This window comes from Bacteroides sp. MSK.20.82 (genome assembly GCF_019052485.1).
Taxonomy (GTDB): domain Bacteria; phylum Bacteroidota; class Bacteroidia; order Bacteroidales; family Bacteroidaceae; genus Bacteroides; species Bacteroides thetaiotaomicron.
The window spans coordinates 57,672-115,342 of the sequence record NZ_JAHQUN010000001.1 but is presented as its reverse complement, the minus strand read 5'-3'; the positions used below and the strand labels follow the sequence as shown (position 1 = coordinate 115,342).

Below are 57,671 nucleotides of genomic sequence, written 5' to 3'. Positions count from 1 at the left end.
GTCCCAGATAATCTTCAGCAGTCTTCTTCATCTTCTGAAGAATCATTGCAGAGATTTCTTGCGGAGTGTACAGACGACCGTCAATATCTACACGCGGAGTGTTGTTGTCACCTTTCACTACTTTATAAGGAACACGTGTAACCTCTTTCTGTACCTGGTCCCAGTTTTCACCCATAAAACGTTTGATAGAGAAGATCGTACGTGTCGGGTTAGTAATAGCCTGACGTTTAGCAGGATCACCTACTTTACGCTCGCCGCCATCTACAAATGCAACCACAGAAGGAGTTGTACGCTTACCTTCACTGTTTGCAATTACTACAGGTTCGTTGCCCTCAAATACGGCAACACAAGAGTTTGTTGTTCCTAAGTCAATACCAATAATTTTTCCCATGATCGTTATTCTTTTTATTTATTATTATTCAATTTCTTTTTGTCCGGTTGTTTTCTTTCTCTTTGTAAGGGCTTTCAAACGGACGCTGATTAAAAAACAAACCATGTGCCAAAAAGAAATCGGACGAATACGTGACATATTTTCTGCCAAAACGACAGTTTTAAATCGAAATGACTGCTGTCAAGTCACATAGAAGCCAGACAGCTATCGACTCATTAAACAAATGGAAACGGCTCTGGTTCAATAAAGCTAAAGAATAGATCATAAAGGAATAAAAAATATGCCTGTATCGTTATGTGTGACACAGGCATACCTATTTAATATAATACGTATATCTTACTTTTCAAGTACAATCACCAATGCATTATTTGCGTCATACAAACCGATTCCGCCACCGGAAAGTTTATCGAACGACTTCACTTCATTCATTGCTTTCAGAATCTTACCTTCCACTTCCATATCAGGGCAAGCCATCATTGTGCTAGCCACCCCAGGGAAAGAGATTGATTTAGCATTAGTAGTGCTAGTTTCAAAACCACCATTAATCAAGTTACATCCGGCATTGCCATGAAGTGTTTTCTTTTTCACATCAAAAGCAATGAAAGGTTGCTTTTCCATTCCCGAAGGAATTGCTTCACCATTCACTTCCTTTATTTTCCATTCTCCGTTCAATACTGATAGTTTCACGTCAGCCTCCTTTTTTTCAAGAACTACAACCGGACGATTGGACTCATTGCAAAGAAACATTTTATCCTTACCGGCTTTCTTATACCCTTTCACCTGTGCAAGCGCACCTAACACATTTCTCTCGGTAGTCATGTCCGGACACATCATTCTGGTGCTAGCCATTCCCTTAAGCTCCATGCTGCCCGGCTTGGCATTCACGTCAAAGCTACCCATCATACGGTTGCATCCACTGTTACCGGATACTCTTCCGGTCGCTGTATCAAAAGTAATAAAGGGAAGGGTTCTGCTTTCGCCCGGAGTTACTTTCGAGCCGTTAACTTCTATAATATTCCACTCACCATTGATTGAAGCCAATGGGACTGCCTTCTCAACCGAACGGCATGAAAACATTGCAAGTACTGTGCTGGCAATGCAAATTGAAACGAATACTTTCTTCATTTTGTTATAACGTTTAAGTTAAAATCGGGGGCAAAGATATCAAAAAGATTGGGAAATACCATCTAATGCGATATAAAATACATACATTTGCCATTATCTATAAAACAAACAATAAGATTACATAGTTCATCTAAAGTAAATAAATATGAGAACAATCGTCCTATTTCTAATCCTGCTTGGTTGTGGTACCTCTCATATCACAGCGCAAAATGATTATCTTGTCACTACTATTCCCAATCAGGAGGATCCTCTAAGTGAAGAAGAACAGTTCATAAAAGAGAACTTCCCACTGCAACTTTTATGTAAATGGACATCCGGAATGAAATTCATGTTTATTCCATCCGGACGTGACATGTTCCTCCCCACTCTTTCGGTGTATGAGACAGAAAAAGGGGCAGATAACAGCGTTTTGAAACACAAGATTCTTACTTTCGCCGGATATGAAGAAAAATCTCAAAAACTATCAAATGACATGAGCTATTCCACTCGACTCATCTTCGAATGTGACGGAGAAAAATATTATTATGAGATTAAAAATACACGTCCGGATGAAATTTGCGAAAAGAATCCCCGTGCCTATATCAACGGATTAGTTAATCTGAAAGATGTAGACACGGCAAAAGATTTACTGACAGGTAGAAAGATATATGTTCAGTCCGATATGGCACAGGTGGACGATGCCAATAGTTACTCCGGATATAGGGAAGTGTCTATTCCGGTCAACACCGAAGCAACCATTACCGCCATAGGAGTTGGCAGTCAGGCATATCCCGTGAAAATCATATTTCAGGATTCGCAGGGACATTCCTATTATCTGGAAGTAGCTCTTTCCCGCACTAATTCCGGTATGGACGTGAGCGATTTCCAAGCTGAAAAGAAAATGAGATATTTTTCCAACGCCATCAGTTTCAGTAGCAAAAAGTCCGGAAATCTGGAAACCTTGAAAGACAAATATATTGATCTGACCGTCTATCCGAAACGGACATTGGCTGTAAAAAGAGTCTTCAACCTTGAAAACAAGCAAATGGAAAACCGCATACATTTGCCTCGCTACACTGTTTTGAAAATAAAAGAAGTAAAAATCTCCGGTCCGGGAAGTCTGGTTATCCTCTCACTGGAGGATCGGCATGGATCACTTTATGAAACAGAGGTTGACCTGAAATATGACGTTATCGTCAAAAACGAGAATTATATTGAAGACCTTTTCGGATTTGGAGACATCCATCAGAAGTATCCGGCTATCACAGATAAACGTTGGGCAATCATCGCACAGGGTGATTTGGAAGAAGGTATGAACACCGACGAATGTCGTCTGTCAATAGGTGATCCTGTAGAAATACAATTAAAAAAAGACAGTCGTTTCGAAACTTGGTTCTACAACGGAAAAACGCTGGAATTTGAGAGTGGCATCTTGCAACGTTTCAAATAAAAAGGAGTAGCGACGCGGTGATTATCTGAAAATAATCACGTATATTTGCCAAGCTAACAATTCTAAAATCTTAATTTTTGATTTATAATTTATTAATTAAAAGAAATGGGTAGAGTTCTTATTATCGGTGCAGGCGGTGTTGGTACTGTCGTAGCACACAAAGTGGCACAAAATGCCGATGTATTCACAGACATCATGATTGCCAGCCGTACAAAGGAGAAATGCGATAATATCGTCAAAGCTATAGGCAATCCCAATATAAAAACCGCCAAAGTGGATGCGGATAATGTAGATGAACTGGTAGCTTTATTCAATGACTTTAAGCCGGAAATGGTAATCAACGTTGCTCTTCCTTATCAGGATCTTACCATTATGGAAGCCTGTCTGAAGGCGGGTGTCAACTACCTGGATACAGCCAACTATGAGCCGAAAGATGAAGCTCATTTTGAATACAGCTGGCAATGGGCTTACCACGACCGTTTCAAGGAAGCAGGTCTGACTGCCATTCTTGGTTGCGGTTTCGATCCGGGAGTCAGTGGAATCTACACAGCCTATGCAGCCAAACATTATTTCGACGAAATCCAATATCTGGATATCGTAGACTGTAATGCAGGAAATCATCATAAAGCATTTGCCACCAATTTTAATCCGGAAATCAATATCCGCGAAATTACTCAGAACGGACGTTATTACGAGAATGGTCAATGGGTGACAACCGGTCCGCTGGAAATCCACAAAGATCTGACTTATCCTAATATTGGTCCACGTGATTCCTATCTTCTTTATCATGAAGAACTGGAATCGTTGGTCAAGCATTTCCCGACTATCAAGCGTGCCCGTTTCTGGATGACTTTCGGACAAGAATATCTGACTCACTTACGCGTGATTCAGAATATCGGCATGGCCCGTATCGATGAAGTTGATTATAACGGAACTAAAATCGTACCATTACAATTCTTGAAAGCAGTATTGCCTAACCCACAGGATTTAGGTGAGAACTATGAAGGTGAAACCTCTATCGGTTGCCGTATCCGTGGCATCAAAGACGGAAAAGAACGTACTTACTATGTCTACAACAACTGCAGCCATCAGGAAGCTTACAAGGAAACAGGTATGCAGGGAGTCAGCTACACTACCGGTGTTCCGGCTATGATCGGTGCCATGATGTTCTTCAAAGGCGAATGGCAACGTCCGGGTGTAAACAATGTAGAAGAATTTAATCCGGATCCGTTCATGGAACAGCTCAATAAGCAGGGACTGCCTTGGCATGAAGTGTTTGATAAAGATCTGGAACTATAATAGAACGAGTCAGAATGAAGAATATAGGAGATAAAGCACCGGAAGTATTAGGTATCAATGAAAAAGGTGAAGAGATCCGCCTAAGTGCTTATAAAGGAAAAAAGATAGTACTGTATTTCTATCCGAAAGACAGTACATCGGGGTGCACGGCACAGGCATGCAGTCTGCGCGACAACTATTCCGAACTGCGTAAAGCCGGTTACGAAGTAATTGGTGTCAGCGTAGACAGCGAGAAGTCGCACCAAAAATTCATCGATAAGAATAATCTTCCTTTTACACTGATAGCCGATACGGACAAAAAGTTGGTAGAAGAATTTGGTGTATGGGGAGAGAAAAAGCTGTATGGACGTGCCTATATGGGAACCTTCCGCACTACTTTCCTGATCAATGAAGAAGGAATCATAGAACGGATTATCACTCCCAAAGAAGTGAAAACCAAAGAGCATGCCTCACAGATTTTAAATCAATAAATCCATTAATTATAAGAATAAGGTATGGCAAAGAAAGACGAACTTAATTTTGAAACAGATAATAAAATGGCATCAAGCGAAAAACTGAAAGCCTTACAGGCTACCATGGAAAAGATAGAAAAGAACTTCGGTAAAGGTTCTATCATGAAAATGGGTGATGATAGTGTTGAACAAGTGGAAGTGATTCCTACCGGCTCCATTGCTTTAAACGTGGCACTTGGCGTAGGAGGATATCCTAGGGGAAGAATCATCGAAATCTATGGTCCGGAATCTTCCGGTAAAACGACTCTGGCTATTCACGCCATTGCCGAAGCACAAAAAGCCGGTGGTATCGCCGCTTTTATTGATGCCGAACATGCCTTCGACCGTTTTTATGCAGCGAAATTAGGCGTGGATGTAGACAATCTCTGGATTTCTCAACCGGACAATGGAGAGCAGGCCTTGGAAATAGCCGAACAGTTAATCCGTTCTTCCGCTATTGATATTATTGTTATTGACTCCGTAGCAGCATTAACTCCGAAAGCAGAAATTGAAGGCGACATGGGTGACAATAAGGTAGGTTTGCAGGCACGTCTGATGTCACAGGCTTTGCGTAAATTGACCGGTACAGTCAGCAAAACACGTACGACTTGTATCTTTATCAACCAGCTCCGTGAAAAGATTGGCGTCATGTTCGGTAATCCGGAAACAACGACAGGTGGTAACGCATTGAAGTTCTATGCTTCTGTACGTATAGATATCCGTGGTAGCCAGCCAATCAAAGACGGTGAAGAAGTTCTTGGTAAACTGACTAAGGTGAAAGTGGTGAAGAACAAAGTAGCACCTCCTTTCCGCAAAGCAGAATTTGACATCATGTTTGGTGAAGGTATTTCTCACTCCGGAGAAATCATCGATTTGGGCGCAGAACTGGGAATCATCAAAAAGAGCGGTTCATGGTATAGCTACAATGACACTAAACTTGGTCAAGGACGTGATGCAGCCAAGGTATGTATCAAAGATAATCCCGAACTTGCTGAAGAACTGGAAGGATTGATCTTCGAAGCCTTGAATAAAAAATAAGTTGTTTCAACCGATTCAACTAAGAATAAATAATATAAGCTGTCTCATCCGATGTTTTGAGACAGCTTATTTTTAGCTTAAACATAAAAATGTCCCCTATCTGAATTTGTACTGTGAGAATTCAGATAGGGGACATTTCTTTCACTTTTTATATGAAATAGATATAGGCTAATGTACTTAAACTAATAACTACCCATAACAAAACGCCTTGGATCAAAGGTTTGACACCGACAGATCTTAGAACATCCAAAGAAAGGGAAGCGCCTATAAAAAACATGGTAATAGTTAATGTCTTGCGTGCAATTCCATTGATGGCAGCACCCAACTGTGGCACGCCATTCAGTAAATATGTATTCGCAATCATAGCCAGAATAAAGAAGAAAATAAACCAAGGAATACTTATCTTCTGTCCTTTACTTTTAAATATAAAAGAAGTGGCGAATGCCATTGGTATGATCCAAAGAGCACGGGTCAACTTGATAGTTGTAGCAACCTTCAGTGCTTCTTCACCATAAGCAGCACCTGCTCCCACCACAGAACTGGTATCATGAATAGCAATGGCAGCCCATGTGCCAAACTGATGTTCGGTCATATCCAAAGCATGTCCGATAGCCGGGAAGATAAAAAGCGCAATAGCATTCAGAATAAAGATCGTTCCCAATGCCACAGACATTTCACTGTCTTTGGCCCTCAGCACCGGCCCTACTGCCGCAATAGCACTACCACCACAGATAGCAGTTCCCGAACTAATCAGATAGGAAGTATTTCTGTCTATCTTGAAGATTTTACGACCAATAAACCAGCCGATGAGCAACGTGCCTACCACAGAAATAACAGTGAACTCCATCCCTTCTTTACCAGATGCTAAAGCCGACTGAAGATTCATACCGAATCCCAATCCTACTACAGAATATTGCAGCAAATATTTAGATGTCTTTTTATTAAATTTGGGATGTGCCTGTCCGCAGGTTAATGCGAAAATAAGTCCGAGAAACAAAGCTACTGGAGGAGTCACCCATGCGGACCATGCTTGTAAACCAGGAATATAATCTAAAAATAAGAAAAAAGTTAAAGTAGAAAGTATTGCAACGTAAATTGTCTTGTTGTTGGTTTGCAACGTTTTTGTAGCGCTTGAAATCATTTTTTTATCTTTTTATAATTTTGCGGGTGCAAAGGTACGGCAAACAATCAAGACAACCCAATTGTTTCTAATTATGTATTATAACTTTTTGTTATAGCCACTTCTCTTATTGTTACATTATGCTCCTACGATGTCCTTTCCAAATGGTGATAATGCTAACGCAGCCAACTTAAAGTGCTGCAAACCAAAAGGAATACCGATAATGGTTATACACAGAACAATTCCGAAAGCCAAATGTGACAGACAAATCCAAATGCCACCCAAAAATAACCACAGAATATTCATCAGTATATAAAGACATCCACTCGAACGCCTGCCACTTCTCACCTCTTTACCGAAAGGCCATAAAGCAAGTCCGGCTAACTTTAACGTCTGTATACCAAAAGGAATACCTACGATCGTAAACATCATCAGCAGACTTGAAATAAGGTACTCCACTGCAGTAAAGATACCACCAAGCAGCAACCACAATAAGTTCATAAAACAACCCATATATATAGTATTAGTTATTTTCCACATTCGACTATACAAAGATACAGAAGAAATATGAGAATTTAAATGGCTTTTTTATAAACTTTCTCTTTTACTATTTCATCGAAGCTTTATGCAAAATGATACGTTCAATGGCTATACCTTCGTTTCCTTGCAGATCAAATACTATCCCTTTTTACTGAGAAATGATGAGAGACTAAATCTTTTTTTATTTTTTTAGTAGATAGTGAAAATCTATCTGCTCTGCCAAGAGATACAGTTTCACCACATCATGAGGTAGCCCTGCAGTTGGGATATGATTCGCATGAAAAGAAGCAACACCTACAAGTTCTTGCTATGATGCCCCGCAAAGCGCATAAAAACTTGAGATAATCCTCCCTCCTGCCCTTGTAGCTGCACAAAATTAAATTCGCGCAACATTGGCATCCCTTTTATCTCAACTACCCGTAAAGTGCCGGCCACAAGTTCTTTATGCACCGACCGGATAGAAACAATTCCCATACAATCAGTATGTTCCAAAAAGAGCTTGATACTCTCCGTACCACCAAGATACATCAGAACATTCAAAGAAGACAGCTTCAGATTGTGTTGCGACAGGGCTCGTTCAAATACATCCAACGTCCCCGAACCTCTTTCACGCAAAACCAAAGGGATATCCGGCAATTCTGCAGGTGTTATCTCCTCCTGAATATTTAGTTTACTGTTCACATGCACTACCGCAACCAGTTCATCTTGCAAAAACAGAGTATATTTCAGATTAGGTAAACGAAAAATACCTTCCACCAATCCCAATTCAATCCGGTGTTCTTGCAAAGCGACCTCCACTCCCCGAGAGTTTCCATTAAGGACGGAAAGATTGACTTGTGGAAACTTCGCAATAAAATGAGCCAATAAAGGGGGCAGAACATATTGAGCAATCGTCGTGCTAGCTCCCAGTTTCAACTCTCCAATATACTCGTTATGCAACAAATGCATTTCATATTCAAGCCGCTTGTAATCATCTAAAATCTTTTCGCTATGCTTCAGCAGTAATTCACCGGCAACAGTCAATGAGATTTTACTCCCCTGACGTTCGAACAAACGAGCCTGATAATAAGTCTCCAATTCCTGAATATGCTTAGTGATAGCAGGCTGGCTGACAAACAATTCTTGCGAAGCCTTTGTAAAACTCAGATTCTTCGCTACGCTCTGAAATACTTTTAAACGAAAATCGGACACCTTTTTATTTGAGTTATTTGAGGATTAAAATTCAAAATCAAGAATTAAACACAAGGACTATAGTTCTTCAGCTCTGATTCCTAATGCCTGCATAACAGGAAATGCCAACATATCCCACTTATACTCTACCTGCACTTCAGGCTCATTCATACGAAACTGGATAATCTCCTTGCCTTTCACTTCATGCAACGCATCGGATACTTTCTTTCCATATTCTTCATTGAAAGAAACGACAATCATCCTTTTCACATCAGCCGAATCAGCAACGATAGACAATAAATCCAAAAACAAATCTTCACGTGAAACCATCCCTTCCGAAGGAACACTTGCAAATGAATATTCACCATAAGGACTCTGAAAAGCGACTCCATTCAACTCCTTCACCAAATCGGAAGGATGGCAATGTACAAGCTGATCGGACTCTTTATCGTAAACAAAAAGAAATTGTATTTCATTTTTCCCTTCCGTGATTCCGGCATCCAGAGTCAGATAAGTGGTCAACATAGAAAGGTCGATATCCTGTAAAGAACGTCGCAAAGTCTCTTCAAAGTAACCTTTCATATCTGTAATTACAAAATTCAAGAAAGCAGCATCAATCAACACTACTGTTTCAGACAGTTTTATTTGAGGTTTATCATTCATACCTTATTTATAATATGATTACAGCGGATAAAGATACTACAATACTTTTATTTATTCACTTCATTTCGCGGCAAATTCGTCAGTATCATTCAGATGAAAAACGTCATTTTGTCTTCTAACTCTCTTATTATCATGCTATTTTGTCATATTTTTCTACTTGGCAAATCTTTTGAGCCCTTTCAAGTGTTATTAAAATCATGAAAAAAGAAAGGAGAACAACCATATGAACTTTAACAATTTTACCATCAAATCTCAAGAAGCGGTACAGGAGGCCGTAAATCTCGTACAAAGTCGGGGACAACAGGCGATTGAACCTGCTCATATCCTACATGGAGTAATGAAGGTAGGCGAAAATGTGACTAACTTCATCTTCCAAAAATTAGGAATGAACGGGCAACAGGTAGCCCTAGTCGTTGACAAACAGATCGATTCTTTGCCTAAAGTATCCGGAGGAGAACCTTACCTAAGTAGAGAATCTAATGAAGTATTGCAGAAGGCAACCCAGTATTCTAAAGAAATGGGAGATGAATTTGTTTCATTGGAACATATTCTGCTGGCTTTGCTAACTGTGAAAAGTACCGTATCCACCATCTTGAAAGATGCCGGAATGACGGAAAAAGAATTGCGTAACGCTATCAATGAACTCAGAAAAGGAGAAAAAGTTACTTCTCAATCCAGTGAAGACAACTATCAGTCATTGGAGAAATACGCTATCAATCTGAACGAAGCCGCCCGCAGCGGCAAGCTGGATCCTGTAATCGGACGTGACGAGGAAATCCGACGGGTACTGCAAATATTAAGCCGTAGAACTAAGAACAATCCGATTCTGATTGGTGAACCGGGTACAGGTAAGACAGCTATCGTAGAAGGATTGGCACATCGTATCCTCCGGGGAGACGTACCCGAAAACCTGAAAAACAAACAGGTCTACTCTCTCGATATGGGAGCATTGGTTGCAGGAGCAAAATATAAAGGAGAATTCGAAGAACGACTAAAATCAGTTGTCAATGAGGTAAAAAAATCAGAAGGTGATATAATCTTGTTTATTGATGAGATTCATACACTGGTAGGCGCCGGCAAAGGCGAAGGAGCAATGGATGCTGCAAATATTCTGAAACCGGCATTGGCACGTGGAGAACTACGTTCGATCGGTGCAACCACTCTCGATGAATATCAGAAGTATTTCGAAAAAGACAAAGCATTGGAACGTCGTTTCCAGATTGTACAGGTAGATGAACCGGATACTCTGAGTACCATTTCCATCCTTCGTGGATTGAAAGAACGCTACGAGAACCATCATCATGTACGTATCAAAGACGATGCCATCATAGCAGCTGTAGAACTGAGCAGCCGTTACATCACTGACCGTTTCTTGCCGGACAAAGCAATCGACCTGATGGATGAAGCAGCAGCCAAACTACGTATGGAAGTAGATTCTGTTCCGGAAGAGTTGGATGAAATCTCACGTAAGATCAAACAGTTAGAAATCGAACGTGAAGCCATTAAGCGTGAAAATGATAAGCCGAAACTGGAAATTATCGGCAAAGAACTGGCCGAACTAAAAGAAGTTGAGAAGTCTTTCAAAGCTAAATGGCAAAGTGAAAAAACGCTGATGGATAAAATCCAGCAAAACAAAGTGGAAATCGAGAATCTGAAGTTCGAAGCAGAGAAAGCAGAACGTGAAGGAGACTATGGAAAAGTCGCCGAAATCCGTTACGGAAAGCTTCAGGCTCTGGACAAAGAGATAGAAGATACGCAGGAGAAACTTCGTGGTATGCAAGGCGATAAAGCCATGATCAAAGAAGAAGTGGATGCTGAAGACATCGCTGACGTTGTTTCACGCTGGACGGGCATCCCTGTCAGCAAGATGATGCAAAGTGAGAAAGATAAATTATTGCATCTGGAAGACGAACTCCATCAACGAGTGATTGGACAGGACGAAGCAATTGAAGCGGTTGCAGATGCCGTACGTCGTAGCCGTGCCGGATTACAGGATCCCAAACGCCCGATCGGTTCTTTTATTTTCCTTGGAACGACCGGTGTCGGTAAAACTGAACTGGCAAAGGCATTGGCGGAATTCCTCTTTGACGATGAATCGATGATGACGCGTATAGATATGAGCGAGTATCAAGAAAAGCATAGTGTTTCTCGTTTGGTCGGAGCACCTCCGGGATACGTTGGATACGATGAAGGTGGCCAGCTGACAGAAGCCATTCGCCGGAAACCTTACTCAGTTGTTTTGTTTGACGAAATAGAAAAAGCGCATCCGGATGTTTTCAATATCCTGTTGCAAGTACTGGATGACGGACGACTCACTGACAACAAAGGAAGAGTAGTCAACTTCAAAAACACCATCATCATCATGACTTCAAATATGGGAAGTTCTTATATACAAAGTCAGATGGAGAAACTGAGCGGTTCGAATAAGGAAGAAGTTATCGAAGAAACGAAGAAGGAAGTGATGAATATGCTAAAGAAAACCATTCGTCCGGAATTCCTAAATCGTATTGACGAAACAATCATGTTCCTGCCGCTGACGGAAACTGAAATCAGGCAAATTGTACTCTTACAAATCAAAGGTGTACAAAAGATGCTTGCAGAAAACGGAGTTGAACTGGAAATGACAGATGCTGCTTTAATTTTCTTATCCCAAGTAGGATATGATCCTGAATTTGGAGCCCGTCCAGTAAAAAGAGCTATCCAGCGTTATTTACTGAACGATCTGTCGAAAAAGTTATTGTCTCAGGAAGTCGACAGAAGCAAAGCAATCATTGTTGACTCAAACGGAGACGGATTAGTGTTCAGAAACTAAATTATAGTTAGTTGTTATAAGGATAGCCGGTATGTTCTCAAGTGAGCATATCGGCTTTTTATATTCCTGAATATATAATTCTTCTTACTTCCGGCTGACAATTAGGATGGCTCATGACTAAGACATAAGTACCTTTTCTGGATATCTCCAAAGTGAGTGAAGGCAAGGCAAATCTATGTTTCTCTTTCAGCTCCCCCTGCGAATCATATAAAAATACCATTGTACCTACCAACATTCCTGTTAAGCACAATGTTCCTTTTTCATTATCAAGATAAACGTTTACCTCTTTATTTGTTATTACATCCATATTTTGTGCGTATATTAGCAGTCACAAAGATAGAGAAAAACTATGTTTATTTACTATATAAATAATAAAATATTCATGCAAACATAAGATTGCTTAAAGAACACTAAAGGGGATCCTTTAATTACGCAGACATATAAAAACACAAAAAAGCGTGACAACTTGCAACATTGTCACGCTTTCCTTATTACATTTATACATCTAAGCCATCAATGTTTCATGACTTATTTTTCATCAGTCGCAACCTCTTCTTCAGCTTCCGGCTCTGATTTAAATTCTGTAATTCCATTCGAAATTAAGATGTTATACCAGGAAATCAATTTCTTAATATCCGCAACGTATACTCTTTCACGATCAAAGTTAGGCAATACCTCCCCTAAATACTCGCGTAACTGCTCCGGAGTAGCTTTTTTAGGGTCAATGGAGGTGACTGCAGTATTTTCTTTTTTCTTCATAGCTTCCAGCACATCATACAAAGGTACTTCAGCATCATCTGTATACATTGCTATATCTGCCAAAGAGATAATTTTCTCATTACCATAAGCGGGGAAACGTTTTTTATCTGCACTGATTGATTCAACAATCAACATATTTTTTCCTTGCGAAATTAGTTTGTACAATCCCGGTTTACCGGAGATAGACAGGATAGTCTTCAACATAGTATATATTCTTTTATTTATTAATTATTTTTTTGCGGAGCAAAGGTAATGATTATTTTTAGATAGCAAAGAAATAAACTTCAAAACCTGCGGAATTAAAGGGGTTTCATCGTCATTCACGATTACAAAATCAGCATGATTCCGCTTAACCTCATCGCTCATTTGCGCTTCGATACGTTTCATTATCAATTCCCTTGAAGAATAGTCACGCCTAATTGCCCGTTCCACTCTCACCTCCAACGGTGCATATACCATTACTACAAAGTCTACTTCCTGCTTAAAGCCTGCTTCCAGAAGGATGGCAGATTCCATACCGACCATAGCTATATCACCTTTCCCTTTCACCCATCGCCTGAAGTCTTCTTTCACCTGCGGATGAATGACAGCATTCACTTTTTTCGCATGTTCGGGGCTTCCAAATATATAAGATGCTAATAAAGGACGATTCAATTCTCCATTCAGGAAAACATCCTGTCCGACCAAGGCGCAAAGTTCCCGGCGTATCACATCATTCGTATGAGTGATACGCTTCGCCTCAATATCGGAAATATAAACGGGGATTCCCATAATCTCCAGCAATCTGGAAACTACACTTTTTCCACTACCGATACCGCCGGTAATACCTATTTTAATAGCCATCGGAAGAAACTTGTTCTATCAGAAAATCAACTTGCTCGGGTACAATACGGATTTGATTGATTCCACGGGGAGCCGACTTCAACTTCACCGTATATTTATCCGATCCTAATTTTAGCAGTTCCTCATAAGAAACATTAATCACAAAATCACTGGCTTTAATGCTACGAAAACGCTTTAAACCCACTTGAAAAGTAATTTGAACCTTCGATGGAAAAGCACGGAGCACTTTATCTGCCGGGAAGTTAATCCCACGTAACGGCACCTCCACGGTTTTCTCAGTATAAATATCAACAGGGAAAGTCAGTTCAACCGAGGCGGGAACAAACTTCACTCCTTTTTTATTATCCAAGGCAACCCGTTGCCGAATCGTATCCGATATATTTTCAAGATTTACCTCTTGAGTATAAGCGGTTGTTATAGTATCCAAAATTCCGGCCGGAGCATATACCAATACGGAATCCGGACTGCAAATGGTATCAGAAACATAATATTGAAGCCCTGCAGTCACTTTTCCTTGAAAATGAACGGGTACTAATTTGGACTTGCCTGTCGAATAGATATAATCTAACGTATCAGGTTTTATTGAAAGTATCTTAGAAGAAGCATTCAATTGACTGAGTATCTTCTTTTCAAACTCAGAGGCAAAGATTTTCACGTGATTATTTTGCCCTTTATAGTCAGGGAAACTCAGATTTACCGGAAAGAAACTCTTCCCCAACATATAATTGAGAAGCACTGTTCCTTTATCTTTTACCCGGACGCGAAGTTCGGAAGGAGGTTCCGAAGTGAGCACAATATTATTAGGGACATCCTTCATCCTCACCGGGATAGAGAATTCCGCTTCATAGTCATTATTAAGAGTCTGAATCAGCCAGAATCCACTGGCTATCAGGAAAAAAAATAAAAAAATTAAGAACTCCCTGCTTTTATCACTAAGCAGGAAATCCTTAATTCTCTTGGATAGTCTTAAATATGTATATCTTAATTTCCTACGATCAAGCATAGGGTATTTGTTTACTAAAGATTATTTAGACTGATTGCCGGCAGCCGAAGCATCAGCAAAAATAGAATTCTTATCTATTTTAATCTTCACGTTAGAAGCGATTTCAAGTACTATATAATCATCAGTAATCTCTTTGATTGTACCATGGATACCACCTGCAGTAATTACCGACTGGTTTACCTGAAGAGATTTACGGAAATTAGCAATTTCTTTCTGCTTCTTATTTTGAGGGCGAATCATAAAGAAATACATGATAACAAACATAGCTATCAGCATGATCCACATCATACTTCCACCTCCCGCTGCGGGAGCTTGCAATAATACAGTCAATAAGTTCATAAATAATCAAGTTTTAGTTTCTACTATATGGACAAAGGTATCAGTTTTTAGTCAACTTACCTTCTTTTTTCAATTGATTAACTATTCCATCCAGCGTTCCGTTGATAAAGCTACCGCTCTTGGCAGTGCTATACAACTTCGCAATTTCTACATATTCATTTAACGAAACACTTACCGGAATGTTCGGGAAACTTAAAATTTCGGCTAAAGCAGTCTGCATAATGATAATATCCATAAATGCGATACGATCCAAATCCCAGTTTTTCGTATTCTCGCTCACAAGATGACGGTAATAGTCAGCATTCAGAATTGTACGACGGAACAAGCGGCGTGCAAATTCCTGATCTTCGTCATCCTTGAATTCGGGAAGTAATTCCTGATTTGCTCCGTTCTTTTCTTCAAAACGCTTAATCGTTTTCAAGACAAAGGTATCTACAATCTCTTTATCATCATTCCAATACAGACTCTGGTCTTCCAGCACCTGATCAAGAGAATCATTATTAAATATATATGTTTTATAGAGTTTTCTCCACAGTTCGCGGTCAGCTTCATATGAATTGTCACCGGAAGCCATATAATCTTTATAAATATCGCTTTCTACTATTTTCTCATAAAGCTCTTTGACGAAATCCTGATCATTTGCCCAAGTTCGCTTCTGATTGGATATAAACTCGGTCAGTTGCTTGTTCACCTCCAGCTGTGCAACAAACTTATTATCCACAAACTTTGTGTTGGGATACAACTCTTCTTTAGTAGGAGCCAGTTTTGCTTTTGCCGCATCAATGCGTTTTTGTGCATACTCTGTTAATGCCATCATCAGCATTAACAAATAATTATAAAGGTCATACGCCTTTGAAAGGCTGAAGAATAACTCTTTCTCCGCTGAGTCTAGATTTTTGCTGCCATTTTGGTAATAGGCATACACTATTTGTATAATCTTAAGACGAATAAGAACTCTGTTGATCATAATTCAAATTAATACTGTTATTATCGAACTGCAAAAGTAGATATTTTTAATGAGTTTCCACAAATAAATCACATTTTTTAATGCAGTATTTGATTCTCTGCGCTTTTTCTTTTGACAGTTTAAAAAAAATATCCAATTTTGAGGCCGATTATTAACGGACCCAATGATATGGAAGATTTTAAAAAGAAAATGAACGCAGACATGAATGATAAGGAGATCGTTTTCTCCAAGTCCATCAAAGCAGGTAAACGCATCTATTACCTCGATGTGAAGAAGAACCGTAAAGATGAAATGTTTTTAGCTATTACGGAGAGTAAGAAAGTGGTGATGGGAGAAGGAGATGACTCTCAAGTTAGCTTCGAAAAGCATAAAATCTTCTTATATAAGGAGGATTTTCAGAAATTTATGGCAGGATTGACAGAAGCCATCAGTTTTATTAACCACAGTGACATGAACGATTACATCAGCCGCCTGAACGAAGAAGCTGATATAAAAAGAGAACAGGAAGCTCTTGCCGAAGAAGCACAAGAGGACAAGCTGGAAAACGAAATTAAGATTGATATTGACTTTTAAAGAGGTAACTCTTTGATATTTCAAAAAAAAACAGTACTTTTGCACCGCTTTTTTGCAACATCATGTGATAATCCACATCGTGTAATGGTGAATTAAGCAAAATAACTTAATTTAGAGTAACACAATTTTTTAAGAAATGAAATCAATTGAAGTAAAAGGAACTGCAAGAACTATTGCAGAACGCTCTTCGGAACAAGCAAGAGCTTTGAAAGAAATTCGTAAGAACGGTGGTGTACCTTGTGTACTTTACGGAGCCGGTGAAGTTGTTCACTTTACAGTGACTAACGAAGGTCTTCGTAACTTGGTTTATACTCCGCACATTTACGTAGTAGATTTGGATATCGATGGCAAAAAAGTAAACGCTATCCTGAAAGATATTCAATTCCACCCGGTAAAAGACAACATTCTTCATGTTGACTTCTATCAGATTGACGAAGCTAAACCTATCGTTATGGAAGTTCCGGTACAGCTGGAAGGTCTTGCAGAAGGTGTGAAAGCCGGTGGTAAGCTTGCATTGCAGATGCGTAAGATCAAAGTGAAAGCTCTGTACAATGTAATTCCTGAAAAACTGATTGTTAACGTATCTCACCTGGGATTGGGTAAGACTGTTAAAGTTGGCGAACTGAGCTTTGAAGGTCTTGAACTGATCAGCGCTAAGGAAGCAGTTGTATGTGCTGTTAAGTTGACTCGTGCAGCAAGAGGTGCAGCAGCAGCCGCTGGAAAGTAATTTGAGATTATCCCTGTAAAGAGATATAGCAAAACGCAGATTAATGCAGATTAAAGCAGATGTTCAGTCTGCATTAGTTTGCGTTAATCTGCGTTTCTCTTTTCATATTCACGAACTGTTTTTTACGAAAAAACAATGATTAAATATCTAATTGTCGGACTAGGAAACATTGGACCCGAATATCATGAAACCCGGCACAATATTGGTTTCATGACAGTAGAGGCATTGGCAAGAATCAACAATGCTCCTCCCTTTATTGACGGACGCTACGGATTTACCACTAGTTTTTCGATCAAAGGACGCCAGTTAATCCTGCTCAAACCGTCAACTTTCATGAACCTGAGCGGACTGGCTGTTCGCTATTGGATGCAAAAAGAAAACATCCCATTGGAAAATGTGTTAATAGTAGTAGATGATTTGGCTCTCCCCTTCGGTACTCTGCGTCTGAAAGGAAAAGGAAGTGACGCCGGACATAATGGTCTGAAGCACATAGCAGCCATTTTAGGAACTCAAAACTATGCCCGTTTACGCTTTGGTATCGGAAATGACTTCCCCAAAGGCGGACAAATTGATTATGTACTCGGACACTTTACTGACGAAGATCGCAAGACAATGGATGAAAGACTGGAAACTGCCGGAGAAATCATTAAAAGTTTCTGTCTGGCAGGTATTGATATTACCATGAACCAGTTCAATAAGAAATAGGAGTATTTACAATTGATTATTTCACAGCGTATATATGCAAACGGTCAGTAAGTACTCCACCATGACACATGGTACACTGTTAATTAATAAATTATCAACATATGGCAGAAGCAAGAATAGATAAATGGATGTGGGCTGTTCGTATTTTCAAGACACGCACAATTGCCGCCGAAGCCTGCAAGATGAACCGTGTCACTATCAACGGAGCATACGTAAAGGCATCTCGCATGATAAAGCCGGGTGATGTGGTTCAAGTTAAGAAACCGCCTATCACCTATTCATTCAAAGTGTTGCAAGCTATCGAAAAACGAGTAGGTGCCAAACTTGTACCCGATGTAATGGAAAACGTTACCACTCCCGACCAATACGAACTATTGGAAATGAGTAAAATCAGTGGATTCATTGATCGCGCACGGGGAACCGGACGTCCAACCAAAAAAGACCGCAGAAGTCTGGAGGAATTCACAGCTCCGGAATTTATGGATGATTTTGATTTCGACTTTGATTTCGACGAAGATAAGTAAATAATGAACGGTGAATAAACTTATAGCATGAAGTTACAAGTTTATTCACCGTTCACTATTTTACCAACTATTGGTTAGAGATTTGCTTTCACAGCATCAATTAGTTCCTGATATTCAGCATCGGTCAAATAAACTTTTCCCGGATTCATCTGGAATATACCACCATAATCAGGTCCGTCTACATATTTCGGAGCCAGATGGAAATGCAGATGAGATAATTTATCTGAGTAAGCACCATAGTTGATCTTTTCCGGCTGGAAAGCTTTCTGCATTGCACGGGTAACACGTGCCACATCAGCCATAAATGCATTACGGTCTTCATCGCTCAATTCGTTCAAATCATTTACGTGATCCTTGTAAGCAACGAGGCAACGCCCCCGATAAGTTTGCTCTTTAAACAAAAACACACGTGATACACTAAGTTGCGCAATCTCAATCATCAGATTATGCAAAGTTTCATTGTTCTGGCAATACAGACATTCTTTTGGATCACTCTTCATGATATTCTTATTTTTATGTTTTGACAAAGCAAAAATAGTCGTTCTGCTTTTATTTCACCTGTATTTTTTCGTTTTTTTGATCGACTAATTGGTACACGTTCTCTTTTTCACCGACAACCCACACTACATCTCCCTCTTCGAACGGTGCATTTACATCCGGCACCATCAGAGTTCCATCTTCCCGTTCCACACCGGCTATCATACAATGATACTTATCCCGTATACCCGATTCACGGATTGTTTTACCCAGAAAAACGGAGTCTGCATCAATAATAAACTGCTTCAAAGTCATCTCTCCCTTCTCATACATCTCCCAGTCTATCTTCGCACCACTTTGCATGGCACTGCTAAATACATTCAATTGTTCGTCCGTTCCTATTACCTGTATCTTGTCCATAGGAAAAAGACGCACCGAGCCACCGGGAATATTAATCCTTCTCTTCCCTCGCAGGATAGAAGCGATATGAATGCCATATTTCTTTCCCAAATTTAGTTCCATCAACGTTTTTCCCGCCCAAGTGGATTCCCCCGGAATCTCCAAATCCGCCAAATGCAGATCATGCGATAACAGACGTCCGGCATATTCGGGTTTCTTCTCTCCCAAATATTCCGCACGCACTTCTCTGGAACGCAGATTTTGAAAGAAACGCCGTTCTATCAATATAGATTGCTTTTTCAAACGACGCGACCATACCATCAACAGGACTGCAAGCACAGCTACTCCAATAATCAATCCAATAGATGCCTTAAACAATCCCGATATCACAAAAATAACAAATAACGCCGCAATCATAATACGTATGACAATAGTAGACACCAATGGTGCACGATTGGCACGGTTATCATGCCACAGGGTCATAAATTCCACCGAATGGTTTTTCTTCACCATGATAGCACGCAGGAAAGGCGAAATGCAAAGGATAATAAAGACAGCCCCCAATAATGACGCCCAGAAATGAGGCAGGTTCTCCTTAAAGAATGGGACGACAAAACGGAAAGACAGTGCAATAATGGATATACTGACTATTGAATATACCACAGTTATGCGTACCATTGCCAGCAACAGCTTCTTCCACAAATTCTCATGATTAAGTGCTGTTTGCGAGCCCGAAGAATAACGCATTAAGAACTTTCGCCAGGAAGCGGGTAAATGAGCATCCACAAAAGAAGAAGCCGGTTCAGCCAGACGAATCATATAAGGAGTCAGGAAAGTGGTTATCACAGAAACTGCTACCACTATCGGATATAAGAAATCGCTCGTCACGTGCAGAGATACACCCAATGAAGCTATAATAAACGCAAATTCACCAATCTGAGTCAAACTGAAACCACACTGCATAGCCGTCTTCAAAGGTTTGCCGGAAAGAATCACGCCGAATGTTCCGAAGGTAGCCTGCCCCAAAATAACTGCTATCGTAATCACAATGATAGGTATTGCATATTCAATAATCATAGCAGGATCGACCATCATCCCCACCGATACAAAGAAAATTGCGCCAAAAAGATCTTTCACCGGCTTCACCAACCGGTCGATAGATTCCGCTTCGATCGTTTCCGCCAGAATAGATCCCATGATAAACGCACCGAATGCAGCAGAGAACCCTGTATTGGCTGCCATCACTACCATACCGAAACACAGTGCCAATGATACGATAAGCAGAGTTTCCTCTCCCATCAGTTTCCTGCAACGCTTCAAAAACTCCGGAATCAGATAGATACCTACTACAAACCACAAAATAAGAAAGAACAGCAGTTTCCCAATACTCTCCAGCATCTCGGTACCTTCAAAGTTATGACTTACCGCCATCGTAGAAAGCATTACCATCAATACAATAGCCAGTATATCCTCCAAAATCAGAATACTCAGTACAAGCCCGGTGAACTGCTTCTTCCTCAGTCCCAAGTCATCGAACGCCTTATAAATAATAGTGGTAGAAGACATCGCAATCATACCACCTAGAAACAGGCTGTCCATCCGATGCCAGCCGAATCCCATACCGACACCTATCCCCAGCAATATCATACAAAAGATGATGGTGCAGGCAGCGATGATAGCAGAACCTCCGACTTTTACGATTTTCTTAAAACTGAACTCCAGACCAAGAGCAAACAACAAGAAGATAACGCCAATATCCGCCCATGTCTTAATGTTGGCGGTATCCATTACTGATGGTGTATAAGGCATGTGCGGACTTGCCAGAAAACCGGCAACCACATATCCCAACACCAAAGGTTGCTTTAACTTCTTAAACAACAAAGTCATAACGCCGGCACAGATCAATATCAGCGCAAGATCGGCAATGAGTGTAGGTAATTGAGACATTGTTTCATCGTATTTGGTGACAAAATTAAAATAAATCTATCGTATAAACAACAGATTCACGGATATGTTTCACATCAACCATCATAAAATGATTTAGCCCCGGATAGTATCAAAACCTATCCAGGGCTAAAAATTTTATAAACTCAAGATTTATTTTCTAAAAGGTGGCTTCACCACTATTGCCTTCAATTTACGTCCACGCATATCAATACAAATTTCCGTGCCAACTTTGGCATATTCCGGTTTCACATATCCCATACCAATACCAATCTTGCGGGTGGGGGACATTGTTCCGGAAGTCACCACGCCTATACCTTCCCCTTCCCCATTCACGAGTTCATAGCCATGACGAGGAATGCCTCGGTCAATCATTTCAAAACCAACCAGTTTGCGGGTAGTTCCTTCTGCCTTCTGCTTTTCCAGCATCGGACGGTTGATGAACTCCTTACCTTCCACAAACTTAGTGATCCATCCCAATCCAGCTTCAATCGGTGAAGTTTTATCATCCAGATCATTACCATACAGACAGAAGCCCATTTCCAAACGAAGCGTATCACGGGCACCCAGTCCCACCGGCTTGATACCGAATTCTTCCCCCGCCTCAAACACAGCTTTCCATATCGCCTCAGCAGCATCCGGATAGAAATAAAGTTCAAAACCTCCGGCACCGGTATATCCGGTATTGGAGATAATCACATTCTCTTTCCCCGCAAACCGGCCAACGGTAAATGTATAATAAGGAATAGCCGACAGATCGATATCCGTCAACTTCTGCAAAGCAAGAATAGCCTTCGGCCCTTGAACAGCAAGCTGCGCCATATTATCGGAAGAATTCTCCAACTCCGCCCCCTCCGTATTATGAGAAACACACCAGTTCCAGTCCTTTTCTATATTGGCCGCATTCACTACCAGCAGATATTTTTCCGGCTCGTAGCAATATACCAGCAAGTCATCTACAATTCCCCCTTCTTCATTAGGGAAGCAGGTATATTGTATCTTACCGGGAACAAGTGCCGCCACATTATTGGAAGTCACCTTCTGAAGAAAGGCTAACGCTTGCGGCCCTTTCACCCAGAATTCTCCCATATGGGATACATCAAATACCCCGACCGCATTACAAACAGTCAGATGTTCATCAATAATTCCAGAGTACTCGATAGGCATATTATAGCCTGCAAATTCGTGCATTTTAGCACCTAATGCAATGTGTTTCTCTGTAAACGGAGTGGTTTTCATTTTTTGTGTATTAAGTTTTAAGTAATAAATTGATATTCGTGGAATGTAATCACTTGGAAGCTACCAGTTCGGCAATCTTCACAATGACGTTCATTGCCTTCTCCATATTCTGAATAGGAACAAACTCATAACGTCCGTGGAAATTAAGACCGCCGGCAAAAATATTCGGGCAGGGTAAACCTTTGAATGAAAGCTGCGCTCCATCCGTACCGCCACGAATCGGCTTCACATTCGGCTTCACTCCTACCGCCTCCATGGCTGCGAAAGCAGTGTCGATGATGTGCATCACCGGTTCTATTTTCTCACGCATATTATAGTATTGGTCACGTAATTCAAGTGTAGCCGTACCTTCTCCATATTCGGTGTTGACCTGCGCAACCAGACGTTTTATTTCTTCCTTGCGTTTCTCAAACTTGGCACGGTCATGGTCGCGAATGATATAAGACACTGTACTTTGCTCCACATCTCCCTGAATACTGATCAGATGATAGAATCCTTCATACCCTTCAGTCTGCTCCGGTGTTTCCATGGATGGCAACATCGCGATAAACTGATTAGCGACACGAATCGAGTTTATCATCTTATTCTTTGCATATCCGGGGTGTACATTACGTCCTTTAAAAGTAATCTTTGCAGCGGCAGCATTGAAATTTTCAAACTCCAGTTCCCCTACTTCGCCACCATCCATCGTATACGCCCATTCGCAGCCAAACTTCCCGACATCGAACTTATGCGCACCTTCACCGATTTCCTCATCCGGATTGAATCCGATACGAATCTTTCCATGTTTGATTTCGGGATGTTCTTTCAGATAAACGATTGCCGATACAATCTCGGCAATTCCCGCTTTATCATCCGCACCAAGCAGCGTCTTGCCGTTTGTTACAATCAAATCCTCTCCTTTATGATCGAGCAGTTCCGGAAATTGTGCAGGAGAAAGAATGATATTTTCTTCGGCACAAAGCACTATATCCGTCCCATCGTAGCCTTTTACAATACGTGGAGTTACATCTTTTCCTGTCATATCAGGACTTGTATCCATATGAGCGATAAACCCGATAGTGGGTACTTTTTTATCTATATTAGCAGGAAGCGTGGCAAAAAGATAGCCATGTTCATCCAAAGTAATATCTTCCAACCCCAAAGATTCCAGTTCAGTCTTCAGATATTCAGCGAATACCATCTGTTTCGGAGTACTGGGAGTAAGCCCTGTTGATTCATCCGACTGTGTATCAAAGCTCACATACTTCAAAAATCTGTCTACTAAAGTCATATCTATTTTACGATTTAATGATTTGCAATTTACATTTTGATAGTTTATAGTGCCGTAAAGGTAAAAAAAGAGCCGTGAATTGACAAACAATTCACGGCTCTTTTTTCTCAGTATATTACTTAAAAGTGACTGCTACCATCAAAACAATGCGTACACACTTTACATTTCGGCAGCCCGATAGCTTCAATCAAAGTCTCAAGCGTGTTGAATTTCAATGAAGTCAGTCCGAAACGCTCGGCTATGATACTAACCATTTTCTCGTATTCGGGAGACCCCGTAGTGGCGTATTTCTCCAGATTCTTATTCTCATCACCTTCCAGTTCTTTAATAATACGACGGGTAATCAACTCCAAAGCATTCTTAGAAGCCGAGAAACCCACAAACGGACAAGCATAGATCAACGGAGGGCAAGCGATACGCATATGTACCTCTTTCGCTCCATAATCATATAGAATCTTCACATTATCACGCAACTGTGTTCCACGCACAATCGAATCATCACAGAACAGCAGACGCTTTCCCTGAAGCATGGCACGATTCGGAATTAGCTTCATCTTTGCAACCAGCGAACGCATTTCCTGATTGCTGGGTGTGAAGCTACGAGGCCATGTCGGTGTATATTTTGAAATGGCACGATGATAAGGAACTCCTTTACCTTCCGCATAACCCAACGCCATACCTACTCCCGAATCAGGGATACCACAGGCACAATCCACTTCCGATTCGTCCTTCTGTCCCATCTTCATTCCACTGGTGAAACGGACTTCCTCTACATTTTTGCCCTCATAACAAGAGGTCGGGAAACCATAATACACCCAAAGGAAAGAACAAATCTGCATTCCTTCATTCGGTTGGCGAAGCTGCTCGATATGATCGGGATACATGCGTACTATTTCCCCCGGTCCCAGATACTTTTCGATTTCATAATCCAGATTCGGGAAACTGGATGACTCGCTGGTAGCGGCATACGCACCATCTTTCTTGCCGATCACCACCGGAGTACGTCCCCATTGGTCACGAGCCGCGATAATACTGCCATCCTCTGTCAGAATCAGCAGAGAACAAGAACCCTTGATATGTTTGAATACGTTCTCGATACCTTCGGTGAAGGTTCTTCCTTGTATGATAAGCAGTGCGATGAGTTCCGTTTGATTGGTGTTGCTCGAACTAAGTTCGGCGAAGTGCATATTTTGGTTGAGAAGGTCTTCTTCCAGTTCCTGGATATTCGATATTTTAGCGACTGTGACGATGGCGAAGCGGCCGAGGTGGGAATTGATGATAATGGGTTGTGCATCTGTGTCGCTGATAATGCCTATGCCGGCATTGCCTTTAAATTTATCAAGCTCTCCTTCAAACTTGGATCGGAAATATGTACTTTCCAGATTGTGAATGGAGCGAATAAATCCTTTCTCCTGACTATAAGTCGCGAGTCCGCCCCGCTTTGTACCCAGATGTGAGTTATAATCTGTACCATAGAATAAATCAGTCACGCAACTCGATTTCGAGACTGTTCCGAAAAAACCTCCCATGTTGTTCTCTTTATTGATAATGTTTAAAAAAAGATGGCGCAAAAGTACAAAAAAGAATCCATCCGATAAAAAAAGCACTCCGCAAAGTTTTAATTTTCTTTGCGGAGTACTTCTAAATTTTATTAAAAATACAAAGAAGATTGAACAATCGTTTTAGTCGCGTCTCATTTCCATTTCTTAATTGATTTCCGGTCGGATGGAGCTGCTTCGATAAGACTCAATGCAAAACCACCGCTGCGTGCCAGCTTGACGGACATCTTTGTTTTATTCGTAACGATCCCTTTCTTTATCTGATAGGAAGTCGGATTCTTTTCGTAGTCAGCCTCTTTTCCGTCGGCATACAGGGTAGCCACATACTCTTTATCCGGTTCCAGAAAATCAAGAGTAAACGCGGCAGTACGGGAGTTTTCGTCAGTAATACCGCCAACAAACCAATGATTGGTTCCTTTTGCTTTGCGGGCTACTGTAATATAATCCCCCGGTTCGGCTTCCAGATATTTGCTGTCATCCCAGTCCAAGGCTACATCTTTAATAAACTGGAAAGCATCCGGATAACGCTCATAACTTTCCGGCAAATCGGCAGCCATCTGCAAAGGACTGTACATTGTTACGTAAAGAGCCAGTTGTTTCGCCAGAGTAGTACGTACAACGCTATGCTTCCCATCCAGAAAAGAAATTCTCGTGTCGAAGATACCCGGTGTATAATCCATCGGGCCGCCGATCTGCCGAGTGAATGGAAGCAAAGTAGTATGAAAAGGTTTATTACCGGCAAAAGCTTCATATTCCGTCCCCCGTGCCGATTCATTGCCGATCAGGTTGGGATAAGTACGGCATAATCCAGTAGGACGTACAGCTTCGTGCGCATTCACACAGATTTTATAATCGGCGGCTTTCGTCACGGCATATAGATAATGGTTGTTCATCCATTGTCCATAGTGATGTTCGCCCCGAGGAATGATATTGCCAACATAACCACTTTTCACGGCATTATATCCGTTGTCAACCATAAATTGGTAGGCCGTATCCAGATGGCGTTCGTAGTTACGCACGGAGGCAGATGTTTCATGATGCATCATCAGCTTCACCCCTTTCTCTTTGGCATATGCGTTTAGCATCTTCACGTCGAAATCCGGATAGGGAGTGACGAAATCAAACACATAATCTTTTGATTTGCCGAACCAATCTTCCCAGCCTTCATTCCAGCCTTCTACCAATACCTGATCGAAACCATGCTGCGCTGCAAAGTCGATATAACGTTTTACTTTGTCATTGTTGGCAGCGTGACGTCCGTTAGGGCTTGTCTTTGAGTAATCCGTCTGTCCGAGTTTGACGGAATAAACATCATCTGTATATGCCCAACTGCTTTTTCCGGTAATCATCTCCCACCACACACCGATATACTTCACCGGTTTAATCCAAGAAACATCTTGATAAGCACATGGTTCGTTCAGATTCAAGGTCAGTTTGGAAGCAAGGATATCGCGTGCATCATCGCTCACAATCACCGTACGCCACGGAGACTGACAGGGTGTCTGCATATAACCTTTATCTCCCATTGCATCCGGTGTCAGCCATGATTCAAAAATCAGTTTTTTGTCATCAAGATTGAGATGCATGCAGGAATAATCTACCAAAGCGGCTTCGTGCAGGTTAATATACAGACCGTCGGCTGTTTTCATTTGCAGAGATGTCTGCACGCCTGTTGGTGAAAAAGACGTTTGAGAAGCATTGTCGGTAATAGCCCCTTTCATCAGTCCACGGATTTCTGTTAGTCTGGATTCTGTGTAATCATATTCCTGGGTATCATAATCTCCCGGAATCCAAAAGGCAGTATGGTCACCCGTCATGGCAAACTGCGAATGTTCTTCCTTAATAACAAAATAATTCAGATTCTTCTGCTGCGGAAATTCATAGCGGAAACCTAATCCATCATTGTAAAGCCGGAAACGGATGATCATATTCCGGTCCTGCGCCTTCTGATTCAGTGTGACAGCCATTTCATTATAATGATTGCGAATGGATTTCACTTCTCCCCACACCGGCTCCCAAGTTTCGTCGAAGGTGGAAGTTTTTGTATCGATGCACGCAAACCCATTCATCAGTCCCGGATCATTCTTCAACTCAAGTCCCAACTTTGATGGTTTAATCACTCCCTTTCCTTTATAAGTAAGTTCGTATACCGGTTCTCCCTGAACATTGACCGAAAAATCCAGTTTTAATTGTCCGTCAGGAGAAGTGATACTTTCTGCCATTGCCGTTGCACCCATAGAAAAAGAGAGTAACAGACAGAGTACTGCCGTAGTTAATATTTTCATGTTCTTCATGATATAAATGAATTAGTTAATAATCATATGGCAAATGTAGTGAGGAATAGCAAGCGCCACTTCGGATTATAATTAAAATATAGCGTTTCCGAATGTTTCAACACTGATAAATACCTATCAATAAAGCATATACCAAAGTACTTCAACAGAAAAAATATAGTGCTTACATGGAGCAATATAGCACCTTTTCACATCCGACAAACGGGATTTTTCTTTATTTCCCCGCCTCTCTTCAGAAATAAAAAAAATATTTTAATCTCATACTCTCATCCTATGACAACTAATATATAGACAATCAGCACAATACAGAATGAGAGATACTTTTTAAATAGTTATCTCTCATCATTTCCTCATCAAATAGCTTTCTTTTTGACTACCTCTCATTCATATTTCAGTTATCTCTCATTCGTCTCAAAGCCGATAATCCATTGTACTATGGCAAGCCTTACAGAACATGGAACCTACCGCTACTTTGTATATAACATATAGTATGTGGGTATGTATATCATCTATTAATACTGTATTTTTGAAGGGATATTACCATCGTTCCACTCCAGTGCACAGATCTCATCACTCTTGTGAAGAGTTCTCATCACTAGAGTGAACAGACCTGTTCACTCTAGTGGAACGATAAAGATGAAAGGTAGAAAAGATACAAATATAAGCAGGATATCATAGAAAAGACAGTCAGATAAAACACTAACAACCGCCCAATGACAAGGAATACAATATAGTTCAAAATACAATATCCGCATGGGTTCGGATTGAATTATCCTAAAATTTACATCTAATCTGAATACCAGAGACAAAAAAGTTCAAAGTATGCTATGATATTAGCATATAATTGATAAATTTGCAAGCAAAATATCTTACTTTATAACACATAATCTAATATTACTATTATGACACAGCACTTCAGATATACGACATTGGTACTTCTTACAACATTATCTACCGTTTATGCCTCCGCACAGTCTCTGCGAAAATTAATGGAAATGCCTCCGCGCATTATTGAATCGAAATGGGAGCAAACTCCGGAAGGAGGAACAGAATTAAACTATTACAACGGAGACCTGTGCAGTTACTACCTTTTCCGCGAAAATGATCGTTCATACAATTTGAACCCCGGAAAGAACACGGTATTCAGAATAGAGAAAGGCTCCAATGCCAGCAATTCTTTCAAGACTTCAAGCAGGTATATGTTCTTCCGCGGTCAATTCCCCAAAGACTTTCAGATCAGTACTCCTTATGCACTTCCTGTAAAGACCGGCGAAGAAACACAATGGCAGATCGCTCCTCAGGAATCTGCCAAAACTATGATATTCCAAATTCAGGAAGGAGACACCGTCTATGCAACCCGCAGAGGAGTCGCCTGTGCGACAGTGCTGCCACAGCAATTGTTGATATACCACCCCGACCATACCTTTGCCGCTTACCTTATGATGCGTCAAAACTTCATCCAGACGGGTGAAGAAGTCATGACCGGGCAACCCATTGGGATAGCCGGAGTACTCGGAGTATCCATCTCTTATTTTTTTCTTGATAACAATAAATTCGATGCAAACGGCTTCTTAGGTTATCCATATTCTCACTTTACTCCTGTATTCCGCACGGACAAGGGGGATGTAAAACTGGAGGAGAAAACAGCCTATAAATCTGCCACAGATGATGAACTGATTATGCTCGAAATGAGCAAACGTGAAAAAAAGAAATTTCAGAAGCAGAAATACTCAAAATAAAGGGAAACAATATGCGTATATTTTATCTTATCCTCTGTTTCATCTGCCTTTGCGACCTGCTCCATGCGCAGACTGTAAGAATCTCTTATGAAGGCGACCCGCTTACGGACAAAGAACGCCGGAAGATTGAACAGACCCTCCAATATGAAGTCGAATTTTATGCACAATTCGGACTTCCCGATACGCTTAATCTTCAATTGACTGTATTCAACAAAAGGGAAGATGCGCTGGTCTATCTGAACAAATTCAATATACATCCTCCCAAAAGTACAAACGGAATGTATATATCCAGATTACAAAAGGCCATCATATTAAGCAGAGAAAAAGAATACCAACAAGGTCTGGGCGTCATCTATCACGAACTGAGCCATCACCTCACCTTGCAAATCACGGCAGGACGTCCTCCGATATGGTTCAACGAGGGACTTGCCGAATATTTTGAGCATTGTAAAGTTAATAAAAAAGGACTTCAGCACACGTTTACCGATTACGAAAAAGGAAGAATCCGCACTATATATATGTTGGGGGACATTGATCTGCTCACCTTTATCAACAGCCGCCAAAAGGAATTTATGAAGCAGCAAAGAACCGACGAACAATACGCCTATATCCTCTCTCATGCACTCGTCACTTTCTGGATCGAGAAAGTTCCCCGGCAGATATTACGTGATTTTGTACTCTCCTTTCAAAACAAAGATGACTCATCCATTGTTTCCGAACGGATAGATAAGGTTTACACCGGAGGGTTCAAACAATTTGAAAAAGATTTTGAAGCCTTCTGCAAATAGTTTTATCTTTTTTCTATCTTTGCACCGGCTATGGGATTAGCCTTTAACCGCCCTTCGGAGCTGATGATCCCTACAATTTGAATGTATAACTCTTAAATTGTCAGCTTATGCTCAAGACTTTACTCTTTATCGGTATGGGAAGTTTTACCGGAGGCGTTCTGCGTTATCTCATCTCGCGTTACGTTCAGAATTTCTTGACACCTTCCTTCCCTTTGGGAACACTTCTGGTCAATGTACTCGGTTGTTTCGCCATCGGCCTGTTTTACGGACTCTTCGAACGGGGAAATCTGATGAACCCCAATCTGAGAATGTTTCTCACCGTAGGATTCTGTGGAGGATTCACCACCTTTTCAACCTTCATGAATGAGAACTTTCAGTTAATCAAAGACGATAATTTCTTCTACCTCTCACTCTATGTAGGCCTCAGCTTGTTTGTAGGATTCATTATGCTGTACTTGGGATATTCACTTGTAAAACAATAAACATAACATATCTACATCATATGATCAAAAGAAATGCAGCCAAGCCCGTCCGTGTGGCTCCTCCCATGATGGAGGAACAGGAAGTCAGTACAAGCACCTTGCAAGAACTGCTCGAAAAAGAGGAAACCGTCTCAAATCTCATATTCAGCAAAGGAAGAGAAGAGGGAATCAGCAAGTCTTACAAGAGTTTCAAGAACTGCACTTTCCGGAATCAGACATTCAGCGAATGTAAATTCCGTTCTTCTCAGCTGGCAGATATACGGTTTGAGAACTGCGACCTGTCCAATATATCTTTTGCAGAAAGCTCCCTTTACCGGGTAGAGTTCATTGCCTGCAAATTACTAGGAACCAACCTTTCAGAGACGACCATGAATCATGTTTTATTGCATGACTGTAATGCCTCTTACATCAATCTGGCGATGAGCAAAATGAATCAGGTACGCTTCTCGCACTGCCATTTCCGGAACGGAAGTTTCAATGACTGCCGTTTCTCTTCCGTCGCCTTCGACAGTTGTGATTTGGTAGAAGCTGACTTTTCTCATGCTCCGCTCCGTGGAATCGACCTGCGTACTTCGCGCATCGGCGGAATAACACTTAATATCAGCGACCTGAAAGGAGCTGTCATTACTTCCTTGCAGGCCATGGACTTGCTTCCGCTGTTGGGAGTTATTATCGAAGACTAGAATTCTGCCAATTTCATCCATCCGCATTCAAACAAAAAGCATCGTCACATTGTTATCTAATAAGACCGGACTAATGACATCTAGGGAGTATGATTCGAAAGAATACCTATTTATAGTGATTTCCCACTCTCTGTCAAGTCCGTACTTTTGCAAAAATATTATTCAAAACAATAGAAACGATGAAAATAGAAAAAATTGTAGCTCGAGAAATTCTCGATTCAAGAGGTAACCCCACAGTAGAAGTTGACGTAGTATTGGAATCAGGTATCATGGGACGTGCGTCTGTTCCGTCAGGTGCTTCCACAGGTGAACATGAAGCACTCGAACTTCGTGATGGTGACAAGCAACGTTACGGTGGCAAAGGCGTACAAAAGGCGGTGGACAATGTAAACAAGATCATTGCTCCGAAACTGATCGGTATGTCTTCTCTCAACCAAAGAGGAATCGACTACGCAATGTTGGCACTCGACGGTACTAAAACCAAGTCCAATCTAGGTGCTAACGCTATTCTTGGCGTATCTCTCGCTGTAGCCAAAGCAGCAGCCAGCTATCTTGATCTCCCTCTCTATCGCTATATCGGCGGAACAAATACATACGTAATGCCTGTACCGATGATGAATATCATCAATGGCGGTTCACACAGTGACGCTCCTATCGCATTCCAGGAATTCATGATTCGTCCGGTAGGTGCACCCTCATTCAGAGAAGGTTTGAGAATGGGCGCCGAAGTATTCCACGCTTTGAAGAAAGTACTGAAAGATCGTGGCCTCAGCACTGCCGTAGGCGACGAAGGTGGTTTCGCTCCTAACCTCGAAGGTACGGAAGATGCTCTGAACTCTATCATCGCAGCCATCAAAGCTGCCGGATACGAACCAGGTAAAGACGTAATGATCGGTATGGACTGCGCTTCTTCCGAATTCTACCATGACGGTATCTACGACTATACCAAGTTTGAAGGTGCCAAAGGCAAGAAACGTACCGCCGAAGAACAGATCGACTACCTGGAAGAACTGATCAACAAATTCCCAATCGACTCCATCGAAGACGGTATGAGCGAAAACGACTGGGAAGGCTGGAAGAAACTGACTGAACGTATCGGCGACCGCTGCCAGTTGGTAGGTGATGACCTGTTCGTTACGAACGTTGACTTCCTCGCAATGGGTATCGAGAAGGGATGTGCAAACTCTATCCTGATCAAAGTAAACCAAATCGGTTCGCTGACCGAAACTCTGAACGCTATCGAAATGGCTCACCGTCATGGCTATACGACTGTCACTTCCCACCGCTCCGGCGAAACGGAAGACGCAACGATTGCAGACATCGCAGTAGCTACGAATAGCGGACAGATCAAGACCGGTTCATTAAGCCGTTCGGACCGTATGGCTAAATATAACCAACTGCTCCGCATCGAAGAAGAACTCGGTGACTTGGCTGTATACGGATATAAGAGAATCAAATAATCTTTATTCTCTTTTCAGATATCTTTCCCCCGGGCAATGTGTTGTCCGGGGATTTTTTTATATATTTGATGACTTACAAACGACCTGAAGCATTTTGCTACGTATCATATAGTAAACAGGAATAAATAATGATGAATCAGGAAAAAATACAGGAACTGGTCAGCCGAAGTCAGCAGGACGACAAAAGGGCCTTCGCCCTACTGGTTTCAGAATTCCAGCCACTGGTATTCCGACTAGCTTTCCGTTTACTTTGTGATGAAGAGGAAGCCAGAGACATAACACAAGAAACATTTGTAAAAGTATGGTTATCCCTGAAAACGTACAATCAGGAAAACCGCCTGTCAACCTGGCTTTACAAAATCACCTGTAACACCTGTTACGACCGTTTGCGTTCGTTACGCCATTCTCCGCTGGATAATGAATCCGCCTTTTCCGATTCGGTAAATATTCCTTCTGACGATCATATTGAGATATCTCTTTCCAACAAGCAGTTGAAAGAACTGATATTGCGATATACCAACGAACTGCCTCCCCAGCAGAAACTCGTTTTCACGCTTCGGGATGTCGAAGAGTTGGAGGTAGCAGAAGTACAGATTATCACAGGATTATCGCCCGAAAAGATAAAAAGTACCTTGTACCTTGCCAGAAAGAACATACGTAATAAAATGAATCAAATAGATCCCGACTTATGAAACAAGAAGATAAACAGTATGAAAAATGGCTGACCGAAGTCAAAAGTAACCAGCCGATATTGGAAAATCCGGAGGAACTGACCGCTACCATCCTCAACAGAATATCCGGGATCTCACCGGAAAGGAAACGGAGAAAGTTTCTCATAGGAGCATGGGCATCCGGCATTGCCGCCTCATTATTACTCCTGCTATTCATCAATGACACTTGCTTCACTTCTGTCCCTCACCGGACAGAAATGCAAAATGAATATGATAACTGGTCAAACAGCATTCCATTACCTGACAACTGGGAAGAAATGCGACTGCTGGAAAAGAATACTTATCTATCCTCTCAATATATACAACACCGGAAATCCCGGAAGATGCAAATCTTACAAGTCATCAAAAAAAAACGATTAAAATAGACAGAATATGAAAACCAACTATTTCTTAATAACCATGCTACTGTTACTTAGCATGACTTCTTGCAGCACCTATTATCGGATGACTTCACGGGTTGAAAGGGACGGAAGTATGTACAGAGAAATCTATGCACAAGGTGATTCCGCTTTCATCGCAGGAGATAAGACACATAATCCATTTCTGTTTCAACCGAATGCCAACTGGCAATTAGTAAATCTAGACTCTACAATTAAATTCAACTTCTGGGGCGAAGAAGAAAAGCTGAATGTAAAAGCCTGCCAAAAACTCTCCGGAGTAGATGGAGAATACTTCACTGTTGACAAAGGTAAAGAGCATCTGAGTGCCATGGCTATACCTATGGAACGGGTAAAGAAGAGTTTCAGATGGTTCTATACCTATTATATATATACCGCCACTTACAAAGAACTTCAGGACAAAGGTCCTGTACCTCTTGACAATTATCTGAATAAGGAAGAGCAAATGATTTGGCTTCATGGAAACGATGATGCCTTCAGAGGCATGAACGGCATCGAAATGAATGATAAACTGGATAAACTCGAAGCTAAATTCGGAGAATGGTATAACCGCAATGTCTATGAGATCAATTGGGAAGTCATCCGCCACTTCACTTCTTTACAAGGAGATACCGCTTGCCTGCAGTGTCTGGAGGAATTGAAAGATTCTGTCTACAAGAAACATTCGTCAGAAAAAGGCGACAGTATGGGAGACGCTGATATCGAGGAGGTCTGCGGTATGTTTGATAAAGCTTGCAGTACGAAATACTTTTCGGACCTTTATAAAACAAATAAAGAAATGATGGATGCCCTGTGCGAAGAGAAAATCAACATCGCCGAAGTCTTCTATCATGCTATACAATTTGAGTTGACACTGCCGGGCAGACTGCTCACCTCTAACGCCAAAGTTCTGAAAGATAATGTAGTCATTTGGAAAATAGACGGCTTCCGGCTTCTCGCTGGTGATTATATACTTACCGCAGAGTCACGGGTCATTAATTACTGGGCATTCGGGATTACTTTATTCATGATGCTGTTTGTCTTAGGAATTTTCATCAAATTATACAGGAGGAGATCATAAAAGCAGTAACAAATAGCATCGTCGTTTTCAGACTCTTGCAGCAGTCCTCAACCGGATGATTGATAATCATACTGTATAGCAGATAAGCCTTTTCGTTTCATCAAGTAAATCATTCCATTCATCAGATTAATTTGAGTACGCGAAACCATCAGGGTAATTTTGAGGTCAGAAATCAATTAAACTATTTAAATGATGAAGACTCTTAAAATCTATTTCCTGCTTATGCTGCTGATTCAGACAATCAGCATATCCGCACAGTCAGTCATATCGGGTAAAATAACCAATAACGACAGTTCACCCATAGTCGGCGCGACAATATTGTTATCAAACGGTATGGACTCTACCTATATAACAGGGACGACCTCCGACTTGGACGGACGATTTAAAATGATAAATGTCAAATCGGGCAATTACTTTCTTTCCTTGTCAATGATCGGATATAAGAAAGCAAATATCCCCCTGCAGATCAAGGAAAGCATGAATCTGGAATTGGGTGACATTACACTGGAAGAAGATTCTTATATATTGTCTACTGTAAATATAATCGGCAAGCGCCCTCCAATCAAGGCCGAACCGGGAAAGATGACAGTCAACTTATCATCTGCCCTATTGAGTACGGACGGTAATATACTGGATGCACTGAGAAAACTACCGGGAGTAATCGTTCAGAATGACGGAACAATTATTCTTAATGGCAAATCAGGGGCGAATGTTTTAATGGATGATAAAGTGACCTATTTATCGGGAGAGAACCTCATCAATTACCTGCGCTCCATCCCTGCCAGTTCTATTGAAAATATAGAACTGATATCCCAGCCATCATCAAAACACGATGCTTCAGGCAGTTCGGGCATCATTAACATTCAAAAAAAGAAAATCAAAGAACAAGGTATAAGCCTTACAGCTTCCTCCGGTCTGGAACAAGGAAAACATACTAAAGGGAATGAAAACCTGACTCTGAACTTTCACCACAATAAATTGAATATGTATGCCGACTATTCTTATTATTGGGGAAAAGATTTTATAGAACTATCGGTTTCCGGTCATTACCTGGATCCGATGACTTTAAAACCTCTTGAACTGAGAAAAGATTTTGATAGTGATATAAACCGGCAATACAAAGGGCATTATATCAAAACAGGGGTCGATTATGACTTGTCGGAGAAGATAGCCATCGGAACATACTTCTCATCAAGCTGGCTCAATAGGAACAAACAAGAAGTGACTGTATCTGACTTTTTTAATAACGACAAGACTCAAAGCGACTCAACCTTAACAGCGTTAAGCACACCGGACTATAGCTACACCAATATCATAGGGGGAGCGAACATGATATACAAATTTGCGAAAACAGGAAAATGGGATGCTTCTTTTGATTATCAGCTTTTTAATCAAGAGGATAACCATCTGCTGAAATCCTTTTTTCAGACAGGTATTCATCCGGTAAAAGGAGACACATTGTCCGGTATAACCAATGGGGACATTAAAATATACAGCGGACAAACTAATTTGAGCTATGATATCTCTGACAAGTTCGGAATAACCACCGGGCTCAAATCGGTTTTCGTACATATAAGCAGTGATGCCTTATACAAAAACCTGATTGCCGGTGATTGGAGAGAAGACAGTGATCTCAGCAGTAGTTTTGCTTATCATGAGAATATCTACGCAGGGTATCTTCAGCTAAACGCTAAATGGTCTGCCAGATTTTCAACAGAAATAGGCTTACGATTAGAAAGTACATATACAAAAAGCAATTATAATTCAGCCGTTCAGGACTCGGTATTCAACCAAAGCTATGTACACCTCTTCCCTACTTTGATGGTTCAATATCAGCTTTCCGAAAATCATAATTTGTCTATGGCATACAGCCGTCGCATCGTCCGCCCCAATTACAGAAATATGAATCCTTTCGTTGAGGTCAGAGACCAGTTTTTATATGAACAAGGAAATACCGAATTAAGACCAGAACTAATAGATAATATAGAAATCTCATGGCTACTCAAAAAACGATATTCATTCAATGTATTCTACTCTCACAGGAGTGATCCTATCTCGTTAAGTTTTTTAGTCGAAGATAATAACCGTGTCTTACTAATGCCGCAAAATTTATCAGGCAATAACTCATTCGGAGTAAGAGCCGGCTTGAATAACCTAAAACCATTCCAATGGTGGACATCCCATATAAACGGATCTTTAACTTATAAGAAATTCAGTTGGGCAACACTTGGGAAAACACTAAAAAATGAAGTGACAACACCCATGCTACATATCAGCAATCAATTTACATTACCATACGGCTGGGATGCGGAAGCCCTCGGATTTTATAGTGGAGAAATGATTGAAGGACAGACCAGAGTGAAACCTTTATGGACAATATCTCTCGGAGTCCGCAAAAACCTGTGCAATAACAAATTTAGTTTGTATATTTACGCACATGATATATTTCATTCGAACCGCCCCATGTAAGTATGGAGACTAACTATCTGTATTACGCGTCTCAGGAAAAAAACGACAGCAGAATGATAGGCATATCGCTCAGTTATCGTTTCAATCGAGGCAAAGAGATTAAGAAATCTCAGAATGAAAACAGAATAGAAGAAAGTAAACGGATAGGTTTGTAGTATCAAAGATTAAAATAGCAACTAATGAACTTAAAGTACGAATGGATTAACACCCTATTTATAATACTGCCACTTTCCTTGTGCGTATTTATTATTGTAGATATCGCTTATAATGAGCGAATATGGGAACTGGATACTTTTGCCGTAAAAGCACGTTTACAGGCATTGGGCATCACTGTTGCTTACTTCTATCTTTTAAACTATATTTTTAAGCGGGTAGCCCGCTTCTTTATCGACAAAAGCAAAGATGAGAAGAAAGCAAACTGGAAAGAATACGTATGGGTGTTTCTGATAAACTTCGTCTTCCTAAATATCATGCATACATTCATTATGTTTTGCATAACGATGGCCGGGACTTTCAAATGGGGCGAATCGGCATTGATCAATGTGACAGGAGCTCTCCTGGCGTTTCTATATTATATAATGATACGCAATAGAATTTTATTCAAGAGTCTTATCGAGCAAAGCCTTCAATTAGAAAAAGTAAAAGTCGACCAACTGGAGACCGAACTTAAATTTCTGAAATCCCAATATCATCCGCATTTCCTGTTCAATGCTTTAAATACCATCTATTTTCAAGTGGATGAGAATAACAAAGTAGCCAAACAAAGTATCGAGCAGCTCTCCGACCTGTTGCGATATCAGCTTTATGATATAGAAAAGGAAGTGACGATGGAACAGGAAATAAATTACCTGAGATCATATATTGCCTTTCAGCAATTGCGGATGAGCGAAAGGCTTATGTTGGATTTATATTTCGACCCGCAACTAAAAGAGCAAAAAATACATCCTTTATTACTTCAGCCACTGATCGAGAATGCTTTCAAATACGTAAGAGGAGATTACAAAATAAAACTGGAAATCAAAGTTGACGGAAACCAGATTCAGTCTGAGATAAAAAATTCAATATCCTCCTCCCCATCTACTGCCAACAAAAAAGAGAAAGGGATAGGCATTGAGAATTTAAAACGCCGGCTTGACCTTCTGTATCCTGAAAAATACAGCTTAGACTTCAAACAAACAGACCATATGTTTATCGCTAAATTAACCATAAACACTGATTGATATGAAAATAAAATGTATCATTACAGATGATGAACCTATAGCAAGAAAAGGCTTGCGAGGGTATATCGAAAAAGTAGATTTCCTCACCTTGACCGGAGAGTGTGAAGATGCCGTCCAACTAAATACAATACTGAAGACCCAAGAAATAGACCTTCTGTTTCTTGATATCGAAATGCCCGAAATGACAGGTATAGAACTGTTGTCTAATCTAACAAATCCGCCCAAAGTTATTATTGTATCAGCTTATGAACAATACGCCCTAAAAGGATATGAGTTTAATGTAGTGGATTATCTTTTAAAACCTGTATCTTTCGATCGTTTTATCAAATCTGTCAACAAAATCTACGATTTGTTACAAACGGAGCAAAAAGAAAAGAATGATTATATATTTGTGAAGAGCAACAAACTATTAAAAAAGATTCTGTTCAAGGATATTCTCTACATTGAAAGCATGGAAAACTATGTTGTCATTCAGACAGTCTCATGCAAGGAAGTAGTGTATACTACTCTGAAACAACTCAATGATTCATTGCCGAAGGATGTTTTTCAACAGACTCACCGCTCATATATTGTGAATCTTGAAAAGGTTACTGCTATTGACGGCAATCAGCTGACCCTCTCCTCTTACAAAATACCAGTAGCCCGGACCTTCAGAGACAGTATCTTCAACCTGATACTGAATAACCGGCTAATAATCAAAAGCTAAACCGGAGCGACACAGGATATAAAAGAAAAAGCATCCAAGTAAAATACCTGAATGCTTTTTTCTTTCTGAGCCTCTTGTCGGATTCGAACCAACGACCCCGAGATTACAAATCACGTGCTCTGGCCAACTGAGCTAAAGAGGCGGGTGGGTAAGCTTACTATATCGCGCCGCTACAACCAACTACCTTTGCTGCGATCAAGCCCTGGAGGATTCGAAGGGAGCTGGCCGTATAGGACTTACCCGTTTTGCGGTTGCAAAGGTAGGCATTTTTATGGATTCTGCAATAGCTGTAGGTAACTTTTTTGCATAAAAGGAAGTAATACTCTACGTTTCAAGCAATTAAAAATCAAAAAAAATATTCGAGTGCCAACTTTTACTGCTTTATTAACTTTAACAACCATATTCCCTTTACCAACCGATATTATTTGTACCTTTGTGCGCAATTTATTAACGAAGATGACAGAGAACAGAAGCTATTTACAGAAATATGCCATGCACTTTGGCACGTATATGGGAATCTATTGGATATTGAAGTTCATTTTATTTCCGTTGGGATTTCACATCCCTTTCCTTTCACTATTATTTGTAATCCTGACGTTGGCAGTGCCGTTCATTGGTTATCACTACGTGAAGATGTATCGTGACAAAATATGTGGAGGAAGTATCCAATTCTCTCATGCGGTTCTCTTTACCATATTCATGTATATGTTTGCTTCCCTGCTGGTAGCCGTTGCACACTACGCCTATTTCCAGTTCATTGACCACGGCTTTATCATCAACTCCTATATCCAGTTATGGGACGAACTGATGACTAAAACACCCGCTTTGATGGAAAATCAAGAGATAATAAAAGAAACGATAGATACTGCCCGTTCACTTACTTCCATCAATATTACCATGCAACTCCTGTCATGGGATGTATTCTGGGGAAGTTTACTGGCCATTCCTACCGGATTGATGGTAATGAAGAAAGCACGACCGGAAAACAATACCCCGGCCCAATCATAATTCGTAATTCATAATTATTAAAAATGAATATATCAGTTGTAGTCCCATTATTCAATGAAGAAGAGTCACTGCCCGAACTCTACGCTTGGATAGAACGGGTAATGAAAGCCAACGGATTCTCATTCGAAGTGATTTTCGTTAACGACGGAAGTACAGACCGTTCATGGGAGGTAATAGAAAAACTCAAGGCCCAATCGGACTGCGTAAAAGGCATCAAGTTCCGCCGCAATTACGGTAAATCACCCGCACTCTACTGCGGATTTGCAGAAGCACAAGGAGATGTGGTGATCACAATGGATGCCGACTTACAGGACAGCCCGGACGAAATACCGGAGTTATACCGGATGATTACGGAAGACGGATACGATCTGGTGTCCGGATGGAAGCAAAAAAGATATGATCCGCTATCAAAGACACTGCCGACAAAGTTATTCAATGCTACCGCACGTAAAGTATCAGGTATTCCAAACCTGCACGACTTCAACTGCGGTCTGAAAGCCTATCGCAAAGATGTCGTGAAAAACATCGAAGTATATGGCGAAATGCACCGCTATATCCCCTACCTTGCAAAGAATGCCGGATTCCAGAAGATAGGTGAAAAGGTAGTACACCACCAGGCACGTAAATATGGCTCTACCAAATTCGGATTCAACCGTTTCTTCAACGGATATCTGGATTTGATTTCTCTTTGGTTCCTGTCTAAATTCGGAGTGAAGCCGATGCATTTCTTCGGATTATTAGGATCGCTTATGTTCTTTATCGGAATGATCTCCGTTATCATGGTAGGTGTCAGCAAACTGCACGCAATGTACAACGGTCTCCCCTACCGGCTTGTAACCGATTCTCCTTATTTCTATCTATCGCTCACAGCGATGATTATCGGTACACAGTTATTCCTTGCCGGATTCCTGGGAGAACTGATCTCACGTAATGCCCCCGAACGGAACAATTATCAGATAGAAAAGAAAATTTAATTCACGCCCAATAACCGATTATGAAGAATTTAATTCGTATCTTTTTAATAGTAGTAATTGTTGGTGCAGGTATAAGCATCGGCAGTTCGTGTTCGGACGAAAATGATTGCTCGCTGGCGGGACGCCCCATGATGTACTGCACATTGTACACAATTGACGAGATAACCGATCTCAGGGTAAATGACACACTGGACTCATTAACAATTACAGCATTGGGAACAGACTCAATCATTCTCAACAACCAGAAAAAAGTACATACGCTGATGTTACCGTTACGCTATACCAGCGATACTACTGTATTTATACTCTGGTACAATCCGAATAGTCCTACTAACAAAAAAGATGTTGATACATTATATATTATACAAAAAAACACACCGTATTTTCAATCAATGGAATGCGGATATATGATGAAGCAGAACATTCTCAGTACCAAATTTGGAAATACCAAAAATAGTTCGGAAAGAATAGATTCTCTACATATACAAAATAAAGAAGCCAATACAAATGAAATTGAGAATTTACAAATATTCTATAGATATCGCGACCGCACGCCTCCTACGATTGAGTAGTGTGCTACTCCTCTTTTGTATTGGAATCCCGACAATTGCTCAACAACAACGACCGACTCCCGTACAAAAAAGAGACCAGAAGAAGAAAGAGGCTGTAGTCGATACCATCCCGTTTTATAATGGGACGTATGTCGGTGTGGACATATACGGCATCGGAAGTAAAATGCTAGGTGGCGACTTCATGAGTTCCGAAGTCAGCATAGGCGTCAACCTTAAAAACAAGTTTATCCCGACCATCGAGTTTGGTATGGGAGGAACAGATACATGGAATGAAACGGGAATACACTACAAAAGTAAGACCGCCCCATTCTTCCGGATTGGTGTAGACTATAATACGATGGCAAAGAAAAAGGAGAAAAACAGCTATCTATATGTAGGTCTCCGCTATGCGTTCAGTTCATTCAAGTATGATGTATCGACCCTGCCGGTTGACGATCCGATTTGGGGAGGAAGTATCGGAAATCCGAGTCTGGAAGACGACTACTGGGGAGGAAGCGTTCCTTTCAGTCATTTAGGGATGAAAGGGTCTATGCAGTGGTTTGAATTAGTGGTAGGTGTCAAAGTACGCATTTACAAGAATTTCAATATGGGCTGGTCTGTACGCATGAAATATAAGACAAATGCTTCGACCAATGAATACGCCAACCCTTGGTATGTGCCCGGCTACGGAAAATTTAAATCAAATAACATGGGAATTACCTATTCCCTCATTTACAAATTACCTCTTTAAAGAATAATGACAGGACTAGAGATTTGGCTGCTTGCAATAGGCTTAGCGATGGATTGTTTCGCTGTTTCAATTGCAAGCGGTATTATTTTGAAACGTACTCAATGGAGACCGATGCTGGTCATGGCTTTGGCGTTCGGACTTTTTCAGGCTCTGATGCCATTCATTGGATGGATGTTTGCAAAGACTTTCAGCCACCTGATAGAAAGTGTAGACCACTGGATCGCCTTCGCTATCCTTGCCTTCTTGGGCGGACGTATGATTCTTGAATCTTTTAAAGACGAGGACTGCCGTCAGACATTTAACCCCGCAAGTCCGAAAGTCGTATTCACAATGGCGATAGCGACAAGTATCGATGCACTGGCAATAGGCATCTCCTTTGCCCTGCTCGGAATCAACAACTATACCGAAATCCTCTCTCCTATCCTTATCATCGGATTCGTATCATTCGTCATGTCGCTCATTGGCCTTTACTTCGGTATCAAATGTGGTTGTGGATGTGCACGGAAATTAAAGGCGGAATTATGGGGCGGCATCATTCTAGTCGCTATCGGATTAAAAATATTGATAGAACATCTATTCTTACAATAATAAGCATTGGTTCCTCTAATAAAAAAAACAGAAAAACGTATGAAAACAAAAAAGAGTTTCCTTTGGCTGGCCTTCCTCATCTTGGCAACGATCTGGATATTAGCCAGACGTAACCAAAAAGCAGAGTTTAATACCGCCAGTGGTTTTGTGTTTGGGACAGTATACAAGATCGCGTATCAACATGACGCTGATCTGAAACCGGAGATTGAAGCGGAATTAAAACGTTTCGACCAGTCTCTCTCACCGTTCAATGACAGTTCGGTCATTAGTCGCGTCAATCGCAACGAAGAGTTGGTGACAGACAGCTTTTTCCAAACTTGCTTCAACCGTTCTATGGAAATCTCCCGTGAAACAAAAGGAGCTTTTGACATAACGATAGCCCCTCTTGCCAATGCCTGGGGATTTGGCTTTAAGAAAGGCGCCTTCCCTGATTCATTGATGATAGACAGCCTGCTACAGATTACCGGTTACGAAAAAGTGAAGCTGGAAAACGGAAAGGTAGTCAAGCAAGATCCGCGTGTAATGTTAAGTTGCAGTGCGGTTGCAAAAGGCTATTCGGTAGATGTAATAGCCCGTCTACTCGATCGGAAAGGAATCAAAAACTATATGGTAGATATAGGTGGTGAAGTAGTAGTAAAAGGTAAAAATGCGACAGGAGATCTGTGGCGTATCGGAATAAACAAGCCGTACGACGACTCATTAGCTGTTAAGCAAGATATACAAGTAGTACTCAACCTGACAGATTTAGGTATGGCTACTTCGGGAAACTACCGCAACTATTATTATAAGGATGGCAAAAAGTATGCTCATACCATCGACCCCAGAACAGGTTATCCGGTACAGCACAGTATCCTATCTTCTACTGTGATTGCCGAAGACTGTATGACGGCTGATGCTTTGGCTACCTCTTTCATGGTAATGGAACTGGAAGAAGCCGAAAAATTCTGTAAAGCAAATCCTATGATCGATGCCTACTTTATATATAGCGGCGAGAATGGAGAGTTTAAGACTTACTATACGGATGGTATGAAACGATATATGCCTGATGCCAAATAGAAAAATGCTTTGCAAATAAGCATATAAACGGAGGCTCCATTTCATACGAATAGAGCCTCCGTTTATATAAAACAGCACCTCTGTTGAAGCCAAACGAAGCCTCTGTTTCAGAGTGGCTGAAACAATTATTTCATAAACACAAAATAAACAGCTGCAATCAGGCAAACAAATGCTGCCAGATGGTTCCAGTGCAATGTTTCTCCCTTAAAGAAAACAGTGGTAAAAACAGTAAATATAATCAAAGTAATCACCTCTTGAATCACTTTCAACTGCATCAGCGAGAATGGACCGCCATTCCCGACAAAGCCGATACGATTCGCCGGTATTTGACAAGAATATTCAAAAAATGCAATAACCCAACTAAAGGTAATCACACCTATCAACGGAAGAGCAGCAAACCAAGAATACTCTTGTTTCATCTTTAAATGCCCATACCATGCAAAGGTCATAAAGACATTGGATACAATGAGTAATAAAATTGTATAGAAACCTTTCATCTTATTATATACTAAAATTAGTAATTATCAGTCTATTTTATCCGGCAACAATTCTTCCTGCACATTCGTCATGCTCCCCCACAAGCTGTAGCGAGCTTCCGGATTCATCGCTTCCAACTGTCGCAGAATACCCTTCATATCACTTCGGCTGGACTGTGATTCATAAGGACAATTCTTCACTTGTTTCCGGTAGTCATGCAATGCAGCCAGTTCAATCAGATCAGCCTCGTGCACCATACACATCGGTCGGATAATTGTCATATCAAATTTCTTCATCACCAAGCGAGGCGGCATCGTACTGAATGCCCCCTGATAAGTAATGTTCATCAACAATGTTTCCAAAATATCATCCATGTGATGTCCTAAAGCAATCTTATTGCATCCTTGCTCCTTGGCAACCGTAAACAGAGCTTTCCGACGATTCCAGGAACAAAGAAAGCAGGGAGACTTGCGCGTATCCGTAGCAGGATCAAAGGACGTTTCGTACTGCACAAAAGGCACTCCAAAAGAGTCACAATATGCTTTCAGATATTCAGTATCACTTTGGTAAGGAATATTATTCATCACCACATGGACAGCTATCACAGAAAACCGAGGCTTATAAATACGCGCCCGCTTGCCCAGCAACTCTACAAGTGCCAACGAATCTTTCCCGCCCGACAGTCCGATAAGGATTTTGTCCCCTTCTTCTATCAGTCGATACTGCACCACTCCTTTATTGAATCGCCGTTCAATACGGCGGATCGTCTTCTCTTCTTCCGTAAATTGTGTCATATCTTCAAAAATCGGCTGCAAAAGTAAGCGAAAAGAATGATTTAAAGAAGAATTAACATAATAGAATCTCTGAAAAAGGGTTTATTTCTAATAAATTTGTACTTTTGAACAATTGATGCATGGATTAGTGAATAAAACAATGAAAAGAAAATATATTCTATTTATAATTTGCAGTTTCTTCCTCGGAGGAGTATCTGCACAAACATTGGAACAGGCACGCACCTTATTTACAAAAGGTGACTACGAACAAGCCAAACCCGTATTTCAGAAATATGCCAAATCTCAACCATCCAATGGTAACTACAGCTATTGGTACGGTGTCTGCTGCCTGAAAACCGGAGAACCGGAAGAAGCCGTGAAGTATCTCGAAACCGCTGTAAAAAGACGGGTAGCCGGTGGACAACTCTATCTGGGACAAGCTTACAATGATACTTATCGTTTCGAAGATGCAGTCAACTGCTTTGAAGAATATATCGCCGACCTCAGCAAACGCAAAAGATCGACGGAAGAAGCTGAAGCTCTATTGGAAAAGAGCAAAGCTGACCTGCGTATGCTCAAAGGAGTAGAAGACGTGTGCATTATTGACAGTTTCGTGGTAGATAAAGCAAATTTCCTGAGCGCATACAAGATCAGTGAAGAGTCTGGCAAGCTATTTACATTCAACGAATTCTTCCAGACCGAAGGAGATCATCCGGGAACAGTTTATGAAACAGAAATCGGTAATAAAATCTATTATAGCGAAAAGGGAGAAAGAGGCAATCTGGATATATTCTCCAAAAATAAATTACTGAATGAATGGAGCAACGGTCGCCCGTTGCCCGGCAGCATCAACGAATCCGGAAACGCCAACTACCCGTTTGTTTTATCGGATGGTGTTACTATTTATTATGCAACCGATGGCGAAGGACTGGGAGGATATGATATTTTTGTCACTCGTTACAACACAAATACGGACTCTTATCTGACGCCGGAAAATGTGGGAATGCCGTTCAATTCACCTTATAATGATTATATGTACGTCATCGACGAATACAATAATCTGGGTTGGTTTGCCTCCGACCGTTTCCAGCCCGAAGAGAAAGTCTGCATCTATGTATTCATTCCTAATTCGTCTAAACAGACTTATAATTATGAGGCGATGGACCCGCAGCAGATGATCCGTCTGGCACAGATTCATTCGCTGAAGGAAACTTGGAAAGATGAAAATACAGTAACGGAGGCACTGCAACGTCTGAAAGAGGCAATCAATCATAAGCCACAGGAACGTCGTGTGGTTGATTTCGAGTTTGTCATCGATGATAGCACGACCTATTATCAGTTGAGTGACTTCAAATCACCCAAAGCAAAGCTACTGTTCCAAAGTTACCGGCAACTGGAAAAAGATTATCTGCAACAGGAAGATAAACTGAACGGTCTGCGCCAGCAATATGCAAGCGCCAATCAACAAGGAAAAGAAAAACTTGCTCCCGCAATCCTTGATCTGGAAAAAAGAATTCTGCAAATGAATGAAGAGCTGGATGCTCTTGGAGTAAGTGTGCGTAATGCCGAAAAAACAAAATCAAAATAATACAGAGTTATGGACATACTGATTATCACCGTTCTCATCATTGCTGCAGTAATACTATTTTTGGTTGAACTGTTTGTCATTCCGGGGATTAGCCTGGCTGGCATTTCAGCACTTGCTTGTATTCTCTATGCCAACTATTACGCTTTCGCCAATCTGGGTATGGCAGGAGGATTTATCACTTTAGGGATATCGGCTGTCGCCTGTATCGGCTCGCTTATCTGGTTCATGCGTTCGAAGATGCTGGATAAGCTGGCTTTGAAAAAAGATATTGACTCGAAAGTAGACCGCAGTGCGGAAAAGAGCGTCAAGGTAGGCGACACAGGAATCAGCACTACCCGCCTGGCACAAATCGGTTATGCTGAGATTAACGGTAACATCGTGGAAGTAAGATCGATAGATGGCTTCCTCAATGAAAAAACTCCCATCATTGTGAGCCGCATCACTGACGGTACCATCCTGGTTGAGAAACACAAAATATAATATTCACTTAATATAAATTATCAATGGAAACATCTTTGTACTTACCTATCGTTCTGATTGTTGGAGGTATTATTTTCCTAATACTATTTTTCCATTATGTGCCGTTCTTCCTTTGGTTGTCGGCTAAAGTATCAGGCGTTAACATCTCGTTGATTCAACTCTTCCTGATGCGCATCCGTAATGTTCCGCCGTATATCATTGTTCCGGGCATGATCGAAGCCCACAAAGCCGGATTGAAGAACATCACCCGTGATGAACTGGAAGCCCACTACCTTGCCGGAGGCCATGTAGAAAAAGTAGTACATGCGCTGGTATCCGCATCGAAAGCCAACATTGAGCTGTCATTCCAGATGGCAACCGCTATCGACCTTGCCGGACGTGATGTGTTTGAAGCTGTTCAGATGTCTGTAAACCCGAAAGTGATTGATACTCCTCCTGTTACTGCAGTAGCCAAAGACGGTATCCAGCTGATAGCGAAAGCTCGTGTAACAGTACGTGCCAGCATCAAGCAGCTGGTCGGTGGTGCCGGAGAAGATACCATCCTTGCCCGTGTAGGTGAAGGTATCGTTTCCTCTATCGGTTCTTCGGAAAACCACAAGTCAGTACTCGAAAATCCGGATTCTATCTCTAAACTTGTACTCCGCAAGGGATTGGATGCAGGAACAGCTTTCGAAATTCTGTCTATTGATATCGCGGATATCGATATAGGTAAAAACATTGGTGCAGCTTTGCAGATTGACCAGGCTAATGCAGACAAGAACATCGCACAGGCTAAAGCAGAAGAACGCCGTGCAATGGCTGTCGCTTCCGAACAGGAAATGAAAGCTAAGGCACAGGAAGCACGTGCCAAAGTAATCGAAGCGGAAGCGGAAGTACCTAAAGCAATGGCAGAGGCCTTCCGTAGCGGCAATCTGGGTATAATGGATTATTACCGTATGAAAAATATCGAAGCCGATACTTCAATGCGCGAAAACATTGCCAAACCAACGACTGGTGGTACCACCAACCAGCCTTTGAGTAAATAGTCTACCAAACGCTGGAACCCGATTCCTATTCAGTTCATCTGCGTATCTTCTCTTTGACAAACTTGCAAAAGAAAAGAAAGATACCTCTTCCGAACTAAAATCCGGTTCCGGCGTTTCTATTTATATATACGACTTATTGTAAAACTAAAACCGTTCAATAACATGAAAAAGTACTTTCCATCCTCTGAACTGATTATCAACGAAGACGGCTCGGTATTCCATCTTCACGTAAAGCCCGAATGGCTGGCAGATAAAGTGATCCTTGTAGGAGATCCAGGACGTGTAGCACTCGTAGCTTCTCACTTTGAAAACAAAGAATGCGAAGTGGAAAGCCGCGAATTCAAAACAATCACGGGTACATATAAAGGTAAACGAATCACAGTGGTTTCTACCGGAATTGGTTGCGACAATATCGACATCGTTATGAACGAACTGGATGCACTTGCCAACATCAACTTTGAGACACGGGAAGAAAAAGAAAAGTTCCGCCAACTGGAGTTAGTACGTATCGGTACGTGCGGCGGCTTGCAGCCAAATACTCCGGTAGGCACCTTCGTTTGTTCACAGAAATCTATCGGTTTCGACGGATTATTGAATTTTTACGCCGGACGCAATGCGGTATGCGATCTTCCTTTCGAACGTGCTTTCCTTAATCACATGGGCTGGTCGGGAAATATGTGTGCCCCTGCGCCTTATGTTATTGATGCCAGTGAAGAACTGATTGACCGGATTGCTAAAGAAGATATGGTACGTGGTGTAACGATTGCCGCAGGAGGCTTCTTTGGGCCACAAGGACGTGAACTCCGTATTCCGTTAGCAGACCCGAAACAAAATGATAAGATTGAAGCATTTGAATATAAAGGCTTTAAGATTACCAACTTTGAAATGGAAAGTTCGGCACTTGCAGGACTTAGCCGACTGATGGGACATAAGGCAATGACCGTCTGCATGGTGATAGCCAACCGACTGATCAAAGAGGCTAATACCGGATATAAGAATACAATCGATACACTGATTAAGACTGTGCTCGATAGAATATAAGAGATATATCCATCATAACAGAATGGCTTGAATCATACTCTGTATTGTATGTTTCAAGCCATTTTTTCATTAATATCCAATCGTAAATCTCTCCTGATGATGCTTGGGATGTTCCAACTCATCGATCATTGCAGCCGCATAGTCTTCTACAGAAATATGGCTGTTACCCACGATATCCACAATCATATCATCTTTGCCCAAACGGTAACGTCCGGTGCGTACTCCCGGTCTCATATCTGCTGCCGGAGAGAAAAATACCCAGTCAATCTCTTTCTCCTTCATCAGGAAATTCAAATAAAACTCTCCCAAAGCTTTAACTCCGGGCAGGATATTCTCAGGAACTTCACCCGAATCCATCAGTCGCAATCCCGGCGCAATAAACAGTGATCCGGCACCACCTACCATCAGGAAGCGATTTACTCCCGCTTTCTTCACTCCATCAATGATAGTCAGATATACTTTGATGGTTTCGTCATATATATCAGGATTATTCCATCCCGGATTGAATGCACTGATAACGGCATCCGCTCCTTTGCAAACTTCGCATACTTCATCGAGCGAAGAGACATCCGCTTTCTTTACTTTCAGATGCTCGTTCTCTATCTTTATTTTCTCGGGATGACGAACTACAGCTGTCACTTCAAAGCCACGATTCAATGCCTCATTTAGCAGAGCGGAACCAACAAAGCCGCTAGCTCCGATGAGGACTATCTTTTTCACTTTCTCCATATTCCAACAAAAATTAGATTGTTATTATTACTTTAATAACAATCTAACTTTCAGAATGTTGGTCTCCTTTTAGAAAATTAATTATCCGATATAGGTTTCTATCGTTTCTTTCAGTTTCTCCAAAGAATATGGTTTGGAGATAACTGCATTGCATCCAGCCTGAATAGCCTGTTGCTGTTCCGTATAGAACGCATAGGCAGTGACTGCAATAATAGGAACCGAAAGAGAAATAGTTCGAATCTTCTCTGTAGCCTGAATGCCATCCATCACAGGCATACGAATATCCATTAATATCAAGTCCGGTTTTTCCCGAATAAAGCTATTGATTGCTTCCTGTCCGTTACGCACCCACAGAATAGTATACTCTTTCTTCAGTAAGATATTCAACTGGGCAAAGTTCGATTCGATATCCTCCACAACCAAAATCTTTTTATGACGTACGGATTCAGAATCAATCTTAGTAGAAAGACTCCGTTCGGCAACTTCTACCGGTATCTCCTGATAAGGCAGATAAAGCGCAAACGTACTACCTTGTCCCAGTTCCGAGCTAACTTCAATACGGCCACCGAGACGTTCTACAATACTCTTGCAAATAGAAAGCCCCAGTCCGGTACCTTGCACAAAGTCGTTCAGTTTTTCAAAACGAGTAAAGATTTGAGGAAGTTTCTCTTCCGGAATTCCACAGCCCGTATCGCTGACAAACAGTTTCAGCCAGTCTCCCTCCTGTTTCAATCCCAATGTGATACTTCCCGTTTCAGTATTCTTAATGGCATTGGATAAAAAATTGAAGAGTACCTGCATCACACGGTTCCGATCGGTAGAAGTCCAGAACTCTCCTTGCGGACGAACCACTTTCAAGTCCACATTCAACTTCATCTTTAACTGATGCACCTTCTCCACTTCATCCACCAAACCGGCTATTTCAACTTGCTGGAAGTGCATCTCCGATTTACCGGATTCGATGCGGGACAAGTCCAAAATATCATTGATCAACTGCAACAGCAGATTGCTATTCTTCTGGATAATCTCCAGATATTCATGTTTTTCCTCTTCATTCTCCGTTAAAACCATAATCTCCGAAAATCCCACAATAGCATTCAGCGGAGTACGAATCTCATGACTCATATTTGCGAGAAATACAGACTTCATCCGGTCGGCATCCTCTGCACGCCGTTTCGCTTCAATTAATTCCTCGGAACGACGGATACGGTCGCCAATATCGTGTATTAACGCCAGCACGGTATTACCTTCAAACGGGGCGATGCGTGCCTGAAAATAATGTTTACTCCCCTCCACTTCCAATGGATATTCAATCTCTTTCAGATTCCCGTCCTTCAGGCATTCGCGAATATTGCAAAGAAACAAATCACTTACTTCCGGAGAATAAATACTGCGCCCGTCCGCTCCTTTCAGCACTTCTACCGGATGCAGCAGAATCGTACCCGGCGCCATCAGCACATCCGTTATAAAGAAATTCTCGTCAAAGATGAAGATAAATTCGGGTAAAGCTTCTATTATTTTACGGTTATGTTCTTCCAGATGTTTAATATGCTGTTCCTTTTCACACTGGGAGGTAACATTTACAGTATATGCCAACAGTTTATCCGGATCTCCTTCTTCATTCCCTTTATAAGACAAGAAATGATCTTCCAGCCAAATCACTTCACCATGCTCCCCGACACAACGGACCTGTATCTGAGATGCTTTGGACTCCGAAGCAAGCATTTTAGCAAAAGCTGTCTGATAGGCATTTATATCTTCGGGGTATGCGAAATGGTAAAAGTCATTAATGTCTTTAAAGACTACTCCCGCCTCTTTCAAGCCTAACGTGCGGAAATAATCGTCCGTGAAGCTACATTTCCCTGTCGGAATGTCATATTCCCATAAAGCTATTTGATGTGCGGCAAGTACAGAAAGTATCTTTTGTGAATTTTCCCGTATGATTTCATTATTCTCATTCGGTGAATATAAGTTTGTATCCGGCTCCATAGACTATCATTATATTTTGTATGTGCATTGTTTGAACGGCAGCAAATATAAACAAATAAAACACAAGTTGTGTCTAATCTTATTTTTTTTACTTAGAAACAATTATCTTTGCATCATCCAAAAAGAAATATAATGAATCAAGATACTATCTGCGCTATTGCTACCGCTCAAGGAGGAGCCATCGGAAGCATCCGTGTTTCCGGTCCTGAAGCTATTTCCATTACAAGCCGCATCTTCCAACCAGCCAAAGCCGGCAAATTACTTAGTGAACAAAAGCCTTATACGCTGACATTCGGGCGTATCTATAATGGAGAAGAAGTCATAGATGAAGTCCTTGTGAGTCTTTTCCGGGCTCCTCATTCTTATACGGGAGAGGATAGTACAGAAATCACGTGTCATGGTTCTTCCTATATTCTTCAGCAAGTAATGCAATTGTTGATTAAGAACGGTTGCCGTATGGCTCAACCGGGAGAATATACCCAACGCGCATTCCTCAACGGAAAGATGGACTTAAGTCAGGCGGAGGCTGTAGCCGATTTGATTGCATCTTCTTCCGCAGCCACTCATCGTTTGGCCATGAGTCAGATGCGGGGAGGTTTTAGCAAAGAGTTAACGGACCTACGAAGTAAGTTGCTAAACTTCACTTCCATGATCGAACTGGAACTTGACTTCAGCGAAGAAGATGTGGAGTTTGCTGATCGTTCGGCATTGCGAAAACTCGCAGATGAAATAGAGCAGGTTATCTCCCGACTGGTTCATTCATTTAATGTTGGGAATGCCATTAAGAATGGTGTTCCGGTAGCTATCATCGGTGAAACGAATGCGGGGAAATCAACTTTACTGAATGTATTACTGAACGAGGATAAAGCAATTGTCAGTGATATTCATGGTACCACGCGTGATGTCATTGAAGATACTATTAATATAGGTGGCATCACTTTCCGATTCATTGATACTGCCGGAATCCGGGAAACAAATGATACCATTGAAAGTCTTGGTATTGAACGTACATTCCAAAAGCTGGATCAAGCGGAGATTGTACTTTGGATGGTTGATTCATCTGATGCATCTTCTCAGATAAAGCAATTATCAGAAAAGATCATTCCTCGTTGTGAAGAGAAGCAACTAATTGTTGTATTCAACAAAGCGGATTTGATTGAGGAAAAGCAGAAAGAAGAATTATCTGCTTTATTAAAGGACTTTCCTAAAGAATACACGAAGTCTATCTTCATATCGGCAAAAGAACGTAAACAGACCGACGAGTTACAAAAGATGCTTATTAACGCAGCACATCTGCCTACGGTAACACAGAATGATATTATTGTGACAAACGTAAGGCATTATGAAGTTTTAAGTAAAGCTTTAGATGCTATTCACCGGGTACAGGATGGGCTTGAAACGCATATATCTGGAGATTTTCTTTCGCAAGATATACGGGAGTGTATTTTCTTCATTTCGGATATTGCAGGGGAAGTGACGAATGATATGGTGCTTCAGAATATCTTTCAGCATTTTTGCATCGGTAAGTAGGTAGTGATTACCAGCGATTAGCATATATCATCAATGATTATTAAGGCGTTCATTTTGAGCGCCTTTCTTTTTAGCCTTATAAGCGATGGTTATCGTTTATAGGGCTTTTTCAGCTCATTTTTGTACCGTATTTGTTACTCGCTTGTTACTCTCCGATTTTAGGTCGGAAAGGTCGTGGAGAAAGTTGACTGTGGTTGACTATGATTGACGATAGTTGAACAAAATGGAGAAATAACAAGAGAAATAAACCTCTAAAAAGTAACGAATATGGCAACAAGTAAAATGAAAATCAAAAAGGTATGCGAGTGGTGTGGCACAACATTTTATGCCCAAAAGCTAACAACACGCTTCTGTTCTCATCGGTGCAATAATCTTGCATACAAAGAAACGGTACGGCAGAAGAGAATACAAGAAGTAGAAACCAAAGTCCAAACGATCATCAGTGAACAACCCATATCCGATTTCAAGGATAAAGAATATCTATCGTTCAAAGAAGCTGCGACTTTATTAGGGCTGAGTAAACAAGCCGTATATAAAATGGTATATGCCGGAAAGCTGCAAGCATTCCGCATCAGTAGCAGGTTGTCTTTTATCCGTAAAAAAGATATTGACCGGATGGTAGAAGCTCGTCCTTATGAACAACGACATCCGAAGGACACTATTCCTATCACCGATTTCTACACCACAGCCGAAGTCAAAGAGAAATATCATGTAAATGAATCATGGATATTTGCGGTAGCCAAGAAGAACAACATTCCTCGCACTTTCAATCGTGGCAAGACCTACTGGAGCAAGAAGCACATGGACACTTACTTTGCCAAGAAAGCCCCGAGTCCAGACATCAATGAATGGTATAGTACACAAGAAATGCAGGAAAAATTCGGCATGACCTTATCCGCTATCTACACTTTCGTTTCTAAGAATGCCATTCCAAAGAAGAAAGAAGGTATCATGGTGTATTATTCCAAGAAACATGTCGATATAGCCAAAGGAGTGGAAGTACCCGAAGAACCTCAGTATTATACGGTAGCCGAAGCTATGGAGAAGTTCAATCTTACCCGTGACCAACTCTATCATTATGCGAAATATCATAATATCCCAAAGGTCAAGAAGGGCAAATACACGCTTATCTCCAAACCTGAATTGGATAAGCTACTTGCAGCCCCAAAAATTGAATAAGTTATTTATCGATGAATGTTCTCACCATTGAATCACCTTATTCCTTTGCACCAAACAAATGTAAAACTCTAAATATTAAACAGTATGACACACACGTGTACAAAAGTAACAGTTCGTCAGAGAGCGATTCGGAATAATCGCATCTCCTTGTATCTGGATTATTATCCGGCAGTTCGTAACCCCGAAACCATGCAGATGAGCCGTCGGGAATATCTCGGCATCTACATCTATGCCCATCCTAAAAATGAAATGGAACGGGAATTCAACAACGATATGCTAAACAAGGCAGAGGCTATCCGTTGTATCAGAGTGCAATCGCTCATCAATGAAGAGTTCGGTTTCTTAGACAAGACCAAACAGAAAGCCGACTTTCTCGCCTACTTCAAAAAGATGTGCCGAAGCAAAGACCAGAAATGGATGTTTGTCTATCAGCATTTCTACAACTTCGTCAAAGGGCAATGTACCTTCGGCGAAGTGAATGTGGATTTATGTAAGAAGTTCCGTGAGTACCTGTTGAATGCCAAGCAGCTCAAACACAGCAATCGTCCCATATCTCTCAATTCGGCATCCGGCTACTACTCTACTTTCAGAGGATTGTTGAAGATTGCTTACCGAGACAAATGGCTTCGAGAAAACATCAATGACTATCTTGACAAGATTGAACCACAAGATGTGAAGAAAGAATACCTGACACTGGACGAAGTGAAACAACTTGCCGCCACTCCTTGCGACATCCCCGTTCTGAAAGCCGCCTCATTGTTTGCTTGTCTGACAGGTTTACGCATCAGCGATATTCTCAATCTTCAATGGGAAGATTTTGCCATTGCTCCCGACCAAGGCTATTGCTTGCGTATCAGAACTCAGAAAACCCAAACGGAAGCGACACTCCCCATCAGCTACGAAGCCTATGAACTATGCGGTATGCCCGACACAGGTAAGGTATTCAAAGGGTTGAAACGAAGTATGATTAATTATCCGCTGAAGAACTGGCTCAAAAAGGCAGGAATAACGAAGCCGATAACCTTCCACGGATTTCGTCACTCCTACGCAGTTATCCAAATCTCTTTAGGCACAGATATTTACACTGTCTCAAAGATGCTAACCCACAAGAACGTTTCCACTACTCAAATCTACGCAGATTTGGTCAATGTAAAGAAACGAGAGACAGCCAATAAGATTTCACTGAAATAAATTACAGCTATGAAACGAGGAATCATAACAAACAACGGACATGGTATCCATATTTCTGATGGAGAAGTATGGATGACCGTTTGGGAGATTGCCGACTTATTCTATACAACAGTTGGATCAATCAATTCCCGTTTAAAAGCAATATTGAAAGCCAATGTCTTAAAGAAGTATGACATCTGCCAATGTATAAAGTTGGAAAATAGGAATAGTGCCGATGTATATAATCTCAACATGATTATAGCTCTATCCTATCAAATAGACACTGGACATTCTGCAGCATTCAGGAGATGGTTAATAAACAAAGTTACTCATAATCAAGATTACAACATCCTGTTATATCTCAACAAAGGTACAAACCATACATTGTATTGCTAATAAACTATACCTCTATACCCTATTGATTATCTGCATTGTTTATCCCAAATGATGCAGATAATTTTTATTTTTGAGATACACAAGTTTGTTGCACCAACTATTTTCATCTAAAAACAAGAAATTTGCAATACGCTTATTATTAAGCATGTAACATGATGAAAAGTGATGAAATATATCGTCAAAAGCCCATTGACAAGCAAAACTATGGATTTTCTCAAAAATTAATCCTATATATTTGCACACAAACGATTAATACAACTCACTATGGAGCAGAAAAAGATAGAACAGATAACATTGCATCTGATTGTTTTTGGTACAATCATTATCATTAGTGTTTTAGCCCGTCAGACCGTACTTCACTATGGTTGGGACGAGTTCAGCAGCTACCTTATTCTTATAGTATGCTCTATTGTCATAGGAGCTATCTACCTCAATCTACAAATGGCATTCAGACAACTCCTTTCCCCAACAATAGAAAGATGCATTTTGAGATTTGAGGGCTACCGTAATAAGGCTGTGGTGGTAGAAGCTCTAGTGAAACATTCGAAACTTGCCGAAAGTACCATTATTTCAAAATCCATCATTTCTGAACCTGAAATTGAAATTAAATCTGACACAACAGAAGAAGTTTCTACCCCTTCGTGTTCTGAACTCAATGAAGATGTGACAGAACTTCCAAAGGAAGAAGCCACACCTTCTACCATCAATAATATACCCATCGCAGAATCCAATCAGCCATCAGAATACGAGATATTCCGTGCCAACGCTATGGCTGAGAAGGAACGAGCATCGCAAGAAAAATTAGATAAGGTTCTCGCATATACGAAACAAAACTTGGTTCTCTACCTTAGCGAAACTGACCTCAATCGTCTATGTGGATATATTACAGAATATTACTTATCAGATACTATGCCCAAAGTCGAGCAA

The 57,671-nt window shown here is 41.1% G+C and carries 57 protein-coding genes, 1 tRNA gene and 1 riboswitch (2 of these 59 cut by a window edge); of the genes, 35 read left to right on the top strand and 23 right to left on the bottom strand.

Features of this window, described 5'->3' with window-relative positions:
• Together dnaK and KTR07_RS00570 are read right to left on the bottom strand one after the other, a co-directional pair.
• Nucleotides 1-391, bottom strand: the beginning of a protein-coding gene (gene dnaK, locus KTR07_RS00575) for a molecular chaperone DnaK (RefSeq protein ID WP_008760352.1). The gene continues 1,526 nt to the left of window position 1, outside the view; the window shows 391 of its 1,917 coding nt (coding positions 1-391); the start codon lies at nucleotides 389-391; the stop codon falls past the left edge of the window.
• 336 nt (nucleotides 392-727) lie between these two features.
• A complete protein-coding gene (locus tag KTR07_RS00570) occupies nucleotides 728-1,516 on the bottom strand; it encodes an META domain-containing protein (protein WP_008760351.1) in 789 nt (262 codons plus the stop codon).
• 145 nt (nucleotides 1,517-1,661) lie between these two features.
• Here KTR07_RS00570 and KTR07_RS00565 point away from each other — a divergent pair, with 145 nt between their 5' ends.
• The 4 genes from KTR07_RS00565 (at nucleotide 1,662) to recA (ending at nucleotide 5,773) form a co-directional block, all read left to right on the top strand.
• Nucleotides 1,662-2,945 (top strand): hypothetical protein, encoded by a 1,284-nt coding sequence (locus tag KTR07_RS00565; RefSeq protein ID WP_022471159.1) that lies wholly within the window; start codon nucleotides 1,662-1,664, stop codon nucleotides 2,943-2,945.
• A 105-nt stretch (nucleotides 2,946-3,050) separates the two neighbouring features.
• The gene (locus KTR07_RS00560) at nucleotides 3,051-4,244 is read left to right on the top strand and encodes a saccharopine dehydrogenase family protein (protein WP_008764762.1); all 1,194 of its coding nucleotides are present in this window, start codon (nucleotides 3,051-3,053) and stop codon (nucleotides 4,242-4,244) included.
• A 14-nt stretch (nucleotides 4,245-4,258) separates the two neighbouring features.
• Nucleotides 4,259-4,714, top strand: coding sequence for a thioredoxin-dependent thiol peroxidase (gene bcp, locus KTR07_RS00555; RefSeq protein WP_008760349.1), 456 nt, complete (start codon nucleotides 4,259-4,261; stop codon nucleotides 4,712-4,714).
• A gap of 24 nt (nucleotides 4,715-4,738) precedes the next feature.
• Entirely contained in the window at nucleotides 4,739-5,773 is a 1,035-nt protein-coding gene (gene recA, locus KTR07_RS00550) for a recombinase RecA (protein ID WP_008760348.1), read from the top strand.
• 148 nt (nucleotides 5,774-5,921) lie between these two features.
• Here recA and KTR07_RS00545 read toward each other — a convergent pair whose 3' ends face one another.
• The 4 genes from KTR07_RS00545 to KTR07_RS00530 form a co-directional block, all read right to left on the bottom strand.
• On the bottom strand, nucleotides 5,922-6,914 hold the full coding sequence (locus KTR07_RS00545; RefSeq protein ID WP_048697265.1) for a YeiH family protein: 993 nt from the start codon (nucleotides 6,912-6,914) through the stop codon (nucleotides 5,922-5,924).
• Nucleotides 6,915-7,031: 117 nt separating this feature from the next.
• Nucleotides 7,032-7,406 carry a YccF domain-containing protein gene (locus tag KTR07_RS00540; protein WP_008760346.1) on the bottom strand — a complete coding sequence of 125 codons (375 nt, stop codon included), beginning with the start codon at nucleotides 7,404-7,406 and terminating at the stop codon, nucleotides 7,032-7,034.
• 321 nt (nucleotides 7,407-7,727) lie between these two features.
• Nucleotides 7,728-8,624 (bottom strand): LysR family transcriptional regulator, encoded by an 897-nt coding sequence (locus KTR07_RS00535; RefSeq protein WP_016268207.1) that lies wholly within the window; start codon nucleotides 8,622-8,624, stop codon nucleotides 7,728-7,730.
• Nucleotides 8,625-8,681: 57 nt separating this feature from the next.
• Nucleotides 8,682-9,266, bottom strand: a complete 585-nt coding sequence (locus KTR07_RS00530) for a DUF6621 family protein (protein ID WP_048697268.1) — start codon at nucleotides 9,264-9,266, stop codon at nucleotides 8,682-8,684.
• A 223-nt stretch (nucleotides 9,267-9,489) separates the two neighbouring features.
• On the opposite strand from KTR07_RS00530, the gene clpB reads away from it, so the two are divergent.
• Nucleotides 9,490-12,078: an ATP-dependent chaperone ClpB gene (gene clpB, locus KTR07_RS00525; RefSeq protein WP_048697271.1), complete on the top strand. Its 2,589-nt coding sequence runs from the start codon at nucleotides 9,490-9,492 to the stop codon at nucleotides 12,076-12,078.
• A gap of 58 nt (nucleotides 12,079-12,136) precedes the next feature.
• On the opposite strand, the gene KTR07_RS00520 is transcribed toward clpB, so the two are convergent.
• From KTR07_RS00520 to nusB, 6 genes are all read right to left on the bottom strand, one after another.
• Nucleotides 12,137-12,385 (bottom strand): hypothetical protein, encoded by a 249-nt coding sequence (locus KTR07_RS00520; RefSeq protein ID WP_008760342.1) that lies wholly within the window; start codon nucleotides 12,383-12,385, stop codon nucleotides 12,137-12,139.
• Between the two features lie 221 nt (nucleotides 12,386-12,606).
• Nucleotides 12,607-13,041, bottom strand: a complete 435-nt coding sequence (locus KTR07_RS00515; RefSeq protein ID WP_008760341.1) for a DUF5606 domain-containing protein — start codon at nucleotides 13,039-13,041, stop codon at nucleotides 12,607-12,609.
• Between the two features lie 24 nt (nucleotides 13,042-13,065).
• Nucleotides 13,066-13,680 carry a dephospho-CoA kinase gene (gene coaE, locus KTR07_RS00510; protein ID WP_008764748.1) on the bottom strand — a complete coding sequence of 205 codons (615 nt, stop codon included), beginning with the start codon at nucleotides 13,678-13,680 and terminating at the stop codon, nucleotides 13,066-13,068.
• Nucleotides 13,670-14,683 (bottom strand): CdaR family protein, encoded by a 1,014-nt coding sequence (locus KTR07_RS00505; protein ID WP_011109340.1) that lies wholly within the window; start codon nucleotides 14,681-14,683, stop codon nucleotides 13,670-13,672. Before KTR07_RS00505 ends, coaE begins: the two co-directional genes overlap by 11 nt.
• 21 nt (nucleotides 14,684-14,704) lie before the next feature.
• Nucleotides 14,705-15,022, bottom strand: a complete 318-nt coding sequence (gene yajC, locus KTR07_RS00500; protein WP_008764747.1) for a preprotein translocase subunit YajC — start codon at nucleotides 15,020-15,022, stop codon at nucleotides 14,705-14,707.
• Nucleotides 15,023-15,062: 40 nt separating this feature from the next.
• Nucleotides 15,063-15,989, bottom strand: a complete 927-nt coding sequence (nusB, locus tag KTR07_RS00495) for a transcription antitermination factor NusB (protein ID WP_008760339.1) — start codon at nucleotides 15,987-15,989, stop codon at nucleotides 15,063-15,065.
• Between the two features lie 168 nt (nucleotides 15,990-16,157).
• On the opposite strand from nusB, the gene KTR07_RS00490 reads away from it, so the two are divergent.
• From KTR07_RS00490 to KTR07_RS00475, 4 genes are all read left to right on the top strand, one after another.
• The gene (locus tag KTR07_RS00490; protein WP_008760338.1) at nucleotides 16,158-16,562 is read left to right on the top strand and encodes a PUR family DNA/RNA-binding protein; all 405 of its coding nucleotides are present in this window, start codon (nucleotides 16,158-16,160) and stop codon (nucleotides 16,560-16,562) included.
• Between the two features lie 136 nt (nucleotides 16,563-16,698).
• Complete coding sequence (locus KTR07_RS00485) at nucleotides 16,699-17,289, top strand: 50S ribosomal protein L25/general stress protein Ctc (protein WP_055217140.1); 591 nt, start codon at nucleotides 16,699-16,701, stop codon at nucleotides 17,287-17,289.
• A gap of 138 nt (nucleotides 17,290-17,427) precedes the next feature.
• Entirely contained in the window at nucleotides 17,428-17,994 is a 567-nt protein-coding gene (gene pth, locus KTR07_RS00480) for an aminoacyl-tRNA hydrolase (RefSeq protein WP_032813877.1), read from the top strand.
• 101 nt (nucleotides 17,995-18,095) lie between these two features.
• Nucleotides 18,096-18,518 (top strand): RNA-binding S4 domain-containing protein, encoded by a 423-nt coding sequence (locus tag KTR07_RS00475; RefSeq protein WP_008760336.1) that lies wholly within the window; start codon nucleotides 18,096-18,098, stop codon nucleotides 18,516-18,518.
• Nucleotides 18,519-18,592: 74 nt separating this feature from the next.
• On the opposite strand, the gene KTR07_RS00470 is transcribed toward KTR07_RS00475, so the two are convergent.
• The 6 genes from KTR07_RS00470 to KTR07_RS00445 all read right to left on the bottom strand — a co-directional run bounded on the left by KTR07_RS00470 (nucleotide 18,593) and on the right by KTR07_RS00445 (nucleotide 27,703).
• Nucleotides 18,593-19,018, bottom strand: a complete 426-nt coding sequence (locus KTR07_RS00470) for an HIT family protein (RefSeq protein ID WP_004309783.1) — start codon at nucleotides 19,016-19,018, stop codon at nucleotides 18,593-18,595.
• 49 nt (nucleotides 19,019-19,067) lie between these two features.
• The gene (locus KTR07_RS00465; protein WP_113748682.1) at nucleotides 19,068-21,341 is read right to left on the bottom strand and encodes a cation:proton antiporter; all 2,274 of its coding nucleotides are present in this window, start codon (nucleotides 21,339-21,341) and stop codon (nucleotides 19,068-19,070) included.
• Nucleotides 21,342-21,491: 150 nt separating this feature from the next.
• Nucleotides 21,492-22,577 carry a glycine cleavage system aminomethyltransferase GcvT gene (gene gcvT / locus KTR07_RS00460; RefSeq protein ID WP_113748683.1) on the bottom strand — a complete coding sequence of 362 codons (1,086 nt, stop codon included), beginning with the start codon at nucleotides 22,575-22,577 and terminating at the stop codon, nucleotides 21,492-21,494.
• 49 nt (nucleotides 22,578-22,626) lie between these two features.
• Entirely contained in the window at nucleotides 22,627-23,850 is a 1,224-nt protein-coding gene (gene pepT, locus KTR07_RS00455) for a peptidase T (protein WP_113748684.1), read from the bottom strand.
• A 119-nt stretch (nucleotides 23,851-23,969) separates the two neighbouring features.
• Nucleotides 23,970-25,379, bottom strand: a complete 1,410-nt coding sequence (locus KTR07_RS00450; protein WP_008764741.1) for an amidophosphoribosyltransferase — start codon at nucleotides 25,377-25,379, stop codon at nucleotides 23,970-23,972.
• Between the two features lie 164 nt (nucleotides 25,380-25,543).
• Entirely contained in the window at nucleotides 25,544-27,703 is a 2,160-nt protein-coding gene (locus KTR07_RS00445; protein WP_008764740.1) for a glycoside hydrolase family 97 protein, read from the bottom strand.
• 902 nt (nucleotides 27,704-28,605) lie between these two features.
• Here KTR07_RS00445 and KTR07_RS00440 point away from each other — a divergent pair.
• The 11 genes from KTR07_RS00440 to KTR07_RS00390 all read left to right on the top strand — a co-directional run bounded on the left by KTR07_RS00440 (nucleotide 28,606) and on the right by KTR07_RS00390 (nucleotide 39,439).
• The gene (locus tag KTR07_RS00440; RefSeq protein ID WP_008764723.1) at nucleotides 28,606-29,442 is read left to right on the top strand and encodes a hypothetical protein; all 837 of its coding nucleotides are present in this window, start codon (nucleotides 28,606-28,608) and stop codon (nucleotides 29,440-29,442) included.
• Nucleotides 29,443-29,453: 11 nt separating this feature from the next.
• The gene (locus KTR07_RS00435) at nucleotides 29,454-30,230 is read left to right on the top strand and encodes a hypothetical protein (protein WP_008764722.1); all 777 of its coding nucleotides are present in this window, start codon (nucleotides 29,454-29,456) and stop codon (nucleotides 30,228-30,230) included.
• A 17-nt stretch (nucleotides 30,231-30,247) separates the two neighbouring features.
• Nucleotides 30,248-30,310, top strand: a riboswitch (Fluoride riboswitch).
• A 27-nt stretch (nucleotides 30,311-30,337) separates the two neighbouring features.
• A complete protein-coding gene (crcB, locus tag KTR07_RS00430) occupies nucleotides 30,338-30,712 on the top strand; it encodes a fluoride efflux transporter CrcB (protein ID WP_008764721.1) in 375 nt (124 codons plus the stop codon).
• 20 nt (nucleotides 30,713-30,732) lie between these two features.
• Nucleotides 30,733-31,395 (top strand): pentapeptide repeat-containing protein, encoded by a 663-nt coding sequence (locus KTR07_RS00425; RefSeq protein ID WP_008764720.1) that lies wholly within the window; start codon nucleotides 30,733-30,735, stop codon nucleotides 31,393-31,395.
• Between the two features lie 179 nt (nucleotides 31,396-31,574).
• Nucleotides 31,575-32,855: a phosphopyruvate hydratase gene (gene eno, locus KTR07_RS00420; protein WP_008760327.1), complete on the top strand. Its 1,281-nt coding sequence runs from the start codon at nucleotides 31,575-31,577 to the stop codon at nucleotides 32,853-32,855.
• Between the two features lie 128 nt (nucleotides 32,856-32,983).
• The gene (locus tag KTR07_RS00415; RefSeq protein WP_008764719.1) at nucleotides 32,984-33,547 is read left to right on the top strand and encodes an RNA polymerase sigma factor; all 564 of its coding nucleotides are present in this window, start codon (nucleotides 32,984-32,986) and stop codon (nucleotides 33,545-33,547) included.
• Nucleotides 33,544-33,951, top strand: a complete 408-nt coding sequence (locus KTR07_RS00410; protein ID WP_008764718.1) for a hypothetical protein — start codon at nucleotides 33,544-33,546, stop codon at nucleotides 33,949-33,951. The genes KTR07_RS00415 and KTR07_RS00410 overlap by 4 nt, the downstream gene beginning before the upstream one ends.
• 7 nt (nucleotides 33,952-33,958) lie before the next feature.
• Nucleotides 33,959-35,044, top strand: coding sequence for a hypothetical protein (locus KTR07_RS00405; RefSeq protein ID WP_008764717.1), 1,086 nt, complete (start codon nucleotides 33,959-33,961; stop codon nucleotides 35,042-35,044).
• Nucleotides 35,045-35,233: 189 nt separating this feature from the next.
• On the top strand, nucleotides 35,234-37,513 hold the full coding sequence (locus KTR07_RS00400) for an outer membrane beta-barrel family protein (RefSeq protein WP_254306522.1): 2,280 nt from the start codon (nucleotides 35,234-35,236) through the stop codon (nucleotides 37,511-37,513).
• A gap of 179 nt (nucleotides 37,514-37,692) precedes the next feature.
• Nucleotides 37,693-38,733: a sensor histidine kinase gene (locus KTR07_RS00395; protein ID WP_008764715.1), complete on the top strand. Its 1,041-nt coding sequence runs from the start codon at nucleotides 37,693-37,695 to the stop codon at nucleotides 38,731-38,733.
• Nucleotide 38,734: 1 nt separating this feature from the next.
• A complete protein-coding gene (locus tag KTR07_RS00390; RefSeq protein ID WP_008764714.1) occupies nucleotides 38,735-39,439 on the top strand; it encodes a LytTR family DNA-binding domain-containing protein in 705 nt (234 codons plus the stop codon).
• Between the two features lie 68 nt (nucleotides 39,440-39,507).
• On the opposite strand, the gene KTR07_RS00385 is transcribed toward KTR07_RS00390, so the two are convergent.
• Nucleotides 39,508-39,581: transfer RNA gene (locus KTR07_RS00385), tRNA-Thr, on the bottom strand.
• 314 nt (nucleotides 39,582-39,895) lie between these two features.
• Between KTR07_RS00385 and KTR07_RS00380 the strand changes: the two genes are divergently transcribed.
• The 6 genes from KTR07_RS00380 to KTR07_RS00355 are packed head-to-tail and all read left to right on the top strand — an operon-like array spanning nucleotide 39,896 to nucleotide 44,367.
• Nucleotides 39,896-40,447: a DUF4199 domain-containing protein gene (locus KTR07_RS00380; RefSeq protein ID WP_008760323.1), complete on the top strand. Its 552-nt coding sequence runs from the start codon at nucleotides 39,896-39,898 to the stop codon at nucleotides 40,445-40,447.
• Between the two features lie 23 nt (nucleotides 40,448-40,470).
• On the top strand, nucleotides 40,471-41,421 hold the full coding sequence (locus KTR07_RS00375) for a glycosyltransferase family 2 protein (RefSeq protein ID WP_008760322.1): 951 nt from the start codon (nucleotides 40,471-40,473) through the stop codon (nucleotides 41,419-41,421).
• 20 nt (nucleotides 41,422-41,441) lie between these two features.
• Complete coding sequence (locus KTR07_RS00370) at nucleotides 41,442-41,993, top strand: DUF6452 family protein (protein WP_011109333.1); 552 nt, start codon at nucleotides 41,442-41,444, stop codon at nucleotides 41,991-41,993.
• On the top strand, nucleotides 41,929-42,723 hold the full coding sequence (locus tag KTR07_RS00365) for a DUF6048 family protein (protein ID WP_008764712.1): 795 nt from the start codon (nucleotides 41,929-41,931) through the stop codon (nucleotides 42,721-42,723). Before KTR07_RS00370 ends, KTR07_RS00365 begins: the two co-directional genes overlap by 65 nt.
• Before the next feature lie 6 nt (nucleotides 42,724-42,729).
• Entirely contained in the window at nucleotides 42,730-43,311 is a 582-nt protein-coding gene (locus KTR07_RS00360; RefSeq protein ID WP_008764711.1) for a manganese efflux pump MntP family protein, read from the top strand.
• 39 nt (nucleotides 43,312-43,350) lie between these two features.
• Nucleotides 43,351-44,367 (top strand): FAD:protein FMN transferase, encoded by a 1,017-nt coding sequence (locus tag KTR07_RS00355; protein ID WP_008764710.1) that lies wholly within the window; start codon nucleotides 43,351-43,353, stop codon nucleotides 44,365-44,367.
• 125 nt (nucleotides 44,368-44,492) lie between these two features.
• Here KTR07_RS00355 and KTR07_RS00350 read toward each other — a convergent pair whose 3' ends face one another.
• Together KTR07_RS00350 and KTR07_RS00345 are read right to left on the bottom strand one after the other, a co-directional pair.
• Complete coding sequence (locus KTR07_RS00350) at nucleotides 44,493-44,864, bottom strand: DMT family protein (protein WP_008760318.1); 372 nt, start codon at nucleotides 44,862-44,864, stop codon at nucleotides 44,493-44,495.
• A gap of 27 nt (nucleotides 44,865-44,891) precedes the next feature.
• Nucleotides 44,892-45,638: an ATP-binding protein gene (locus tag KTR07_RS00345; protein ID WP_008764709.1), complete on the bottom strand. Its 747-nt coding sequence runs from the start codon at nucleotides 45,636-45,638 to the stop codon at nucleotides 44,892-44,894.
• Between the two features lie 139 nt (nucleotides 45,639-45,777).
• Between KTR07_RS00345 and KTR07_RS00340 the strand changes: the two genes are divergently transcribed.
• The 4 genes from KTR07_RS00340 (at nucleotide 45,778) to KTR07_RS00325 (ending at nucleotide 49,751) form a co-directional block, all read left to right on the top strand.
• Complete coding sequence (locus KTR07_RS00340; RefSeq protein ID WP_008764708.1) at nucleotides 45,778-47,205, top strand: tetratricopeptide repeat protein; 1,428 nt, start codon at nucleotides 45,778-45,780, stop codon at nucleotides 47,203-47,205.
• Between the two features lie 9 nt (nucleotides 47,206-47,214).
• Nucleotides 47,215-47,685, top strand: a complete 471-nt coding sequence (locus tag KTR07_RS00335) for an NfeD family protein (protein WP_008760315.1) — start codon at nucleotides 47,215-47,217, stop codon at nucleotides 47,683-47,685.
• A 23-nt stretch (nucleotides 47,686-47,708) separates the two neighbouring features.
• A complete protein-coding gene (gene floA / locus KTR07_RS00330; protein ID WP_008760314.1) occupies nucleotides 47,709-48,710 on the top strand; it encodes a flotillin-like protein FloA in 1,002 nt (333 codons plus the stop codon).
• A 162-nt stretch (nucleotides 48,711-48,872) separates the two neighbouring features.
• Nucleotides 48,873-49,751: a nucleoside phosphorylase gene (locus tag KTR07_RS00325; RefSeq protein ID WP_008764707.1), complete on the top strand. Its 879-nt coding sequence runs from the start codon at nucleotides 48,873-48,875 to the stop codon at nucleotides 49,749-49,751.
• 69 nt (nucleotides 49,752-49,820) lie between these two features.
• On the opposite strand, the gene KTR07_RS00320 is transcribed toward KTR07_RS00325, so the two are convergent.
• Nucleotides 49,821-50,480, bottom strand: a complete 660-nt coding sequence (locus KTR07_RS00320; RefSeq protein ID WP_008764706.1) for an NAD(P)-dependent oxidoreductase — start codon at nucleotides 50,478-50,480, stop codon at nucleotides 49,821-49,823.
• Between the two features lie 81 nt (nucleotides 50,481-50,561).
• Nucleotides 50,562-52,469 carry an ATP-binding protein gene (locus tag KTR07_RS00315; protein WP_008764705.1) on the bottom strand — a complete coding sequence of 636 codons (1,908 nt, stop codon included), beginning with the start codon at nucleotides 52,467-52,469 and terminating at the stop codon, nucleotides 50,562-50,564.
• A 132-nt stretch (nucleotides 52,470-52,601) separates the two neighbouring features.
• Here KTR07_RS00315 and mnmE point away from each other — a divergent pair, with 132 nt between their 5' ends.
• The 5 genes from mnmE to KTR07_RS00290 form a co-directional block, all read left to right on the top strand.
• Nucleotides 52,602-53,999 (top strand): tRNA uridine-5-carboxymethylaminomethyl(34) synthesis GTPase MnmE, encoded by a 1,398-nt coding sequence (gene mnmE / locus KTR07_RS00310; RefSeq protein ID WP_008764704.1) that lies wholly within the window; start codon nucleotides 52,602-52,604, stop codon nucleotides 53,997-53,999.
• Nucleotides 54,000-54,266: 267 nt separating this feature from the next.
• The gene (locus KTR07_RS00305; protein ID WP_005859021.1) at nucleotides 54,267-55,178 is read left to right on the top strand and encodes a helix-turn-helix domain-containing protein; all 912 of its coding nucleotides are present in this window, start codon (nucleotides 54,267-54,269) and stop codon (nucleotides 55,176-55,178) included.
• Between the two features lie 84 nt (nucleotides 55,179-55,262).
• Nucleotides 55,263-56,369 carry a site-specific integrase gene (locus KTR07_RS00300; protein WP_005859027.1) on the top strand — a complete coding sequence of 369 codons (1,107 nt, stop codon included), beginning with the start codon at nucleotides 55,263-55,265 and terminating at the stop codon, nucleotides 56,367-56,369.
• A 9-nt stretch (nucleotides 56,370-56,378) separates the two neighbouring features.
• Nucleotides 56,379-56,744, top strand: a complete 366-nt coding sequence (locus KTR07_RS00295; protein ID WP_005859029.1) for a hypothetical protein — start codon at nucleotides 56,379-56,381, stop codon at nucleotides 56,742-56,744.
• Between the two features lie 264 nt (nucleotides 56,745-57,008).
• Nucleotides 57,009-57,671 carry the 5' portion of a hypothetical protein gene (locus tag KTR07_RS00290; protein ID WP_005859030.1) on the top strand. Its footprint extends 213 nt past the window's final position, so only the first 663 of its 876 coding nucleotides appear in the window; the start codon lies at nucleotides 57,009-57,011; its stop codon lies beyond the right edge, outside the window.

Excerpts from the sequence above, each read along its gene's own strand:
- KTR07_RS00570 (WP_008760351.1), bottom strand. The coding sequence starts at position 1,516 with ATGAAGAAAGTATTCGTTTCAATTTGCATTGCCAGCACAGTACTTGCA.
- KTR07_RS00565 (WP_022471159.1), top strand. The coding sequence starts at position 1,662 with ATGAGAACAATCGTCCTATTTCTAATCCTGCTTGGTTGTGGTACCTCT.
- KTR07_RS00560 (WP_008764762.1), top strand. The coding sequence starts at position 3,051 with ATGGGTAGAGTTCTTATTATCGGTGCAGGCGGTGTTGGTACTGTCGTA.
- bcp (WP_008760349.1), top strand. The coding sequence starts at position 4,259 with ATGAAGAATATAGGAGATAAAGCACCGGAAGTATTAGGTATCAATGAA.
- recA (WP_008760348.1), top strand. The coding sequence starts at position 4,739 with ATGGCAAAGAAAGACGAACTTAATTTTGAAACAGATAATAAAATGGCA.
- KTR07_RS00545 (WP_048697265.1), bottom strand. The coding sequence starts at position 6,914 with ATGATTTCAAGCGCTACAAAAACGTTGCAAACCAACAACAAGACAATT.
- KTR07_RS00540 (WP_008760346.1), bottom strand. The coding sequence starts at position 7,406 with ATGGGTTGTTTTATGAACTTATTGTGGTTGCTGCTTGGTGGTATCTTT.
- KTR07_RS00530 (WP_048697268.1), bottom strand. The coding sequence starts at position 9,266 with ATGAATGATAAACCTCAAATAAAACTGTCTGAAACAGTAGTGTTGATT.
- clpB (WP_048697271.1), top strand. The coding sequence starts at position 9,490 with ATGAACTTTAACAATTTTACCATCAAATCTCAAGAAGCGGTACAGGAG.
- KTR07_RS00520 (WP_008760342.1), bottom strand. The coding sequence starts at position 12,385 with ATGGATGTAATAACAAATAAAGAGGTAAACGTTTATCTTGATAATGAA.
- KTR07_RS00515 (WP_008760341.1), bottom strand. The coding sequence starts at position 13,041 with ATGTTGAAGACTATCCTGTCTATCTCCGGTAAACCGGGATTGTACAAA.
- coaE (WP_008764748.1), bottom strand. The coding sequence starts at position 13,680 with ATGGCTATTAAAATAGGTATTACCGGCGGTATCGGTAGTGGAAAAAGT.
- KTR07_RS00505 (WP_011109340.1), bottom strand. The coding sequence starts at position 14,683 with ATGCTTGATCGTAGGAAATTAAGATATACATATTTAAGACTATCCAAG.
- yajC (WP_008764747.1), bottom strand. The coding sequence starts at position 15,022 with ATGAACTTATTGACTGTATTATTGCAAGCTCCCGCAGCGGGAGGTGGA.
- nusB (WP_008760339.1), bottom strand. The coding sequence starts at position 15,989 with ATGATCAACAGAGTTCTTATTCGTCTTAAGATTATACAAATAGTGTAT.
- KTR07_RS00490 (WP_008760338.1), top strand. The coding sequence starts at position 16,158 with ATGGAAGATTTTAAAAAGAAAATGAACGCAGACATGAATGATAAGGAG.
- KTR07_RS00485 (WP_055217140.1), top strand. The coding sequence starts at position 16,699 with ATGAAATCAATTGAAGTAAAAGGAACTGCAAGAACTATTGCAGAACGC.
- KTR07_RS00475 (WP_008760336.1), top strand. The coding sequence starts at position 18,096 with ATGGCAGAAGCAAGAATAGATAAATGGATGTGGGCTGTTCGTATTTTC.
- KTR07_RS00470 (WP_004309783.1), bottom strand. The coding sequence starts at position 19,018 with ATGAAGAGTGATCCAAAAGAATGTCTGTATTGCCAGAACAATGAAACT.
- KTR07_RS00465 (WP_113748682.1), bottom strand. The coding sequence starts at position 21,341 with ATGTCTCAATTACCTACACTCATTGCCGATCTTGCGCTGATATTGATC.
- gcvT (WP_113748683.1), bottom strand. The coding sequence starts at position 22,577 with ATGAAAACCACTCCGTTTACAGAGAAACACATTGCATTAGGTGCTAAA.
- pepT (WP_113748684.1), bottom strand. The coding sequence starts at position 23,850 with ATGACTTTAGTAGACAGATTTTTGAAGTATGTGAGCTTTGATACACAG.
- KTR07_RS00450 (WP_008764741.1), bottom strand. The coding sequence starts at position 25,379 with ATGGGAGGTTTTTTCGGAACAGTCTCGAAATCGAGTTGCGTGACTGAT.
- KTR07_RS00445 (WP_008764740.1), bottom strand. The coding sequence starts at position 27,703 with ATGAAGAACATGAAAATATTAACTACGGCAGTACTCTGTCTGTTACTC.
- KTR07_RS00440 (WP_008764723.1), top strand. The coding sequence starts at position 28,606 with ATGACACAGCACTTCAGATATACGACATTGGTACTTCTTACAACATTA.
- KTR07_RS00435 (WP_008764722.1), top strand. The coding sequence starts at position 29,454 with ATGCGTATATTTTATCTTATCCTCTGTTTCATCTGCCTTTGCGACCTG.
- crcB (WP_008764721.1), top strand. The coding sequence starts at position 30,338 with ATGCTCAAGACTTTACTCTTTATCGGTATGGGAAGTTTTACCGGAGGC.
- KTR07_RS00425 (WP_008764720.1), top strand. The coding sequence starts at position 30,733 with ATGATCAAAAGAAATGCAGCCAAGCCCGTCCGTGTGGCTCCTCCCATG.
- eno (WP_008760327.1), top strand. The coding sequence starts at position 31,575 with ATGAAAATAGAAAAAATTGTAGCTCGAGAAATTCTCGATTCAAGAGGT.
- KTR07_RS00415 (WP_008764719.1), top strand. The coding sequence starts at position 32,984 with ATGATGAATCAGGAAAAAATACAGGAACTGGTCAGCCGAAGTCAGCAG.
- KTR07_RS00410 (WP_008764718.1), top strand. The coding sequence starts at position 33,544 with ATGAAACAAGAAGATAAACAGTATGAAAAATGGCTGACCGAAGTCAAA.
- KTR07_RS00405 (WP_008764717.1), top strand. The coding sequence starts at position 33,959 with ATGAAAACCAACTATTTCTTAATAACCATGCTACTGTTACTTAGCATG.
- KTR07_RS00400 (WP_254306522.1), top strand. The coding sequence starts at position 35,234 with ATGATGAAGACTCTTAAAATCTATTTCCTGCTTATGCTGCTGATTCAG.
- KTR07_RS00395 (WP_008764715.1), top strand. The coding sequence starts at position 37,693 with ATGAACTTAAAGTACGAATGGATTAACACCCTATTTATAATACTGCCA.
- KTR07_RS00390 (WP_008764714.1), top strand. The coding sequence starts at position 38,735 with ATGAAAATAAAATGTATCATTACAGATGATGAACCTATAGCAAGAAAA.
- KTR07_RS00380 (WP_008760323.1), top strand. The coding sequence starts at position 39,896 with ATGACAGAGAACAGAAGCTATTTACAGAAATATGCCATGCACTTTGGC.
- KTR07_RS00375 (WP_008760322.1), top strand. The coding sequence starts at position 40,471 with ATGAATATATCAGTTGTAGTCCCATTATTCAATGAAGAAGAGTCACTG.
- KTR07_RS00370 (WP_011109333.1), top strand. The coding sequence starts at position 41,442 with ATGAAGAATTTAATTCGTATCTTTTTAATAGTAGTAATTGTTGGTGCA.
- KTR07_RS00365 (WP_008764712.1), top strand. The coding sequence starts at position 41,929 with ATGAAATTGAGAATTTACAAATATTCTATAGATATCGCGACCGCACGC.
- KTR07_RS00360 (WP_008764711.1), top strand. The coding sequence starts at position 42,730 with ATGACAGGACTAGAGATTTGGCTGCTTGCAATAGGCTTAGCGATGGAT.
- KTR07_RS00355 (WP_008764710.1), top strand. The coding sequence starts at position 43,351 with ATGAAAACAAAAAAGAGTTTCCTTTGGCTGGCCTTCCTCATCTTGGCA.
- KTR07_RS00350 (WP_008760318.1), bottom strand. The coding sequence starts at position 44,864 with ATGAAAGGTTTCTATACAATTTTATTACTCATTGTATCCAATGTCTTT.
- KTR07_RS00345 (WP_008764709.1), bottom strand. The coding sequence starts at position 45,638 with ATGACACAATTTACGGAAGAAGAGAAGACGATCCGCCGTATTGAACGG.
- KTR07_RS00340 (WP_008764708.1), top strand. The coding sequence starts at position 45,778 with ATGAAAAGAAAATATATTCTATTTATAATTTGCAGTTTCTTCCTCGGA.
- KTR07_RS00335 (WP_008760315.1), top strand. The coding sequence starts at position 47,215 with ATGGACATACTGATTATCACCGTTCTCATCATTGCTGCAGTAATACTA.
- floA (WP_008760314.1), top strand. The coding sequence starts at position 47,709 with ATGGAAACATCTTTGTACTTACCTATCGTTCTGATTGTTGGAGGTATT.
- KTR07_RS00325 (WP_008764707.1), top strand. The coding sequence starts at position 48,873 with ATGAAAAAGTACTTTCCATCCTCTGAACTGATTATCAACGAAGACGGC.
- KTR07_RS00320 (WP_008764706.1), bottom strand. The coding sequence starts at position 50,480 with ATGGAGAAAGTGAAAAAGATAGTCCTCATCGGAGCTAGCGGCTTTGTT.
- KTR07_RS00315 (WP_008764705.1), bottom strand. The coding sequence starts at position 52,469 with ATGGAGCCGGATACAAACTTATATTCACCGAATGAGAATAATGAAATC.
- mnmE (WP_008764704.1), top strand. The coding sequence starts at position 52,602 with ATGAATCAAGATACTATCTGCGCTATTGCTACCGCTCAAGGAGGAGCC.
- KTR07_RS00305 (WP_005859021.1), top strand. The coding sequence starts at position 54,267 with ATGGCAACAAGTAAAATGAAAATCAAAAAGGTATGCGAGTGGTGTGGC.
- KTR07_RS00300 (WP_005859027.1), top strand. The coding sequence starts at position 55,263 with ATGACACACACGTGTACAAAAGTAACAGTTCGTCAGAGAGCGATTCGG.
- KTR07_RS00295 (WP_005859029.1), top strand. The coding sequence starts at position 56,379 with ATGAAACGAGGAATCATAACAAACAACGGACATGGTATCCATATTTCT.